Here is a 57,671-nt window from a genome sequence, read left to right as displayed (position 1 = left end):
CGGCGGAACGCCGTCCAGCGCCCAGTCCGGCACCTCCCCGGGAGCACCCGTGCCTCCGCCCGCGGGACCGCCGGCGACGCCCCCGGCCCCTTCCGCCCCCTCGTACGGCAGCACGGCGGCCAGCCGGAACCCGGCCTCCGGCGTCGGCCCGGCGTGCACCATGCCGCCGACCAGCCGGGCCCGCTCGCGCAGTCCGGTCAGCCCCTGCCCGCCGCTGACGACCGTGGTGGCGCGCCCGGCGCGCACGCCCACGGGCTCGGGCGCTCCCGGATTCACCACCTCCACCACCAGCGCGTCCGGCTCGTACCGGAGCGCGATGTTGATCGGCGCGCCCGGCGCGTGCTTGTGCGCGTTGGTGAGCGCCTCCTGAACGATCCGGTAGGCCGCGTGCCCGGCGGACGCGGCGAGCGGGCGCCGCTCGCCGTCCCGGACGAAGGCGACCACCGTGCCGGCCGCCCGCGAGGACTCGACCAGCTGCTCGATCCCGTCCACCCCACCGGCGCCGCCGACGCCCGGCCCGGCGCCCGCTCCCGCCGCCGCACCCGCGACGGCCGGCGCGGCGGTCGACTCGTCGTGCAGCACGCCGACCACCTCCCGCAGCTCCCGCATCGCGGCGACCGCGGCCAGCCGGAGCACGCCCACCGCCTCGCGCTGCCGGTCGCCGAGGGTCCGGTCGACCTCCAGGGCCCCGGAGTGGACGGAGATCAGGGCGAGCTGGTGGCCCAGGCTGTCGTGCATGTCCTGGGCTATCCGGTGCCGCTCGCGCAGTCTCGCCTGGTGGGCGACCATCGCCCGCTCGCGCAGCAGCTGCTCGTTGCGCTCGCTCAGCGCGTCCATCAGCGCCCGGCGCTGCGCCCGGTACCGGCCCCAGAGCGCGGGCAGCACGGCGAGCAGCAGGAAGCCGCCCAGCGAGAGGCCGACCACCAGCTTGACCGGCGCCTGGTCCATGTCCTTCACCACGCTGGACGCGGTGATGAGGACGAAACCCACCGTGAAGGAGCCGGCCAGGACACCGACCCTGGTCACCCGGGCACCGGCCGACCAGCCTGCGCAGACCAGCAGCGGCAGCGGCCCCCCGCACCAGCCGCTGGCCGCCGCGGTCGCCACCAGGACGGTCGCGGGCAGGCCCCGGCGCAGCAGGAAGAGGACGGCGACGAGGGGAGCGACCAGGACGGCCAGGCCGCTCCTACTGAGCACCTCGATCATCAGGGCGAGCCCGCCGAGCAGGATCGCGCCGATCCCCTCGCGCAGCACCAGCCCGAGCCGCCACGGACCGGGCAGCGCGGTTCGTACCGCCTTCGACCAGGCTCTTGCTATGACGTCCACCCGGTGAGGCTAACGAACCGGACGGCGTGACCGCCGCCACCCTTCGTCGCCGGCCGGTCCGACGAAAGTCGCGTACCCGGCGGACGCTCGGCGGGGCCCCCGCCTCACCGGTAGGCGGTGAGCAGCAGCGCCACGTCGTCGACCCGGTGCGTCGAGCCCACCTCGTGCAGCAGCCGCTCCGCCAGCCGGTCCAGGACCTCGACGCCGTCGTCGGCCGACCCCGCCGCCGCGCCGTGGCCCGCGACTGCGGCGCGCAGCCGTTCCACGCCCTCGTCGATCGCCGCGGCTGGGTCCTCCACCAGCCCGTCCGTGTACAGCACGAGCAGTGAGCCGGGGGCCAGCCGCAGCTCACTGACCGGGTACTCGGCCCGGTGGTCGACGCCGAGCAGCGGCCCGCCCGCCACGTACAGCGCCTCCGTACGCCCGTCCGGGTGGCGCAGCACCGGCGGGAGGTGTCCCGCCCGGGCCACCAGCGCGTGGCCGTCGCCCGGTGTGAGCCGGATCAGGCAGCAGCTGGCGAGCAGCCCGGGGTCGAGGTCGAGCAGCAGCTGGTTGGTCCGGGCGAGCACCTCGTCCGGCGGGTGGCCGACGGTGGCGAAGGCCCGGACGGCACTGCGCAGCTGGCCCATGGTGGCGGCCGCGCCGACGCTGTGGCCCTCGACGTCGCCGATGACCAGGGTGAGGTCACGCCCGGTGACGATGGCGTCGTACCAGTCGCCGCCGATCTCCATGCCCTGCGTGCCGGGCAGGTAGCGGGCGGCGATCCGGACCTCGTCCAGGCGCGGCAGCCGGTGCGGGAGCAGCGCCTGCTGGAGGCCGCGGGCCAGGGCGAACTCGGCGTCGTAGAGGCGGGCGCGTTCCAGGGCCTGGGCGATGAAGCCGCCGAGGGCCGTGAGCAGGCCGCGTTCCTCCAGCGTGAACGAGCGGGCGCGGTCGAAGCCGAGGATGCAGCTGCCGACCGGGTGGCCGGAGGCGATCAGCGGCAGGAAGGCCCAGGCGCCCATCTCGTCCAGTTCGATGCCGGGGTAGGCGGCGGCGAGCTGCCCGACCGACTCGAAGAAGATCGGGGTGCCGGTGCTGAGCGTCTCGGCGCCGGGCACCCGGGCTCCGATCGGGGTGCCCTCGAAGTGGTCGAGGAAGCCGTCCGGGTAGCCGCTCTGCGAGACGAGGTGCAGGCGCCGGTCCCGGACTGCGTAGATGGCGAGCTCCTGGCCGCCGAGGGCCGGCAGGATCTCGTCGGCCACCGCCCGGCAGACCTCGCGGACGGTGACGGCCTCGCTGAGCGCGCTGGCCAGCTGCAGCAGGTGGTACATGACGCCGAGGCCGGTCCAGGTGCCGGGCGCGGGCTCGGCGGGCGGTTCGGCCGCGCCGGGCGGGGGCACCGCGGCGACCACCCGGCCGGTGACGCCGTGCGCGTCCGGGTAGAGCGAGAAGGCGAGCCAGTGGTCCGGCGGGCGCCGGGCGAGGAAGGCGGTGGGCTGCTGCGAGAGCAGCGAGGCCCGGTAGCGGTTCTCGTACACCGGGTCGGACAGCCAGGGCAGCACGTGCCAGGGGTGGTGGCCGAGCAGGTCCTCGCGGCGGGTCTGGAGCAGCAGCTCGACGCTGTGGTTGGCGAAGGTGATCCGGCCGTCCGGGTCGAGCGAGAAGACGCCGTCGCGCAGCCGTTCCACGGCGGCGGCGGCGGCCGTCCCGGTCCGGGTGTCGAGGACGGCGCCGACCAGGCGGCTGCGGCCGTCCGCACCGCTGCCGGGCACCCGGGCCCACAGTTCGACGGGGTACGGGTGCCCGTCCCGGTCCAGGACGCGCAGGCGGGCGGCGAGCACGTGGCCCCGGTCGAGGGCGCCGCGCACGGCGGTCCGGAACTCCGGCAGGTCGCCCGCGGCGATCCGGCCGGCCAGGGTTTCGGCGCGGCCGTCGAAGTCCCCGGGGGCGAGGCCGAAGATCTCGCAGAACTGGTCGTCGGCGGAGACCTCGCCGGTGACCACGTTCCAGTCGAACAGTCCGACCCGGGTGGTGGGCGCGGACGGCGGGGTCAGTTCCACCACGGTGGTGTCGCCGTTGGGCTCGACCGCGCCGCCGGCCGCCTCCAGGCCGGCCAGGCCGTTGGCGAGGCGGTTGGCGACCGTCCGCAGGTGGCGCCGCGCGCCTTCCGGCACCCCGTCGTCGGAGGCCGGCCAGAGCACGCTGAGCACCCCGTACGTGTCGTCGCCGGTGCGGATCGGGACGCAGGCCGAGGCGAAGTCGTAGGGCATGCCGACGGCCAGCTGGGGGAAGCGCCGCATCATGTCCTCGGTGTCGGACAGCGTGACCGTCCGCCCGGTGCGGTAGGAGACCGCTGCCGGCAGCGGCCCGGCGGCGGCGACCCGCCGGAACGGACTGATGATCGACAGCGGCACGCCGGCGATGGCGCAGAGCACCAGCGAGCGCCGGTCGCGCGAGCGGAGGTGGACGGTCGCGCCGTACGCGTCGGTGGTGCCCAGCACCCTCCGGACGGCGACCGCCAGCAGGGCGTCGCGTTCCTGGGCCGCGCCGTCCGCCCCGCCCGGCCCGGTCGCCACCGGCCCGGCGGGTCCGGCCGGATCCGCCCGGACGGGGGCAGCGTGCTCCCGGGGGCGGTGCGGGTCGGATCGCGCGTCCCGGGCACCACCGCCGCTCGGTCGCGGACCGGGCGGGTCCGCCGGCACACCCTGGCGCATCTTCTCTTGCTACGCCGGGCCCCAGGGGCTGTCAAGGCGAACCCACCGGACGCACCGGTCACACGGCCCCCGGGGTGCCCGTGCACCCCGTCCGCGTCACCATCGTCACCATGACCCGCAGCACCTCCGGCCCGACGTCCCCGACCACCGTGGTCAACCTCAAGGGCCACCGCGACGACCCCGCCTACGCCGACGTCGTCTACGTCGGCCGGGCGATGCACCGCGGCGGCTGGCACCTGGCCGCGTCGCCGCTGCACTGCCCGTGGCGGCCGGGGCCGGACCTGCCCAGGGAGCAGATGCTCGCCGACTACCGCGCCTACCTGCTCGCCCGTCCTGCCCTGCTCGCCCTCGTCCCCGGCCTCCGCGGCCACCGCCTGGGCTGCTGGTGCGCGCCGCTCCCCTGCCACGCCCAGGTCATCGCCGACCTCGCCGACCACGGCGTCCCCGCCTGAGCGGGCCGGCGCCGCCGCACGCGGGGCCGGCCGTGCGGTTTGGATATCCTCCGTGGACAGTGCAGCGTCGTGCTGCCCCGGGGGGAACGAGTACCGAGCCATGCCGTCCGTACCGTCCGAACGTTCCGAGAGTGCCGGGCGCGAGCCCGGCGAGGCGTCCTGGCAGTGGGACGGTGAGGGCGGCGGCACCGACGGCGGGCGGGCGGACGTGCTCAGTGGCGGGGGCGGCGGGGAGCGCGGACCGGGGCCGAACCGGCGGCGGCTGCTGCTGGGTGCCGGGGTGCTGGCCGCGGGCGCCGCGGTCTGGGGGGTGTCGCGGTCGTCGGGCGGGCCGGAACCGGCGCCGCCGAAGCCGCTGCCGCTGCCGACCCGGGTCAACGGGCCGGAGCCGCTCTGGACGTACCGGGGACCCGCGCCCATGACGCCGCTGCGGCTCGACGGCCGGCCGAACGCTCCGGTCCACCTCTCCAGGGACGCCCTGCGGGTGCTCGACCGGGACACCGGCGCCGTGACCCGCACGATGGAGTTCCCGGTGTCCAAGGGCGCGCCGGCCGACAGCCCGGTGATCGTCGGCGCCGGTCGCGTCTTCACCACCTCGCCCGGCCACATCGACGCCCGCACGCTGATCGGCCCGTTCGCCGACTGGAGCATGCCGTTGCCCGAGGAGCTGGGCGACCGGGTCACCCTGCTCGGCTGCGACGGAAGCCTGCTCTACGGCCGGGCCGAGAGCCGCCCGCTCGGCCCGGGCGGCAGGCTGTTCGCGGTGAACGCCACCACGCACGCCGTGGTCTGGTCCCGCCCGGCCGCCGAACGCGGCGAAGGCCTGGTCGCCGCCCTCGACTGGTCCGGTCGCCTCCTGGCCCGGGACTCGGACCCGACCGCCGGGGTCTCCCTGCTGGACGGCGCCACCGGCCGCCGGCTCTGGGGGGCGGCGGGCAGCGCGGCGTGGTCCGCGATCGACCTGGAGAACCTCTACCTCCCCGACGGGGCGGCCGGTGTGCGGGCCCTGCGCCACGCCGACGGCGTCCCGCGCTGGTCGATCGCCCCCGGCCAGGGCGAGGAGTGGCGCGCCCTGCCTCCGGTGAGCGACGGCACCCAGGTCTACGTCCTGCGGGACAACGGGCTGGTCACCGCCCATGCCGTGGCCACGGGCGAGCAGCTCTGGCGGCACGAGCTGCCGTTCCGCCTCGACCGCCGCACCCGCCCCGTGCTGGCCGGCGCCGAGCTGATCGTCCCCGGCCCGGCCGCCGACGGCCTCCACCACCTGGAGACCGCGTCCGGCCGGGAGTCCCGGAGCTTCACCGACTCCGGGCCCGGCGTCGACGTCTGGTCGGTCTTCACGGACGGCGCGAACCTCTACGGCGGCCACGACAGCGTCCTGTACGCCATGGGCCCGCTGCCCGTCCCGTGACTGTTCGCCGAGGACGAACGGCGGCCGGCCCGGCGCCCGCCCACCCCCACGGCAGGATGACCTCGTGGACGACTCCGTGAAGATTCGCCCGATCTCGTTCGACCGCCTCGTCGAGCTGCTCGCCGAACGGATCGCCGCCGCACCCGGGGCCGACGGGCGCCGGCAGCGGGTGGCCGTCGACGGGGCGGCGGCGGCCCGGCCCGGCGCGCTCGCCGACGCCCTGGTGGAGCCGCTGCGGCTGCGCGGCCGCCCGGCCCTGCGGGTCTCGGCGGCCGACTTCCTCCGCCCGGCCTCGGTCCGGCTGGAGTACGGCAAGCAGGACGCCGACGCCTTCCACGACCTCTGGCTCGACGACGGCGCCCTGGCGCGCGAGGTACTGGACCCGTTGGAGGCCGGTGGCACCGGCCGGGTGCTGCCGAGCCTGCGCGACCCGTCGACCGACCGTTCCACCCGCGCGCCGTACGTCACCCTGCCGCCCGGCGGCGTCCTACTGCTGGACGGTGCGCTGCTGCTCGGCCGGTGGCTGCCGCTGGAGCTGACCGTCCACCTGTCGCTCTCCCCGGCGGCGCTGGCCCGCCGCACCCCGCCCGAGGAGCGGTGGACGCTGCCGGCCTTCGCCCGCTACGAGGCGGAGACCGTCCCCACCGAGGCGGCCGACCTCACCGTCCGTGTCGACGACCCCCGCCACCCGGCCCTGGTCGAGCGCCCCTGACGCCGGACGGCCCGTTCACCGGCCGCGCCGTGCGCCTACCGGCCGGGCCGCCGGGGCCGGCCCGCGCTGGCAGTACGGGCACCAGAACGCCACCCGTTCCTGCGGCGGGACGCCCTGGCTCGCCGTCAGGACCTTCGTCCCGCAGCGCACGCACGGCCGGTCGGCCCGGCCGTAGACCCAGTGCTGGTGGCCGCGCCGGGTGTCCCCGGTGGTGACGTGGCCGGAGCGCAGCTTGTTGGCGTCGAGGAGCTGCCGGGCCCGGTCCACCAGCCGCTCGGGGCGGGTCAGTTCGCCGACCGGCGTCCACGGCGTGACACCGGCCAGGTAGCACAGCTCGTTGGCGTACACGTTGCCGATGCCGGCCAGGTTGCGCTGGTCGAGGAGGGCCTCGGCGAGCGGCCGGACGGGGTGGGCGAGCAGGCGGCGGACCGCCTCCGCCGGGTCCCAGCCGGAGCCGAGCAGGTCGGGTCCGAGGTGGCCGACGGCCCGCTCCTCGTCCCGGGTGCGGAGCAGCTCGACGACGGGCAGCCGGTAGCCGACGGCGGTGCCGCGTTCGGTCCCCAGAACGGCCCGGATCTGCCAGGCCGGTCCGCCGGCCCAGCGCTGGCCGGGGCGGTAGACCTCCCAGCGGCCGTCCATCCGCAGGTGGGTGTGGAGGGTGAGGCCGCCCGCCAGGCGGGTCAGCAGGTGCTTGCCCCGCGGGGCGACCTCCAGCACCCGGCGGCCGGTCAGGTCGGCGGTGGCGTGCGCGGGCACCCGCAGGTCCGCGGTGGTCAGCAGCTGTCCGGCGAGGGCCTCGTGCAGGCGGGCCGCCGCGCGGTAGACGGAGTCACCTTCTGGCATGCCTCCATCCTGCCTCCGTACGGCGGCCCGCCGCACGCCCGGCTACGCGGCGGTGCCCGCGCCGGCGGCCCCTTCGCGGACGACGACCACCGGGCAGGGCGCGTGCTCGGTGAGGTGGCGGCTCACCGAGCCGAGCAGCGCTCCCGAGAACCCGCCGAGGCCGCGGCTGCCGACGACGAGCAGCGCAGCTCCTGCGGCGGCCTCCAGCAGTGTCTGCGCGGCGTTGCCGGGGATGACCGACTCGGCGATCCGGACGCCGGGGTCGTCACCGACGACGCGGGTGACGCTCTCCGCGAGCGTCTTCCCGGCGAGTTCCTCGGGGTTGAAGTCGGGGGCCGGCACGCCCGCCCCGATCCAGCCGTAGAAGGCCGGGTACTCCCAGGCCGCGATGGCCTGGACGGTGCCGCCGACCAGCCGGGCGTAGTCGACGCCCCAGCGCAGGGCCTGCTCCGAGGCGGGCGAGCCGTCCACGCCGACGACGATCCGGGGGTTCGCGCTGTTGGCCATACCGCTGCTCCTTGCTCGACTGCTCTCCGGACTGCACTGCTGTCCCCTCGAACATAGATCAAAGCGGACAAACAGCCGCCATTTGCCACGCCGGGAACCCCAGATGCTTTCGAACCCTGTGCGATCCGGGCCCGGCGCCGAGGAAGTCCAGGGCGCCCGGGCAGCCGAACCGCCGGACCGCCCGTCGGGCTGCCGGCCGGCCGGGCCGAAACGGCACCGGCGGGTGCGCGGCCCGATGGCCGTGCACCCGCCGGTGTTCCGGGCGGCGGTCGCCGCGGACCGTCAGGTCCGGTAGGCGGCCCAGGAGCTGGCCATCCTGGCGACCTGACCGGCGGTGAACTGCGTCATGCAGGAGTCGTACGTGTAGTCCATGAAGTTGTGGATCGGGTCGACCCCGGTGGTGGTGCAGGTGTCACGGCCGGCCGGGCACTGGTACGCGGCGCTCTTCTCGGCCGGGGTGTCCGAGACGTAGTCGCCCTGGCCGCTGCAGCCGCCCTGGAAGGTGTGGTAGAGCCCGAGCCAGTGGCCGACCTCGTGGGTGGCGGTGTCGCCCTCGTTGTAGTTGGTGGCCGAGCCGCCGGGGAACGAGGTGTCCAGGACGACCACGCCGTCGTCGGTCGGGTTGGACTGGTAGGAGCTGGGGAAGGTCGCCCAGCCGAGCAGCGACTGGCCGAGCTTGGCGGTGTAGAGGTTGAGGGCGCCCGCCTTGCCCTTGCGCAGCGCGCTCTTCATCGACCGCTCGGCGGAGGAGCCCGGGGTGATGCCGTTGTACCAGGTGGCGTTGTCGGTGTAGTCCGTGCCGGCCAGCTGGAACTGGAACTGGCTGGGGGTGTTGCCCGCACCCTGACCGCCGTACGCGGCGTTCAGGACGGCGATCTGCTTGGTGATCGTGGCGGCCGACAGCTTGCCGGTGGTCCCGGAGTGGACGACGTGCACGTACACCGGGACGGTCGTGGTGGCCGCCAGCGTGCCGGGGGCGAGCAGGGCGTTGCCGCCCGGGGAGAGCGCCAGCTGGGTGACCCGGGCCTGGAGTTCGGCGTCCATGGCCTTGGCCTGGGCGTCGCTGACGGCGTTGGGCTCCTGGCCGGCGGAACCGCCGGCGGGCTTGCGCGCGGCGGCGTCCTGGCTCGCGTCACCGGTGCACTCGGCGGCGGCGACCGCGGCCCCGGGGGCCGCGGTGGCGGTGGAGAACGTGGAGGGGGCGGCGAACTGGGTGAGTCCGAGGGCCGCGGTGAGGGCGGCCGCACCGAGGAACCTTGCGGCGGCACGCGAGGGCACGCGAGCAGAACGACGCATCTGCGCTCCTGAGGGGGAGTTGTGGGGGACGGCGGTTGAGGGGGGCCGCCGAGCTCAGGCTACGCAGAGTCGCGTGTACGCGTCAGACTCGTTCCGGCCTGGAACTTCTGACGACATATCAGACATAATCCGGAAGTTTGAGCGGTCCGACCCGGCCGCACATCGAGCATTTCCCGTCGCGCGCATGCGCACAGTACCGGCCCCGGCCTGTCCGAAAGTTGACGCCCCGTCGGCTCCGTGGAGCGGCGACGGCCCTCGCCGAGACTACGACGCCACGAAGACGATCTCCCGGAGGGCGCGCGCACCGGCCCGGTCGAGTACCACCGCCGAGGCGCAGCCGGTCGGCGGCTCCCCCGTCCCCGCCAGCCGTCGGCGCAGCCGCCGGCCGGCCTCCCGGTGCCGTGCGAAGGCGTACGCGGAGACCGCCTGGCCCCGGGCCTGCTGCCCCTCGCGGGCCTCCTCTGCGCTGGCGTCCAGCAGGATCAGGTGCACCCGCCTCCCCTGCCGCGCGGCCTCCCGGACCAGCCACTGCCGGACGTGCGGCACCGCCCCGCAGTCGTGCACCGCGAGCGGGCCGCCCGCCAGCACCGCGCGCCGCAGCCGACGGTAGTGGGCCACCCGGACCACCGGCCGGTAGACCGCGTAGGGCAGCCACCCGGGCACCCGGGCCGCGTACTCCTCGCGGACCTGTTGCGAGTCGACCAGCAGGGTGCGGACGCAGCGGCGCATCAGCGTGCTCTTCCCGCTGCCGGGCAGCCCGGAGACCACCAGCAGGTCCCCCGCCGGGTAGTGCAGCACGGCCGGCCGGGCCCGGCTCTGCCGGAGGTCCTGCAGCCCGCGGGGGCGCAGCACCGTCCCGGCGGGCTCCGGCGACACCCCTCGACAGGCCGTCCGCGGCGCCGGCACCCTGGCGCCGGACTCGCCCCCGGCCTCGGGCGGCGCGACCGCGGCGACGGGCCCGGCCGATGCCCCCGCGGTCGCGCCCGCCGGCGCCCCGGGCCCGGACTCGCCGCCGGTCCCGTTCCCCGACCGACTCACCGGCTCCGCCCCGGGTCCGGCCGCGGGCCCGGAATCGGCCGGTCCGGACAGGTCCGGCATCCCCAAGACCCTGACGTCCGCCATCGGCTCTCCCCCTGACTCCCCGCCGGCCCGAACGCTGCCCGGCTCCGTCTCCCGAAGAGCCTTCCCCCTTCAAGAGAAAGTAAAGACTAGTGGTCAGCCCCGGTCCGGGCCGAGTCCTTTACCGCTCCAGGAACGTCACAGAAGCGCACCGGGCACGTCACAGCGCCCCGGCCGGGCACGGCTGGGGCGCAGGCCCGGGGAGGCCCGGCGACCCCCCGGGACGCGTGGCGGCGGCTCCCCCGGCGCCGGGGCGCGCGTCCGGTGGAGCCGCCGGGCCGCGGCCGGACTCAGCCCAGCTGCGGGGCGATCCGGGAGGCGATCAGCTCCAGGTGGTCCAGGTCGTCCAGGTCCAGGATCTGCAGGTAGACCCGCCGGCTGCCGACGGCGGCGAACCGGCCGAGCCGCTCCACCACCTCGTCGGGCGTGCCGGCCAGGCCGTTGGCCTTCAGCTCGTCCACGTCACGGCCGATCGCCGCAGCCCGGCGGGCCACCTCGGCGTCGTCCCGCCCGACGCAGGCGACCAGGGCGTTGGAGTACACCAGGTCGTCGGCCTGCCGCCCGGCCCGCTCGACGGCCGCGCGGACCCGGCCGAACTGGGCGGCGCTCTCCTCGACCGAGACGAACGGCAGGTTGAACTCGTCCGCGAAGCGGGCGGCCAGCGCCGGCGTGCGGGTCGGGCCCTTGCCGCCGACCAGGACCGGGATCTTCTGCTGGACCGGCTTCGGCAGCGCGGGCGAGTCGGTCAGCCGGTAGTACTCCCCGGCGAAGTCGAAGGTCTCCCCGAGCTTGGTGTTCCACAGCCCGGTGACGATCGCCAGCTGCTCCTCCAGCCGCCCGAACTTCTCCTTCGGGAAGGGGATGCCGTACGCGCTGTGCTCCTCCTCGTACCAGCCGGCGCCGAGGCCGAACTCGACCCGGCCGCCGCTCATCGCGTCGACCTGGGCGACCTGGATGGCGAGCACGCCGGGCAGCCGGAAGGTGGCGGCGGTCATCAGGGTGCCGAGGCGGATGGTGCTGGTGTCCCGGGCCAGGCCGGCCAGGGTGATCCAGGCGTCGGTCGGGCCGGGCAGGCCGCTGACGTCGCCCATCTTCAGGTAGTGGTCGGAGCGGAAGAAGGCGCTGAAGGCACCCAGCTCCTCGGCGGTCCGGGCCACCCGGAGCAGGGTGTCGTAGTCGGCGCCCTGCTGGGGTTCGGTGAAGATTCGAAGATCCATACCGGCCATTCTTGTACAGACCACCCCGTGCTCATACCCGTTTCACCGATTCCGGCGGCGGTCGGGCCGGTGAACGGCCGACGACCGGAGCGGCGCCGGGACCGGGACGGCGGGAGTCCGGCCCGGGGACCGGGCGCCGGCGGCCGCGGTGACCGGGCCGGGGCCCCCGACGGGCTCGGACGGCCGGGCCGCGGGGTGGCCAAGGTCTCAACACGGAACCGCAACGAGGGACCGTTCCCGCCGCCCCGCTCGCCTACCGTGGACGGATGTTCGCCACGCCCGACGGATCCCACCGGGGTTCCCCCGACGACTCGTCCGACCCCTCCCACCGGCCGGCCGGCTGTCCGCTGCCCGGGATCGTCGCCGCCTTCACCCCCCGGCTCGCCGAGTTCGCCTTCGAGCCGGGCTTCGTGGCGGCGGTCGACCAGCACACCGCCGAGCTGCGCGAGCTGCTGTATGCGCAGGGGCCGGAGCTTTCGCCCCGGCCCCTCGACCGCGAGGAGCTGTCGGACTACGCGCTGGGCTTCCTCGACGCGCTCACCGAGATCGGCTGGCGCGAACCGGTCGGGTACGACTTCGCCGTGTACCGGCTGACCGCGATCTGCTGGCTGGTCCGGGAGCAGGGTCTGCTGCCCGCCTGAGTCCGGCACGCGCGGTGACCCGCCCGCCGGGCCCGGTCACCGCGCGGCGACCGGGCCCGGCGGACCGGCGCTCAGCCCGACTGCCCGCCCGGCCGGCCCGGGTCGATGCCCGGAGCCGGCGGTCCGGCCGGGGTGGCCGGGCGGGCCGGCTGGTTGGCCAGCGCGTCCTCCCGGCCCGCCCGGTACGCGTTGCCGCGCAGCTTGGCGGTCTCCTTCTCGGCACCGTCCAGCCACCGCTCCCAGCGCTGGCGCATCGGAATGATCAGACCGCCGCCCACGCCGACCACCAGGATCCCGGCGACCGAGGCGAGCACCGCGATCAGCAGCGGACCGGTGATGGCGGTGGCGATGCCCGCCTGGCCGAGCGCCGCGATCACACCGAGGGCGACGATGAAGGCCCAGGCGACGGTGGCCACCGTCCGCCCGTAGGCGGCGCCGGCGAGCGCGTTGCGGACGATGTCGCGGACGGCGTTGGCGATGGCCATCGCCACCACCACGATGACCACGGCCACGATGCCCTTGGGCAGCCAGCCGACGATGCCGTTGATCATCACGCTGATCGGGTTGGGGCCGAAGACGCCGAAGGCGAGCTGGAGCGCCATGAGCAGGATCGCGTAGTAGACGATCTTGCAGACGATCCCGGTCATGTCGTACTTGGAGCCGCTCAGGTACCGGGCGATCCCGCCGCGCTCCGCCACCTTCTCCGACCCGATCCGGCGCAGCCCCCGGTCCAGCAGTTTCGCGATGGCCTTGGCCACGAACCAGCCGATGACCAGGATCGCCAGAAAGGCGATGAACTGCGGAATAAACTTGGCGACTTTCGACCAGGCTTCGGTGAATCCCGATCCGAAGTCGACAGATAGTGCGAGCTGCTGAGCCACGAAGTCCTCCACTCGGCGACGCTGCGCCCTGAGCGGCGCGCGGAACACCCCCACCTTTCGTGGATAGCAGCTCCACCGGCCGCCCGCGCGCGCCCGGCACCGGCGCTGAGCCTCCCGGGTGAACCCGACGGCCTCACCCGGCGCGTACAGTTGCGGTCCACGAAACGGACGGCGAAAGCGGTACAGGGTGGGCGGCAACGGTACGGGCGGACACCGGGCGCTGGTCTGGCAGGAGCGGCCCGAGCAGCCGGGCGCCGCGGTGCTGGTGCTGCACGGCGGCGAGGAACACAATCTCTCCCGGCCCGGCCGGATCAACCCGCCCGGCCTGCGGATGGCCGGCTTCGTCCGCGCGCTGCGCCGCGAGACGGCCGGCGCGGGCGTGGCGATCGGCACCGTCCGTTACCGCCACCGGGGCTGGAACGGCGAGCGCGCCGACGCCGCCCGCGACACCCGCGCCGCCCTCGACGACCTCGCCGAGGAGCTGGGCAAGGTCCCCACCGTCCTGATCGGCCACTCGATGGGCGGCCGCGCCGCCCTGCGCACCGGCGGTCACCCCCAGGTCAGCGGCATCGTCGCCCTCGCCCCCTGGTGCCCCGCCGAGGACCCCTGCGAGCAGCTCGCCGGCCGCGACGTCCTGATGCTGCACGGCGACCGCGACCGGGTCACCTCCCCCGCCGACACGCTCGCCTTCGCCGCCCGCAGCCGCGCCGCCGGGGCCCGGGTCTGCGGCTACACCGTCCTCGGCAGCGGCCACGCCCTGCTCCAGCGGGCCGGCGACTGGCACCGCGCCGCCGCCCGTCTCTCCGCCGGACTGCTCCGCCTGCGCGACCTGCCGCCGGAGGTCACGGCCGCCCTGACCCTGCCCGCCGACGCCACCACCGCCCTCGGCCTCCCGCTCCCCGCCCAGCCCCGCACCGCGGCGCCCCGCCACCCGGCCCAGCCCCTCCCCACGGACGCCTGAGGCCCGCCCCGGCCCACCCGCTCCCCGGTCCGGACGAAGCCGCCCGGCCCCGCCGGGGCGCCGAGTATTCTGATGATTCGTCGGACGGATCTTCGGAGGGGACCAGTGACCGAAACGGTGACGATCGATCTCGGGGACGGCTCGACCGTCCGGGCCGAGGTGATCGGCGAGCTGAGCTTCCAGCAGCCGGACGGCACATCGGCCGACGGACCCGACTTCGGCGACGCCGGCCTCCGGGACGGCCGACGGGCGGCGCAGCTGGGAAGCGCGGTCGCCCTGACTTTGGATCAGGTGCGGAGCACCGTTCAGGGGGTGGGCCGCTGGGCGGCCGAGAGCATCACCCAGGGTGCGGCCGGCTCGCCGGACGCGTTCGAGGTGGAGTTCGGTCTCAAGCTGGCGGTCAAGTCCGGTCAACTCCTCGGCGTCATCGCCGAGGCGGGCAGCGAGGCCGGACTGACGGTCCGGCTGTCCTGGGACCTCGCCGCACGCCGTCGGGAGGAGCAGGGCAACGCGCCGGCCGGGAGCGCCCCCGGCACGGGGGCCGGACTCCCCCCGGAGCTCCCCGCCGGGGCCGACGCCGAGTGACCGGAGCACCACTCGGTCCCGTACCGTCCGCGACCCTGCGCGACTGCGCCGTGATGATCACCGTCGCCGGAGGCTTCCGCGGCAGCGGCTTCCTCGTGGCCCCCGGCCTGGCCGTCACCGCCGCGCACGTCCTCCGCGGGAACGGCCGCCCGGGCTCCACGACCGGCCCGGTGGCCGTCCGGCACGCGTCCGGGGAGTACCCGGTCACCACGGAGGACACCCGCGTCGACCCGGCCTCCGGGGACGGCACGCCGTTCTACCCGTACCCCGATCTCGCGGTGCTCGCCGTCCCCTCCCTGACCGGCCACCCGGTGGCCCCGCTGGCGGACACCGGGGCCGGGCCGGGGACGGAGCTGACGGCCCTCGGGTTCTCCACCCACACCCCCACGCCGGGGGCCGCGCCCGACACCCTGGTGCTGCGCGTCGTCGGCCCATCCGGGGCGTTCGTCCGGGTGCAGGGCGACGGCGTACGGGACGGCCACAGCGGAAGCATGCTGGTCGGTCCGGACGGGCTGGTCCACGGAGTGCTCAAGGGCAGCCGGTCCTACAAGGAGGACCAGGGCGGCTGGTTCACCCCGGTGAGCGCCCTGGCCGCCCTGCTCGGCCCGGGGAGCGACCTCCCGGCGCCCGGGAACCGCCCGGTCGGAGCCGAGCCCGGCGACGCCGACCTGGTCACGGCCCTGATGGCCTTTCCGATCACGGGACGCTCCGACGGCCGCTTCGACCTGCTGGACAGGATGGGCGAGCACCTGGGGCTGCCGCACTCCTTCGAGGCGGACGAGCGGAGTTCCCGCCGGGACCACCTCGCCCGCATCGTGCACCGATGCCGGCACCACCGCGACGAACGGGCGGCGCTGCGGGCGCTGTACACCGCCATGGAGGAACTCGCCCCGTTCGACCGGGCACTCGAAGAGCTCCGCCTGCTGGTCGGGCGGGCCACCGGGGGCTGGGAGAGCAGGTAGCCCGATGAGTGGAGCACCGCGCGGGGACCTGACCGCGTGCGCCGGATCCGCCGGCGGAACCCCCGGGCCGGCCGGCACCCCGGTCGGCGCCGCGTCCGGCGGCGCCGTGCCCGCCGGCACCTGGCCGGTCCTCCCGGAGGAACCCGCCCCGGGGACGCCGTGGTCCGTGGAGGCGGAGGAGCTGCTGGTCGACATCCTCCTGAGCGTCGACCGGATGGCCCGCCTCTCGTTCCGGCAGGACGTCCTCGACAGGATGGGCCGCTCGGCCAAGTCCCGGGGCATCCACACCGAGGTCTGCGAGACGAACCAGGCCCGCAGCCACGTCCGCCACCTGCTCCACGCGATCGGCACGTCCCGCGACCGGGCGGCGGCGCTGGAGTCCGTGGGCGACGCGCTGCGCGGCATGGCACCCCAGGACGGCGCGCTGCCCTGGCTGGAGCTGACCACCCTCGTGCTCGCCCCGGACTCGCCGCTTCCCGCGGACGCCATGCCGGCCGTGATCGGGGAGCTGCGCCGGTTGCCCGCGCTGCCGGGCCTGCACGACCACCTGCCCCGCGACACCACCGGCCTCACCCTCCTCACCGGGCGGGAGACCCTGCCCGAGATCCTGGTGCGGCTGGTCAACCGGCGCGGCCCCGCCGCACCCGACGTCGGCCCCTTCCTGGAGTTCCTGCGCGCGCTCGGCTCCGACCCGGCGGTCGCGGGGTCCGGCGGGCTCACCGCCCTCCGGGGACTCCTCGACCGGCTCGGCGGACCGCGGCACGCCGCCGGACCCGACGAGCCGGACCGCCTGATCGTCCAGATCCGGCTGGACGAGGAGACGCCGGAGCACATCGACAACGGCCGGTACCGCCTCTTCGCCTCGTACTACCGGCAACCGGTGGCCGGAGGGCCGTTCCGGCGGATCGGTGACCTCGGCGCCACCCAGACGGTCACCAGGAACGAACTGGTCGAGGCGGGCAGCGCCCGGCTGACCTCCTGGCCGGCGCTGGCCCGCGAACTGCGCCTCGCCGCGGGCAGCGCCGTCAGGATCGAGTTCCTGCTGCCGCGTTCCCTCCTCGGGCACTCCGCCGAACTCTGGTCCCCGGGGGCGACCCGGCGCCCGCTCGGGCGCAACCACCCGGTCGTGGTGCGCTCGCTGGAGCGGTACGCCGACTCCTGGCTCGACGTCGGCCCCTGGCGCACGCGGTGGAGTCACCTGAACACGCGCGCCACCGACGCCGACGGCCTGGACCTGATCGGCTGGCCCCCGCTCGACGCCGCCCAGGCCGGCGAACTGCCCGACTGGCTCTCCCGCCGGCCGGAACTCTCCTGCATGGGACTCGACACCCCCTACGAGGAGCTGGACCCGGAGGTGCGACGCGCGGTGGACGACGCGATCTACCTCGACGGCATGCCCGTGCTGCTCTGGCGCCGGGTCGCCGGCGACCCGGCCGCCCTGGTCAAGGCCCTCCGCGAACACGGCCCCGGGCCCCTCGCCGAACTACCGGACACCGTCCACCGCTACCGCAGGCGGACCCGGGCCGCCGAGGCGGACCCGCACGACGCCGTCACCCTGCTCTGGGACGACCCGGACTGCGTGGATCCCGAACAGGACAGCCTCTACCCCGGGATGGTGTGATGACCGGTCAGACGAACCCGGCCAGGCGATCCGGACCCGACGAACCCGACCCGACAAGCAGCGAGGCACGAGGAATGTCCGAGGACTGGTGGATCTACCAGGGCACCGGCTCACCCCACGACGGGATCGCCGGGCTCCCCCCGGCGCCGGCCTGGCGCGCGTTCGGCGACCCCGCCGCCGAACGCGACCGCCTGCCGCTGCCGCCCGAGGACGGCCCGGCCGGCATGACGGCCCGACGGCTCGGCCGGGTGCGGCAGGCGGCGGCCTACCGGGCGGACGACCGGGAGGTGCAGCTGGTCAACCTGGCACTGCACCTGCGCAGGCCGCTGCTGATCACCGGCAGGCCCGGCGTCGGGAAGTCGACCCTCGCCTACGCGGTCGCCCACGAACTGGGCCTCGGCCCGGTCCTGCGCTGGCCGATCAGCAGCCGGTCCACCCTGCGCGACGGGCAGTACGCCTACGACGCGATCGGACGGCTCCACGAGGCCGGCATCCGCACGGGCGGCATCCGCGCGGACGGGCGGTCCGCCCCCGGGGAGGACGGCCGGCCGGCGCCCGCCATCGGCCAGTTCCTGCGGCTCGGCCCGCTCGGCACCGCCCTGCTGCCCTGGCGCGTCCCCCGCGTCCTGCTGATCGACGAGATCGACAAGAGCGACATCGACCTGCCCAACGACCTGCTGAACGTCTTCGAGGAGGGCGAGTTCGAGATCCCGGAACTGCTCCGACTCGGACCCGGCCCGCAGGAGGTCGCGACGGCCGACCCGGGCAGGACCGCCGTCGTCGACGGCGGCCTGGTGCGGTGCGCGGAGTTCCCGCTGGTCGTCCTCACCAGCAACGGCGAACGGGACTTCCCGACCGCGCTGCTCCGCCGCTGCGTCCGGCTGGAGATCCAGCCCCCCAGCGCGGACCGGCTCGCCGCGATGGTCGCCGCCCACCTCGGCGAGGACGCAGCGGCCACGGCCGCCCGCACCGAGCTGATCGCCGAGTTCCTGCGCCGACAGCGCGAGGACAACGCCGAGTTGGCCAACGACCAACTGCTCAACGCCCTGCTGATGGCCGAACGCGGCCTCTGGGACGGCGAACCGGGTCAGGACGTGCTCCGCAACGTCCTGCTGCGCCCGCTCAACGAGAGCTGAGCCTGCGTGAGCGAGCTCTCGCCGCCACCCCGGGGACTCCGGGACGCCCTTGCCCACCTGCTCCGCTCGCAGGAAGGCGACCCGCTCCCGCAGGACCTGGCGGACGTCCTCTGGATCTCCCGGCTCGCCGGTCTCGATCCGCTCGCCGCAGGCGCCGAGCCGGCGCCGAGGCCCGACCCGCCGGCGCCCGTCCGACCGGAGCCCCCGGCCGGCGAGCCGTCGACGGGGCGACCGGCCGACCCGCCGGCCGGGCCCCCGGACCGTCCGGACCCGCGTTCCGGCCCCACCGCCGCGCTGCACCCGCTCGGCAGCGCCGGCGCGGCGGGCACGCCCGGCACCGGCGGCGGCCACGTCGTCCGGGTGCCGCAGCCCGCCGCACTCTCCGGGGGGCTCGCCCTGGCCCGGGCCCTGCGCCCGCTGCGCCGCCCGGTCGACGGAACCGGCCGGGCGGTCCTCGACGAGGAGGCCACCGCCGAGGTGACCGCCGAGACGGGTGTCCTCCTGCCGGTCTGGACGGCGGCGCAGCGGCCGTACTTCTCCGTCGACCTGCTGGTCGACACCGGCGCCACCATGGCCGTCTGGCACGGTCTGGCCCGCGAGTTGGGCACCCTGCTGGAACGCCACGGCGCCTTCGCGGACGTCCGGTGCTGGGCGCTGGACACGAACCGGCCGGACCCCGTCCTGACCCCGTTCCGCCGGCGCCGCCCCGGGCCCGGCCGGACCGCGCCTGCTCCGGCGCGGAACTGGTCCCGCCCGCTCAGGGATCCCACCGACCGCCGCATCCTGTTCGTCCTCACCGACGGCGTCGGACCGGCCTGGTACGGGGACGGGCTCCCGGCCTTCCTGGCACGGACGAGCGCCGGCCGGCCGGTCGCCGTCCTCCAGGTACTGCCCCGGAGGCTGTGGCACCGGACGGCGCTGCGCACCGCCCCTGTCGAGGCCCGCGCCTCCGTCGCGGGCCGGCCCGTCCCGGTGTTCCGTTCGGACGCCGCCCTGCCGGGGATCCCGCGCGGGGCGGGCGGGGCGACCGCCCGGGCCGGCGTCCGGTGGCTGCCCGTGCTGGAGGTCGACGCCGACTGGCTCGCCCCCTGGGCCGAACTCACCGCGGGCCGGAGCTCCGGCTGGACACCGATGCTCGCCGCACCGCTCGGTGGCGTGCCCCGGCCACGGCGGCCGGTCCGGGCCCGCGACGAGGAGGTCACGGCGGCCGAGCGGGTCGCCCGGTTCCGTGCCGGCGGCTCGCCCACCGCCTACCGGCTGGCCTGCCACCTGGCGGCGGCGCCGCTGAGCCTCCCGGTGATGCGGCTGGTCCAGCGGGCCGCCGTGCCGGAGTCCGGGCAGACGGACCTCGCGGAGATCTTCGTCTCCGGGCTGATCGAACCGTACGACGGTGTGATCGACCGGGAGGCGGAGCCGGACGACCAGGTCTACGACTTCCGGGCCGGGGTGCGTGACCTGCTGCTGACCGAGCTGACCCGGGGCGAGTCGGTGCGGATCCTGGAACAGGTGGTCGCCAAGGTGTCGGGGCGGATCGCCGCCACCTTCGGCGGTGTCCTCGACTTCCGGGCCCTCGCCGCGGCCGGGGAGCCGGACGGCACCGGCCTGCGACTGCCCGCACGGAGCCTGCCGTTCGCCGAGGTCGCCGTGGCGGTGCTCGCCGGCGCCGGCGGCCAGCACGTCGCCCTGGCGCGGACGTTGGCCACCGCCCTGCAGCGCACCCCGCGCGACGGGGCGATCCAGGCGCCGCGCCGCGAGGCGTCCCTTCTGCTCCGCCGGGACCGGCTGAACCCCGTACGCCCGGTGGTGACCCCGCCCGACCCGCCGACCATGATCGGACGCACGTCCCCGCTCGCCGCCGTCGCACGGGCCTTCGGCACCGCCGGGGCAGGAGAAGCCGTACGGCCGGCGTCCGCCCCGGACCGGCCCGCGCTGGTCGTCGTCGTCGGCCGCCGGGGCACCGGTCGGCGCCGGCTCGCCCAGGAGTACGTCCGGCGCCACGGGGACCGCCACTCGTTCACCCACTGGATCGACGCGGTGAGGAGCGACACCGCCGAGCAGGGCCGCGAGCAGCTGTGGGCGGCCCTCTCCGACGAACCGTCCGACCGGAGGCTCGGCACCCTGTGGGAGGCCCTGGGCCGGCACCGGGACTGGCTGCTCGTCCTGGACGGCGTCCCCGAGTCCGCATGGACGCGACCGGACCCGGATTCCGGCGTCTCCCCCCTCCCGCTCCTCGTCCCCTCCACCGGACGGGGCTGCGTCCTCGTCACGACCGACGCGATCGGCCGCTGGCACCACCCGGACGCCACCGTCGTCACCCTGGAGGAACTCACCGACGAGGAGATCCTCGACGAGCTCCACGCACGGTGGGGTGCGACCCGTGGGACTCCGACCCCGTCGCAGGCGGCCCGGATCGAACACCTGGCACAGCGGCTTCCGCGCCTCCCCGACACGCTCGCCGGGTACGACATCGACGCGGAGCTGGCCGCCGTCGCGGCGTTCCGCGACCACCGGACGGCACCGCCCGACGAGCACACCGGCCCGGACGAACCCTCCGGGCCGTCGACGGTCGAGGACCTCGCGGCCACCGTCCGCCTCCCTCCGGCCGACTCGCCGCTCCTCTCCGCGCTCCCCCACAGGTCCCCCGTCTTCGTCGGCCGGGACAAGGAACTCACCCACCTGCTCGACCTCCTGACACCGCCGCCCCCCGGCGACCTTCCCGCCCGGCGGGTCGCCCTGGTCGCGGGGCTCCCCGGCGTGGGCAAGTCCGAGCTGGTCCTCCAGGCCGCCGGCACCGTCCGGGACCGCGGGTGGTTTCCCGGCGGGGTGCTCCACCTCGACCTCGGCGGCAACCGGACCGGTCCCGGGACGACCCCGGAGCAGGCGTTGGACACACTGCTCCGGGCACTCGGCGTGTCGGCCCGCCACATCCCCGCCGGACTACCGGAGCGCACCCGCCTCTACCGGAGCCTGCTGAACCTCCTCGCCGACGGGCGTGGACCTCTCCTGCTGGTGCTCGACAACGCGACCGGATCCCGGCAGGTCGAACCGCTCCTGCCGGCCGACGGCTCGCACGCCGTCCTCGTGACGTCCCGCCGCTCGCTGGTGATCGACGCCCGCCGCCACGACCTGGGCCCCCTGTCCCCCACGGCATCGGTCGCGCTGCTCCACGCCAGGATCCGGAACGCCCACGGACCCGCCGACACCCGTGTCCAGTCCGAGACCGGCCCGGCCCTGGATCTCGCCCGGCTCTGCGGCGGCCTCCCGCTCGCACTGTCCGCCTGCGCGAGGATCCTGGCCGCGACGCCCTCCCGCTCGCTGCGCTCCCTGGCCGCGGACCTCTCCGACCAGCGGCTCGGCCTCGCCGGGTTCGAGACCGTCAGGGCGGCCTTCGACCAGTCCTACACGGAGCTGTCCGATCCTCAGGCCCGGCTCTTCCGGCTCCTCTCCGTGCATCCGGGCCCCGAACTGTCCACCACGGCCGTCGCCCGCCTCGCCGACACCGGCGAACGCACGGCGGACCGGCTCGTGGCAGACCTCGCCGAGGTCCAGCTGGTCCAGCCGGGTGCGGGCTGGGGCCGCTGGCGCTTCCACGACCTGATCCGGCTCTACTCCCTCCAGCAGGGCGAGGCCCACGCCGGCGCCGACGACCGCGACGACGCCCTCGCCCGCCTGCTGGCGTACTACCGGACCACCGCGGGCGCCGCCGCCACGCACCTCGACGGCCGGACCGCCGCACCGTCCCCGCGCTTCACCGGATCCGAGCAGGCCCGCGCCTGGCTGGAGGCCGAACGCGAGAGCCTGGTCGGTCTGACCGTCGCGGCGCCGGGATCCGGCGACCCGGACGTCACGCTCCGGCTCGCGCCGTCGCTGACCGGCTTCCTCGTCCTCGGCCGGTACTTCGACGACCTCGCGGCCGTCGTCGACGCGGTCGTCGGCATCCAGCGGCGCAGGGGCGACCACGAGGCGCTGGACGCCCTGAGCAACCGGCTCGCCAACGACCTGCGGACCGCCCTGCAGACGGATACCGTCGACTACCGGGGCAACCCCGGGTACGACCGGGTCGTCCGCCTGATCAGCAGCATCTCGTCCGTCGCCGACCGCGTGCGGACCAAGGTCCCCGGCACCGAGGTCCGCGGCCGGCTCTACCTGTCGGTCCCCTTCGACGAGAAGGACGAGGCCAAGAAGGAGGTCGGGGCCCACTGGGACCAGAGCGCCCGCCTCTGGTGGACCGTCCCCGAGAACAGGCTCCGGGCCGCGCGGTGGCTGCCCCCGACGGCCGTGAGCGCCCCGCGGGCCGGCGGGGCACCGGACCTCACGCCGCTGGGTCTCGCCGTCGAACTGAAGATGTACCGGCCGAGCGGCGAAAGCCGAACCGACTTCGCCCGCGCGGAGAGGACGGTCCGGGAGCTGTTGCTCGACATCATCGACGCCGCCTCCATCGAGGGGAGCGTGGAACAGCCGCGTTCGTCGTTCGGGGCGGATCTTCTGGTCACCCTCGCCGCCACGGCCGACCCCGTCGCAGCGGCCGGACTCGTCATCGCGGGGCTGGCGTCCGGCCTGGACCGCATGCAGCTCACGCTGACCGAACCGTGGCCCCACCTCGTCGGCGTCACCGTCTTCTCCGGTCCGGCACCGGCCCGGGCGCCCGGGGCGGAGGCCATGAGGGCGCAGCTCGTCGAGGCCGACCACAGCCGGACCTCGGACCCCCTCGCGGTCCTGTCCGTCTCCGGACCGGTCCTGGAACTGATCCGGGAGCGGCTCGGCGGCCAGTGGAGCACCGGCTTCACCGAAGTCCCCCCGGCCGGGGCGGATCTGCGCACGGGCGGCACGACCCACACCTTCACCGGCAGCACCCTGCTCCTGGGCCGGGCCCTGGCCGGCTCCGCGAGGGGAGACCGGCCCGGCCCGTGGTGACGGGCCCCGGCCGCTCCGCGACCGGTCCGCCCTCGGCGGTCAGACCAGCCGCTCGATCAGTTCGGCGGCGAGCGGAGCGGCGGAGGCGGGGTTCTGGCCGGTGACCAGGTTGCGGTCGACGACCACGTGCGGGGCCCACGGCTCGCCCTCCTGGACCAGGACGCCGGCCTCGGTGAGGCGGTCCTGGAGCAGCCACTTCGCCCGGTCGGCGAAACCGGCCTGGGTCTCCTCCGCGTTGGTGAACGCGGCGACCCGGTAACCGGCGAAGGCGTTGGCGCCACCCGCCGTCGTGGCGGCCAGCAGGGCGGCCGGGCCGTGGCAGACCACGCCCAGCGGCTTGCCCGAGGCGAGGGCGTCGGCAAGCAGCCGGCCGGAGACCCGGTCGACCGCGAGGTCCTCCATCGGCCCGTGGCCACCCGGGTAGAACACGGCGTCGTAGTCGTCCGCGCGCACGTCCTCCAGCCGGACCGGACGCTGCAGCCCGGTGAACGCGGCGAGGGTCGCGGCGACGTGGTCGGCGCCCTCCTGGCCACCGTTGACCTCGGGGGCCAGGCTGCCCCGGTCCACCGTCGGGACGACCCCGCCCGGGGTGGCGACGGTCACCTCGTGGCCCGCCGCCCGGAACGCCTCGTACGGGGCGGCGGCCTCCTCCGCCCAGTAGCCGGTGGGGTGCTTGGTGCCGTCGGCCAGCGTCCAGTGGTCGGCGCCGGTCATCACGAAGAGGATCTTCGACATCGGGTTGCTCCGAAGGGGTTCAGAGGGAAGGGGTTCAGGGGGGAGCGGACCCGGGTGGGACGGGGCGACGCTCCGCGGTTCCCGACGCGCCGGGCCCGGACCGCCCGTGCGGCGACGGGCCGTCAGCGCGGTGACGAGATCGACAGTAGGGCGGCGGCGCGCGCGGGACCAATGGCGGATCCGATGTCCGGTATCGGGATCCCGATGGCCGCCGGGGGCCCGACCGGACCGGTGACCCCCGGCTGGCGGTCCCTGGACCGGCCCGATGCCCAGCCCCATGATCAACTCCCGCGCGGCCGGGAGAGCGGCCGCGCCGGCCGTGGCGGCCGTCCTGCTCGGCGCGTCCGCGACGGCGTGCGACGTCCTCGACACACCGGTCTCACCTCCGGGGACCGCCGCGGCCGTCGCCGTGACCCCGGCCGTACCCGCTCCGCCGACGACCCCCGCGACGGCCCCCGCCACAGAGCCCCCGGCGGCTTCCCCGACGCCCCGCCCCACGGAAGAGGAAGGGCAGCTGCAACGAGCCGCACCGCAGGTGCAAGGAGCACGGCGCCACCGCGACCTCCGCCGCCGGTGTGGCACTCACCTGCCGGACGGCCTCCCGGGACGGCCGTCTGCGCCGGCCGGCCGCCGGGGAGTGATCCCGCGACCGGGGCCCCCGGCCGGCGAGGACCGCGCCGGGGGCCCCGGACCGGCATCCGTCAGCCCGTGCAGGTGGTGGCGGGCTTCTCGTCCAGGAAGCCGTACTTGAGGAGGGAGGACACGTAGTACGGGTCCGTGCCCAGCTCCGCGGGCTTCAGGGCGGCGTCCTCCTTCAGCCACTGCTGGACACCGCCGCCGGGCTGGGCGAAGGCGGCCGCGATGTGCCCCTGAAGGACCTTGAACTCCTTCACCACCACGTAGCAGTGGTAGCTGTCCTGGGGCACGCCCTGCGCGTCCGGGATCGGGTTGAGGCTGTCCGGCGGGATCGCCCGCGCGGAGTACGCGGTGCCGGCCGTGGACAGGTAGCGCCCGCCGGCGGATCCGAAGCGGTCGAGCTTCGTGTCCTTCGGCACCGTCGCCACGGCCTGGTCGACCGTGCCGTTGACCTCGCGGAACCCGTCCGCCGCCGGGTACTTCCAGTCCAGGCCGTCGCGGTACCAGGAGAGGAACTGCTGGGGCGTCAGCCCGCCGAAGCGGTAGTAGCCGTTGAGCAACTTGCCGACCGGTCCGGCCGGCAGGGTCCGGGGGCCCAACTCCTTGAACCCGCAGTAGAACTTCTTCTTGTCGTCGTCGGTGGGCCGGTACTGCTCCCTCGGACAGTCCGCGGGCTCCGCCTCCACGGAGGCCACCGCGGCGGCGGCGCTCTGGGTGGCGGCCGTACCCGTCACCAGCAGGGCTGCGGCCATGGAGAGGGCGGCAAGGGTTCGAGAACGCATGGAGCGATGCCTCCGGGTGATGGTCAGAGACCAGGGTCGGCGCGGGAGCGCGGAACGGCTCTGTCAGCACCGGAAGTTACACATCACCACGACATCACTTCGTGGGCGAAACGCTCCGGCGCCCACCCTTCACCCGTTCGGCAGCTCGGGCCGACAGGCGGGCAGGCGTGGCGGCCGGCGCGCCGATCTCGACGGTGCCCCCGCTGTTCGTCCTCGCCCTGCCGGGCAGACACATCGTGGGGCCGCACCGCTCAGCCGTCCCACTCGCGCCCGCTCACGCCGTTCTCACCGATGGGAGCACCCTCCATGGCAGATCCCCACCCGTCCGACCCCCACCCGCCCGCCGCCGTCCCCCGGTTCCCGGCCGGCTTCCTCTGGGGCGCGGCCACCTCCGCCTACCAGGTGGAGGGCGCCGCCGCCGAGGACGGCCGCACCCCGTCGATCTGGGACACCTTCTGCCGCGTCCCCGGCAGGGTCCACCGGGGCCAGACCGGCGACGTCGCGACCGACCACTACCACCGCTACCGCGACGACGTCCGGCTGATGGCCGAGCTCGGTCTCACCGCCTACCGGTTCTCGGTCTCCTGGTCGCGCGTCCGACCCACCGGGCGCGGCCCCGCCTCACAGCGCGGTCTGGACTTCTACCGCCGCCTCGCCGACGAACTGCTCACCGCCGGGATCACACCGGTCGCCACGCTCTACCACTGGGACCTGCCGGAGGAGTTGGAGGCGGCCGGCGGCTGGCCGGAGCGCGCCACCGCCGAGCGGTTCGCCGAGTACGCCGCGCTGGTCGGCGAGGCCGTCGGCGACCGGGTCCACCGGTGGACGACCCTCAACGAGCCCTGGTGCAGCGCCTTCCTGGGGTACGGCTCCGGCGTCCACGCTCCCGGCCGCACCGACCCGGTGGCCGCCCTGCGCGCCGCCCACCACCTCAACCTGGGCCACGGCCTGGCCGTCCAGGCCCTGCGCGCCGCTCTGCCGGCCGGGGCCCTGCTGTCGGTGGCGCTCAATCTGCACGCGGTGCGCCCGCTCACCCCGTCCGCGCCGGACCGGGACGCGGCACGCCGGATCGACGCCGTCGGCAACCGCGTCTTCCTCGGGCCGATGCTGGAGGGTGCGTACCCCAAGGACCTGCTGGACGACACCGCCGGTCTCACCGACTGGTCCTTCGTCCGGACCGGCGACCCGGCGACGGTCCACCAGCCGCTGGACTGGCTGGGCGTCAACTACTACACGCCCACCGTGGTCTCCGCGACCACCGAGGGGACGGAACCCGCGCGCCAGGACGGCCACGGCGGCGGCCAGGTCTCCCCCTGGCCGGGCGCGGACCGGGTGGGCTTCCACCGGGCACCGGGCGACGTCACCGCGATGGACTGGGCGGTCGACCCGTCCGGCCTGCACGAGCTGCTGACCGGGCTGGCCCGGCGGTACCCGGGGCTGCCGATCGCGGTCACCGAGAACGGCGCGGCCTACGAGGACGAGGTCGGCGCGGACGGCGCGGTCGACGATCCCCACCGCGCCGCCTACGTGCGCGCCCACCTGGCGGCGGTGCACCGGGCCGTCACCGACGGCGCGGACGTGCGCGGCTACTTCCTGTGGTCCCTGCTGGACAACTTCGAGTGGGCGTACGGGTACGAGAAGCGCTTCGGGCTGGTCCACGTCGACCCCCGGACCCTGGCCAGGACCCCGAAGTCCAGCGCCCACTGGTACGGGCGGGTCGCCCGCAGCGGCGAACTGCTCCCCCTCGACGGGGCGTAGCCGGTGCCCGGCCTCCGGGGCCGCGACGGCCGGGCACGGGCCGGCCGGGGTCCTCTCACGGACGGGCGGGCACCAGGGCGGTGAGGACCCGCCGGGTCTTGCTCCCGGGGTTCCCTGAGAGCAGGACCCCCCGGTCCCGTACGGCCGATTCGAGCTTCCGCTGCTTGCGCGCGACCCGTTCCGCGAACGCGTCGGGTTCCTCGTCCTCCTCGGGCTTGACCCGGATCGAGACTTCGAGGAAGTCCAGACCGCCGACCGCCCACCGCTCCAGGTCGGCCTCCAGGTCGTCGAGCGGCACGTCCTCGGCCTTGGTGGAGGCGATCGGGCCCAGTACGACGAGTCCGTCGATCCGCACCTCGGGTGCGCACCCGCGGAGGAACTCCCGCTGCCGGACGCCGAGCGGTGCGGCGGTGTCCGCCCCGGGCGCCACCGCGTCCAGCAGCGCCGCCTGCGGGTGCGTGCCCGTCGCGGACGCCGCGAGCGTCCGGCGATTCCCCGCCAGGTCCTCCTCGATCCGGTACTCGAACGACTCCTCCTCGAACGGGCGGGTGAACGGCCCGACCAGCTGTTCCCCGGTGCACGGGCGCAGCTTGACGGTCAGCTCGTCCGGTGTGTCGCCGCTCCGGAGGCGCACGATCACCCCGCCGTCCAGCAGGGGCAGTCGTCCGTCGGCGACGCCGTCGCGGTCCTCGGCGAACCAGATGAGTCGCTTCCGCGTACCACCCCGGGGTTCACCCAGGGCCGCCAGGGCCTCCTGGACGTCGCCGTCGACATTGACCTTGATCTCGACCGGAAGGATCATCACCTTGCTCCCGTCACGCACCGTCGCACGTCGCCGGGAGAGGCCGAAGTCGGGCCGGGGTCGGGCTGTGCACGGGACACGCCCGGAGGCTCGGTGACGATTCCCGCGCGCTCACGCAGCCGCACGGTTCCAGGATATCCGCGCCGCCCGGGACCGCAGTTCGGCGGGCCCGGGAGCCCTGCGTCGCGGGCCGCCGCTGCTGCCGCCCGGGCCCGGCGCTGGTGCAGGCGGGTGGCGCGCGGCCGTCCGGCGTGAGGGCGGAGGCGATCGGGGGCAGGCGTCCCTCATGGTGCAGATCGGATACACGATGATGACCGAGCAGCGAGCCCCCCGTGACCTGGTCGCGGACGTGGTGCGCGCCGAGCAGGCCGGGTTCGACTTCTCGGTGATCTCGGACCACTACTTCCCCTGGCTGGACGAGCAGGGCCACGCGCCCTACGCCTGGGCGGTGCTCGGAGCCGCCGCGCAGGCCACCTCCCGGATCCCGCTGATGACCTACGTGACCTGCCCGACGTTCCGCTACCACCCGGTGGTGGTGGCCCAGAAGGCCGCCACCCTGCAACTGCTGTCCGAGGGCCGCTTCCGGCTCGGCCTGGGCAGCGGGGAGAACCTCAACGAGCACGTGGTCGGCCAGGGCTGGCCGAGCGCCACGGTGCGCCACGCGATGCTCGCGGAGGCGGTGGAGATCATCCGGGCGCTGTTCGACGGCGGGTACGTGACCCGGCACGGCCAGTACTTCGACGTCGAGGGCGCGCGGCTGTGGGACCTTCCGGACCTGCCGCCGCCGATCGGGGTGGCGGTGTCCGGGCCCGCCTCCGGGAAGCTGGCCGGCCGGCTGGCCGACCTGGTGATCGCCGTCGAGCCCGACCCGGCCCTGATCGCCGGGTTCGCGCGGCACGGCGGGGCCGGAAAGCCCGCGGTGGGCCAGTTGCCGGTCTGCTGGGACCGGGACCGGGACGCCGCCGTACGACGGGCGCACGAGCAGTTCCGTTGGTTCGGCGGCGGTTGGAAGGTCAACGCGGAACTGCCGGGCACCGCGGGTTTCTCGGCCGCGAGCCGGTTCGTCCGGCCCGAGGACGTCGCCGAGGCCGTTCCCTGCGGCGACCGGGTCGAGGACTTCGTGGAGGCGGTGCGCCCGTTCGTGACCGCCGGGTTCGGGGAGGTCGCCCTCGTCCAGGTCGGCGGCGAGAGCCAACCGGCTTTCCTGGACTGGGCCGAGGGCACGCTGCTGCCGGCGTTGCGCGCCGCGTTCTGAGCGCGGCGGCCCGGGGGCACCCGCCCGGCGGGCCGTGGTGCCGGGTGCCGCGACGCCGGGGGCTGCCGGGGGCTGCCGGTTCCCCGGCTACGGAACGTCGAACTCGGCCCAGACCACCTTGCCGGGGCGGCCGGCGAGCGGCGCGTGCCCCCACCGGCCGACGAGCAGCGCGACGGCGTGCAGGCCGTGACCGCCGAGCTGTCCGGGCGCGTGCGGCACGCGCGGCCGGGGCGGCGCGTCGGAACCGTCCAGCACCTCGATGCGGAGGAGGTGCGCGGTGGCGGACAGGACCAGCTGGTCCGGCCCCCCGGCGTACCGGCAGGCGTTGGTGACCAGCTCGGAGACGACGAGCAGCACGTCGTCGGCCCGCGCCTGCTGATCGGGGTCGGTGGTCGGCAGCCAGCCCCAGTCCTCCAGGGCCGACCGGGCGTGGTCCCGGCAGCGCCCGACCACCCCCGGACCGCCGCCCGGGGTCAGCCTGCGGGTCTGCCCCGTGGCCGGAAGCCCGGACAGGACCGGCCTGCTCATCGTCCGGTACTCACTGATGCTCATCTGTCCTCACTCCGACGCGACCCTTGCGACACCCTGCGGCTCCCTGCGACCGGAGGGGCCGGGTGACACGCCCGGCCCGCCGACCACCGGTTGTCCACCCGCGGGGGTCTTGTGCCCCGAGGTGCTCCGGAAACACCGCCCGGTGACCGGCCGGGCGCGTCGCGGGACCCGTCGCGGGGCCGTCGCCCGGCACGACCGGCACGGCCGGCGGTGCAGCCGGGGACGGGGCGAAAACGGTCGCCGCCACCGAAACACCTCCGAATCGTGGAGGAAAAGTGAAGATCGAGTGGGCATCTGGCGAATGTAAGTCTGTTCGGGTCGAGGCCGGGCACGTGAGTCCCGTCGTCACCCGCGAATGATCATCAGCAGAGGAGAGAGAGCATGCCGACCGTCGTGTCCCGCCCTTCGACCACTGCCCGCACCCACCGCCCTTCGGCCCCCGGCGCGGTCGGACCTGTCTCGACCGGTGACGAGGTGACCTGCCCGGCCGACCTCGCCCGGGTCGCCGAGCAACTGGGAATCGCCGCCACCCTGCCCTCGGCCACGTGCCCGGCCGACGCGCGCGAGCTGTCCAGGGCGCTGTTCGCCCGGCTGCGCGCGGCCGAGGAGGGCACCGCCGAGTACTCGTACGTGCGCGGCACCCTGATCGAGCTCAACATGGCGCTGGTGAAGTTCGCGGCGAGCAGGTTCACCCACCGCAAGGAGCCGATCGAGGACATCGTCCAGGTCGGCACGATCGGCCTCATCAAGGCCATCGACCGCTTCGACCCGTCCTTCGAGGTCGAGTTCTCCACGTTCGCGCTGCCCACCATCAGCGGGGAGATCAAGCGGTTCTTCCGTGACACCGGCTGGATGGTGCACGTGCCGCGCCGCCTCCAGGAGCTTCGCCTGGTGCTGGCCAAGACCAGCGACGCCATGGAGCAGGTGCTGGACCGCGTCCCCACCCCCGGCGAGCTGGCCGCGCACCTGGACCTCACCGAGGACGAGGTGCGCGAGGGCCTGATCGCCTCCCAGGCGCAGAGCGCCGGCTCCCTCGACGCCCCCGCGCCCGGCAACGGCGGGGCGGACGGGGGCGACGCGCTGGGCGACCGGATCGCGCAGGAGGAGAGCGCCTACGAGACCGTGCTCTGCCTGGAGACCCTCAAGCCGCTCATCGCCGCCCTGCCCGAGCGCGACCGCACCATCCTGTCGCTGCGGTTCGGGGCCGAGCTGACCCAGCTGGAGATAGGCCGGCGGCTGGGCATCTCGCAGATGCACGTGTCCCGGCTGCTCACCCGCATCCTGTCCGGTCTGCGCGCCGAGCTGCTGGCCGAGGCCTGACGGCGCCGGGGCGGCCCACCCCCCGGGCGTGAAACCGCGATCCGCGGGCAGGCGCCCACCATGAGTGGCGAACAGATGGAGAGGGAACGGAAGTACGACGGCGGACGGCCGCTCCGGCGGTTCGAGGACCTGCCGGGCGTCGCCCGGGTCGTGCCCGGCGAACCGCACGACCTGGACGCCGTCTACTACGACACCCCGGACCTGCGGCTGCTGCGCCGGCGCATCACCCTGCGCCGGCGCACCGGCGGCAAGGACGCCGGCTGGCACCTCAAGCTGCCCCGTGACGGGGACACCCGCGAGGAGATCGCGGAACCGCTCGACGCCGGTGCACCCGGCCAGGTGCCGTCGGCACTGACGCCGAGGCTGGCGGTGTTCGCGCGGGGCGGCGCGCTCGCACCCGTCGCGCACCTGCACACCCGCCGGCGCCGCGAGCTCCTGCTCGACACGGCGGGGACCACGCTCGCCGAGATCGCCGAGGACCGCGTCACCGGCCAGGTCTTCGACCGGCCGCGGACGCCGCGCGGGACCGGCTCCGCGCCCGGTGCCGGCCGGGCCGCCGGCACCCCCGCCCAGCTGACCGCCTGGACCGAGACCGAGGTCGAGCTGGCGGAGGGCGGCACCGCACTCCTCGACGACGTCGAGGCCGCGTTCACGGCGGCGGGCGGGAGCCGCTCCCGCTACCCGTCCAAGCTCGCCCGGGCACTGGACGAAACCCGGCAGCAGGCCCCGGACCGGGTACCACTGCGCCCCGGAACGCCCGGCGCGGTGGTGGGCGCCGCCCTCCGTGAGCAGGTCGGGACACTGATCGCGCTGGACCCGCAGGTGCGCCTGGACGAGCCGGACGCGGTGCACCGCATGCGGGTCGCGGCCCGGCGGCTCCGCAGCCTCCTCAAGGCCCACCACCGGCTGTTCGACCGCGGGCGCGTCGAGGAACTGGCCGCCGAGCTGCGGTGGCTCGGACGGTCTCTGGGCCTGGCGCGGGATCAGGAGGTGCTCGGCGAGCAGCTGGTCGCCGCAGTGGACGAGCTGCCCCCGGAGGTGCCGCGCGGCGACCTGCGCGCCCGGCTCACGGCGCGGTACGCCGACCGGTACCGGGAGGCCTGGGAGCACGCGGTGGCCGATCTCACCACCCCGCGCTACTTCGCCCTCCTCGACGCGCTGGAGTCCTTCGCCGACGATCCGCCCCTCACCGGGAAGGGCCGCGGCGGCGACGCCGCCGGGCAGCTGTCCCGCACACTGCGCCGGGAACAGCGCCGGACGGTGGAGCGGCTCGACGCCGCGCTCGCGACCGCCCCCGGGCCCGAGCGCGACGGCGCGTTGCACCATGCGCGCAAGGCGGCCAAGCGGGCCCGCTACACGGCGGACAGCGTCCGCCCGGTCTCCGCCGGGCGCGCCGAGACGTTCTCCCGGCGGATGAAGGCCCTGCAGCGGGCCCTCGGGGACCACCAGGACACCGTGATCGCCCGCGGGGCCCTCCTGGACGCGGGGACCGGACCCTCGGGCGGTGACGCTCACGCGTTCGCCTACGGGGTGCTGTACGGACTCCGGCGGGACGCCGCCCGGGCGGCCGAGGAGCGCCTGCCCGACCTGTACCGCCGGGCCCGCGGGCGCAAGCTCACCGACCTCGGCTAGCCGGCGGCGGGCAGCTCGTCGATCACGGTTCTCCGGCGCGTGACCGCCCCCGGACAGCCCCGGTCGGACGTGGGCCCGGTCACTTTCCGTCGGTGCTACGGAAGTCGCCCTCGGCCGAACGGGTGCGGTACGGTCCGGAACGGTACGGACAGGTGCCTGACACGGCTTCGGCGCGGCCCTTCGGTCGGACGTGCGGCCGGATCGGGTGTTGACTGCGACGGGCCGTGCGGCCTGTCGCCCTACAGAGGAAGGCGACGTCCTCGATGGCTGGCACGACGAAGCCCCAGGCTCAGCACGCGGCCGACGGCGGCACGGCGCAGGTCGGTGAACCGGATCTGCGGCGCCTCCTGGCCGGGCTGACGGCCGTGCGCGACGGAGACTTCGGCACCCGCCTTCCCGACGACGCCGACGGCCTGTTGGGCGAGATCGCCACCGTGTTCAACGGCATGGTCGACCAGCTCTCCCTCTTCACCTCCGAGGTGACCCGGGTCGCCCGCGAGGTCGGCACCGAGGGCCGGCTCGGCGGCCAGGCCGAGGTGCCCGCCGTGTCGGGGACGTGGAAGGACCTGACCGACTCGGTCAACGCGATGGCCGGCAACCTCACCAGCCAGGTCCGCGACATCGCCCAGATCGCCACCGCCGTCGCCAAGGGCGACCTCTCGCAGAAGATCACCGTCACCGCGCGCGGCGAGATCCTCGAACTCAAGAACACCGTCAACACGATGGTCGACCAGCTGTCCTCCTTCGCCGACGAGGTGACCCGGGTCGCCCGCGAGGTCGGCACCGAGGGCATCCTGGGCGGCCAGGCCGACGTCAAGGGCGTGTCGGGCACCTGGCGCGACCTGACCGACTCGGTCAACTTCATGGCGGGCAACCTCACCGCCCAGGTCCGCTCCATCGCCCAGGTGGCCACCGCCGTCGCGGAGGGCGACCTCTCGCAGAAGATCACCGTCACCGCGCGCGGCGAGATCCTCGAACTCAAGACCACCATCAACACGATGGTCGACCAGCTCAGCGCCTTCGCCGCCGAGGTCACCCGGGTCGCCCGCGAGGTCGGCACCGAGGGCAACCTCGGCGGCCAGGCCACCGTCCGGGGTGCCTCCGGCACCTGGAAGGACCTCACCGACAACGTCAACGTGATGGCCTCCAACCTGACCGGACAGGTCCGCTCCATCGCCCAGGTGGCCACCGCCGTCGCCAAGGGCGACCTCTCGCAGAAGATCAACGTGGAGGCCAAGGGCGAGGTCGCGGCGCTCGCCGGCGTCATCAACACGATGGTCGACACGCTCTCGGCCTTCGCGGACGAGGTGACCCGGGTGGCCCGCGAGGTCGGCACCGAGGGGACGCTCGGCGGGCAGGCACGGGTCCCGAACGTGGCCGGCACGTGGAAGGACCTCACCGACAACGTCAACTTCATGGCGCACAACCTCACCAGCCAGGTCCGCAACATCGCCCAGGTGACCACCGCCGTCGCCCAGGGCGACCTCACCCGCAAGATCGACGTCGACGCACGCGGCGAGATCCTGGAGCTCAAGACCACCATCAACACGATGGTCGACCAGCTGAGCGCCTTCGCCGCCGAGGTCACCCGGGTCGCCCGCGAGGTCGGCTCCGAGGGCCGGCTCGGCGGCCAGGCCGAGGTGGAGGGCGTCTCCGGCACCTGGAAGCGGCTCACCGAGAACGTCAACGAGCTGGCCGGCAACCTCACCCGGCAGGTCCGCGCCATCGCCGAGGTGACCGGCGCCGTCGCCGAGGGCGACCTCACCCGCTCGATCACCGTGGACGCCTCCGGCGAGGTCGCCGACCTCAAGGACAACATCAACTTCATGGTGGAGTCGCTCCGCGAGACCACCCGGGCCAACGACGAACAGGACTGGCTCAAGTCCAACCTGGCCCGGATCTCGGCCCTGATGCAGGGCCGCCGCGACCTCGCCGTCGTCGCCGAACTGATCATGGACGAGCTGACGCCCCTGGTGTCCGCCCAGTACGGCGCCTTCTACCTCGCGGAGGACAGCGGGGACACGACCGTCCTCAACCTGATCGGCTCCTACGCCTTCCCCGCCGGCTCGACCCCCACCCGCTTCAGGCTCGGCGAGTCCTTCGTCGGCCAGGCCGCGCGCAGCCGGCGCACGATCGCCGTCGACTCCCTGCCCGCGGGCTACGTGACCATCTCCTCCGGCCTGGGCCGGGCCGAACCCGCCTCCCTGATCGTGCTGCCCATCGTGGTCGAGGGCCAGGTCCTGGGCGTCATCGAGCTCGCCGCCGTCCGCGACTTCACCTCGGTGCACCGCGCCTTCCTCGACCAGCTGATGGAGACCATCGGCGCCAACGTCAACACGATCGTCGCCAACTCCCGCACCGACGAACTGCTCGGGGAGTCCCAGCGGCTGACCGCCGAACTCCAGGTCCGGTCGGAGGAGCTCCAGGCCCGTCAGGAGGAACTGCAGTCCTCCAACGCGGAACTGGAGGAGAAGGCCGCGCTCCTCGCCGCACAGAACCGGGACATCGAGACCAAGAACCTGGAGATCGAACAGGCCCGGCAGGAGCTGGAGGACCGCGCGCACCAGCTGTCGCTGGCCTCCAGCTACAAGTCGGAGTTCCTGGCCAACATGAGCCACGAGCTGCGCACCCCGCTCAACAGCCTGCTCATCCTCGCCCAGCTGCTCGCCCAGAACCCGACCAGGAACCTGACGGCCAAGCAGGTCGAGTACGCGGGCATCATCCACTCCGCGGGCTCCGACCTGCTCCAGCTGATCAACGACATCCTCGACCTCTCCAAGGTCGAGGCGGGGAAGATGGACATCACCCCCGAGCGGATCCCGCTGCGCAAGCTGCTCGACTACGTCGAGGCCACCTTCCGGCCGCTGACGAGCCAGAAGAGCCTGCGGTTCACGGTCGAGACCGCGCCGACGATGCCGGCGGAGCTGCTCACCGACGACTACCGGCTCCGGCAGGTGCTGCGCAACCTGCTCTCCAACGCGGTCAAGTTCACCGAGAAGGGCGGCGTGGAACTGCGGATCGAGGTCGCGGACCACGCGCACGTACCGGAGGTCGCCCGCCGCGACGACGGCCCGGTGATCGCCTTCCACGTCGTGGACACTGGGATCGGCATCGAACCCCAGCACCTGGAGAGCGTCTTCGGGGCCTTCCAGCAGGCGGACGGCACCACCAGCCGCAAGTACGGCGGCACCGGGCTGGGTCTGTCGATCAGCCGCGAGATCGCCTTCCTCCTCGGAGGTGCGATCACCGCGGACAGCGTGCCCGGCCGGGGCAGCACCTTCACGCTCTACCTGCCCGCCTCCCGGACCGACTTCGTCGAACTGAACGCCCAGAACTCGCGGACGGCGCTGGAGAGCGGTACCGGCGAGGCCGCCGGCGCAGCGGACCGGGTCGAGGCCCCGGCACCCGCCGCGCCGCCGGAGACGGTTCAGCCCAAGCGGCTGCTCGTCATCGAGGAGCGTCCGCGCGGCCTGCTGTCACTGGTCGCGGAGAGCGCCGTCGCCGACCTCACCGGCCCCTCCGGCCTCGGCGACCCGCGCACGACCGTGGAGGTCACCACCACGGTGAGCGCCCACGAGGCGGCGGCGACACTGGCCTCGACCCCGTGCCACTGCGTGGTCCTGGAACTCGACCTGCCCGGTGGCGCGGCCCTGGACTTCCTGGAGGAGATGGCGCGGGACGCCGCCCTGCACGGCGTGCCGGTCCTCGCGCACAACAACCGGCGGCTGGGCGCCGAGCAGGAGCGCCTCCTGCAACAGCGGGCCACCCTGCAGCCGCTCGAACTCCTCTCCAGCCTGGACGAGTTGCGCGAGCGCATCGCCCTGCACCTGAGCGCGGACCAGCCCGGTGACGTGCTGCCGCTGGTACGGAGCGGGGATCCCGCCGTCGCGCTCGCCCAGGACGTCGACGGCTCCCTCGCGGGGCGGACGGTGCTGGTCGTCGACGACGACGACCGCAACCTCTATGCGCTGACCGGGATCCTGGAGCTGCACGGCATGCGGGTGCTGCAGGCCGAGAACGGGCGCGCGGCGATCGAGGCCCTCACCGCGCACCGCGGCATCGACCTGATCCTGATGGACGTGATGATGCCGGAGATGGACGGCTACGCCGCAACGGCCGCGATCCGGGCGATGCCCGAGCACGCGGATCTGCCGATCATCGCCGTCACCGCCAAGGCCATGGTCGGAGACCGGGAGAAGAGCCTCGCCTCCGGCGCCACCGACTACGTGACCAAGCCGGTCGACGCGCTCGACCTGATCGCCCGCGTCGAGCGGTGGCTGCGGCCGTAGCCGCCCGCCGTGCCGGTGGGACGCACCGCGACGCCGAACGACCACGCCAGCGGAGGAGACACCATGCACGACCCCCGACAGCCCCGGGACGCCGAAGAGCAGCCGCTCCCGCAGGCCGGGCGCGGTCCGGCCGCGGTGTCCGGGGCGGCAGCGGAGCCCGGGCAGGCAGCGGCGTCGGGCCAGGTCGCGCGGGCGGTCGCCGTGCCGCCCTCCGTCGTGTCGCCGCGTGAACCGGCGGACGGGCCCGCCGGCAGGACGTCCCTGCCGGCGGCCGGCAGCACGGTGGGCCGGCTGACGTCGACCGTCGACCGGCTGCGCCGCGAACTCACCCGGGCCCACGCCCAGGCGGACGGCCGGGCGCTGGTCGAACTCGCCAAGGGGATCCTGGTGGAGCGCCTGGGCGTCTCCCCCGCCGAGGCCGGCCGCCAGCTCGACACGCTGGCCGACCGTTCCACGCTGTCCGTCCTGGACCTGGCGGCCGACCTCGTCAACCAGGCCTCGCACGACCGGATCGCCGACGTCGCCCGGGAGTTCATGGCCTCCGCGGGCGAGCCGTCCCTCGGCGTCCGGCTGCGCAGCGCCGAGACGGGGATGCTGGGCGCCTCCGACGTCCAGGCCGTGGCGCAGTCGGTGCTGGAGCACGCGCTCCGGCCGCTCGGCGCGCAGGCGGTGGCGATCTGGGCGGCCAACTCCGACCAGTCCCTGACGCTGGCGGGCAGCGCCGGATTCGCCGACGAGGAGGCGGCGCGCTGGCGCCACGTCCCTCCGGGTGTCCCCGTTCCCGCGCGCCGCGCACTGACCGAACGGGCCTCCGCGGCCTACGAGTCGCTCGCCGCGGCGGGGCTCCCCTCCATCGGACAGCGGGAGTTCGGCGGCGGCCGGCTGGCCGTGCCCGCCGGGGCGGGCGGCCGGATCACCGGCGTCCTGGAGGTCTGCTGGAGCGGCGACCTGCCGGCGCCGTCGCAGTCGCTGCAACGGCAGTTCGAGGCCCTGGCCGAACTCTGTGCCACCGCCCTGGAGTCGCACCCGGCCACCGGGAACGGCGACGGCGTCGACCCGCAGACGGCCGACCTGCTGGAACTCGTCCAGGGCCTGCACGACCCCTGCCTGGTCGTGCACCCGGACCTCGACGCGGCGGGCCGGACGACCGACTACCTCATCAAGCACCTCAATCCGAGCTTCGAGGACTTCGCCGGCCGCCCGCGCAGCGCCATCCTCGGCGCCCGGCTGCTGGAGGCCTACCCGCTGGCCGCCGAACCGGGCGGCCTCTTCGAGAAGATCGAGTACGTCCTGGCGACCGGCGAGTCGTTCCGCTCGCCGGGGATGAACCTCTCCGCCCTGGTCGACGGCGTCCCGCTGACCACCCGGGCCAGCGTCAGCATCACCCGCTGCGGGGCCGGCGCGGTCGTCATCTGGCGGGCCGAGGACGGCGCCGCCCGCGTCGCCAGCCTGCTGCAGCACGCCCAGCGGCTCGGCCGCATCGGCGGGTTCGAGGAGAACCTGCACACCGGCGAGATCGCCTGGAACGAGACCCTGTTCGACCTCCACGGCCTGCCGCCGCACGCCGACCCCATCCCGCTGGACCACCTGGCGGCCCACGCGCACCCCGACGACGAGCACACCATCGGCCGGTTCCTGCGCACCCTGCTGCACCACCGGCGCCCCGCCTCCACCGCCTTCCGCCTCCAGCGGGCCGACGGCATCGCCCGGCACATCCGGGTCGTCGCCGAGCCCGTCCTCGACGCCGACTCCCGCATCACCACCGTGCGCGGCGCCTACCAGGACGTCTCCGCCCAGCACTGGACCGAGGTCGCGCTCGCCGCCACCCGCGACCAGCTCGCCCACACCGAGCAGCAGGCCGCCGAACGCAACCGGCTCGCCCTGCAGTTGCAGCACGCCATCATGCCGCCGAGCCGCGGCCCCCTGGAGCTGCACGACCTGCGGGTGGGCGTGCGCTACCGGCCCGCCGAGAAGGACCACCTGGTCGGCGGCGACTGGTACGACGCCCTGGACCTGCCGACCGGCCAGGTCCTCCTGTGCGTGGGCGACGTCGCCGGGCACGGCATCGAGGCCGCCACCGGCATGGTCGCCCTGCGCAACGCCCTGCGCGGCCTGGCCGCCACCGGCGCCGGCCCGGGCCAGCTGCTGGGCTGGCTCAACACGGTGACCCACCACCTGACCGACAACGTCACCGCGACGACCGTCTGCGCCCTGTACGAACCCCGGACCAGGACCCTCCGCTGGGCCCGGGCGGGCCATCTGCCCCCCATCCTGCTGCGCGACGGCCGGGCCACCGAGCTCCCCACCGTCTCGGGGATCCTGCTGGGCGCCATCGACCAGGCCGACTACGAGGAGGGCGAGATCCGGCTCCGGGCCGGGGACACCCTGATGATGTACACCGACGGCCTGATCGAACGCCGGGACCGTTCCCTGGAGGAGTCGCTCGACGACCTGCTGTCCATCGCCGGGAAGTCGGGCGGGCAGCCGGAGCTCGAACGCCGGCTCGACCACCTCCTGCGGTACAGCAGTTCCGACACCGACGACGACACCTGTCTGATCGGGGTCACGGTCTGCTGAGCCGGTCCCGTCCGGTGCGGCCCGACCGGTGCCGCCTTGACCGGTGCCGCCTCGAACGGCGCGGTCTTGAACGGTGCCGACCTGTTCGTCACGGCCGGCAGGTGTGAGGTCCGCAGTCCGGGGCAGCCGAGGGCCGAGAACGCGTCGGCCGGGAACAGCTCGGCGGGCACCGGGAGAAAGGGAACCGACATGAGCAACATCGACATCTGGGAGTTCCGCTCGACCTCCGGCCACGTCGCCGGCACCGACCTGGTGGGCTTCCACGTGGAGGCGACGGACGGACAGATCGGCAAGGTCGACCGCCACTCCCCGGAGGCCGGCTCCGAATACCTCGTCGTCGACACCGGTCCGTGGATCTTCGGCAAGCACGTCCTGCTGCCGGTCGGCACCATCGTCCGGGTCGACCAGGAGGACGAGAAGATCTACGTGGACCGGACGAAGGCCGAGATCAAGGACGGCCCGGAGTTCGACCGGGAGAAGCACGAGGACGCCGACCTCGGGTACCGCGAGGCGTACGGCAGCTACTACGGCCCGTTCTACAGTCGCCCCATCATCTGACCTCCGGTACGCGGACGGGCGGCGGCCACCGATCAGGGTGGCCGCCGCCCGTCCGCGTACCGCCGGTCCGCCGGTCCGGCGGTCCGGCGGTCCGGCGGTCCGGCGGGTCAGCCCGGCGCCGCCGGCACGGCCACCGGCGACGAGCCGCCGGGCACCAGCAGGTACGGCGCCCCGCCGCCGTCCGCCGGGACGGCCCAGACGTCGGTGCCCTTCCCGTCCCGGCCCGGCAGCGCGTAGCCGAGCGTCTCCCCGTCGAGCCAGGCCACCTGGTCGTCCACGCTGCGCGACTCGGCCAGCGGGTGCTCGCGCATCCCGTCGAGTTCCAGGACGTGGAGCCGCCAGGGCGCGGCCGGGTCGGCCGAGACCTTCTTCTTGAAGGCGATCCGGGTGCCGTCCGGCGACAGCGACGGGCACTCGACGTTCTCCCGCAGCGTCCGGGCCGTCCACGCCCGGAGGTCGCCCTCGACCAGGTGGGTCCGGCCACCGGTCGAGACGGTGGCGTAGAAGCGGTTGTCGTCGGCGGCGAAGGTGACGCCCCAGTAGTTGACGTCGGCGGCGTGGTGGCGGGTACCGCCGACGGTCAGCGGGACGGACTCGATCGACTTGACCAGGTAGCCGGTGCGCAGGTCCAGGATCGACGTCCGGGTGGAGAAGGTGCCCGCCGCGTACGAGTCCCCCACGGCGAAGGTGGTCCAGGAGAGCAGCTGCCCGGAGGCCGACACCCGGGCCCGGTTCGGGATGCCGGGCACCGTCACCGTCTGGAGCTCGGTGAACCGCCGGTCGTACACCACCGCCTGGGTCCGCGCCGGGACACCGGGCAGCGCCCGCAGGCACAGTGCCCGGTCCCCCGCGGCGTAGAACCGGGCGCAGGACGGCCCGTCCGGCGCCCCCTGGCTGCGGGCGACCCGGCCGGTGGCGGTGTCCCGGTAGTAGAGTCCGGGTTCGTTCAGGCTGAACGAGCTCTCGGCCGCGACGAGTTGGGGCCCGCCGCCACGCTGCCTGGCGTGCAGGACGTACCCGAGCGAGCCGCCCAGCAGCACCAGGACGGCGAGGACCAGCACCGTCGAACGCGCTTTCACGCGACCTCCCCTCCCGGCAGGATCCGCCAGGCGGCGGCGAGTGCGGCGGCCAGCGCGAGTGCGCTCACCGCCAGGGCCGGACGCGGGCCCCACCACGTCCAGGCCGCGCCGAACCCGGCCGCGCCGACCAGCCGGGCCAGCGCCTGGCCGGTCTGCAGGACGGCGAGCCCGCCGGCCCGTCCCTCCGGCGGCAGCACCGGCCCGGCGAGTGCCATCAGGACGCCGTCCGTGGCCGCGTAGAAGACGCCCAGGAGCACCAGGGTGAGCACCGCGGCCGGCCGCCCCGGCGCCAGCATCAGGGTGAGGTAGGCCGCGAGCAGGGCGCCGTGCCCGCAGAGGAACGGGACGCGCCGCCCGGTCCGGTCGGCGATCCGGCCCGCCGGTACGGCCAGCAGCAGGTAGCACGCCGCCGCGCCGAGCGGGAGCAACGGGAAGAGCACGGGCGGCAGGTCCAGGCCCCGCTGGAGCAGCAGGTAGACGAAGGAGTCGCCGATGGTCGCGGCCCCCAGCAGCGCGGCGGCCGTGACCACCCGCCGGAACACCGGATCGCGCAGTGCCCCGCCCCTCCTCCGGGCGGGCTTCGTCCGGCCGGGCTTCGTCCGGGCAGGCTTCGGGACGACCGCGGGCACCGCAGGCACCGCCGACCCGGCCGGGACGAACAGCACCAGCACCAGCACGCCGAGCAGTCCGACGGCGAAGCTGACCACGAACACCGCGTCGTACGCGTCCGCCGTCGCCCACAGCACCGCGAACGCGACGAGCGGTCCGAGCATCGCCCCGGTGGTGTCCATCGCCCGGTGCACGCCGAACGCCCGGCCGAGGGCCTCCGGCGGTGCGCTGAGCGAGATCAGCGCGTCCCGGGGGGCCGTCCGGACTCCCTTGCCGAGCCGGTCGGCGGTCAGCGCGGCGGCGATCCCGCCCGCCGCACCACCGGCCAGCAGCAGCCCGAGCCGGGAGAGTGCGGAGAGCAGGTAGCCGACCCCGGCGACGGTCCGGTGCCGGCCGCCGCCCCGGTCCGCGAGCCTGCCGCCGAGCAACCGGACCAGCGCCGTGGCCCCGTTGAACAACCCGTCGAGGAAACCGAACTGGAGTGGTGAGAGGCCGAGCCCCAGCACCAGATAGAGCGGCAGCACGGCGGTGACCATCTCCGAGGAGACGTCCGTGACCAGGCTGACCGCTCCGAGCGCGACGACCGTGCCGGGGACGCGCCGCCCCACCCCCGCGGGGCGGGGCGGCGCGTCCGGACGGCGGCCGGTGGTGGCCAGGTACATCATCAGTGGCAGCTGTACTTCGGGCTGCTGTCCTTGACCTGGCCGTCGGTTCCGACGTAGCTCCAGCCGTACCCGGAGTCGGTGAAGTCCAGCTTCAGCACGCCGTAGTCACCGCTGATCCGCTTCTGGCTGTTCGGCTGGACCTGCTCGATCGGGTACGGTTCGGCACCGCCCATCCCGCCGACGATCTCGACGATCCCGTCCGCGGTGGCCTTCCCGTCCGGGTCCTGCGGGGCGAACCGCTCGTAGTGGTGGTCGTGCCCGTTCAGCACCAGGTCGGCCCTGGCGCCGTAGAGGATCTTCCACACCGGCCGGGAGACCGGGTCGTTGCCGTGCCCGCCCGAGGAGTACAGCGGGTGGTGGAAGTAGGCGGCGACGCACTTCTTCGCGTTGGCCGCCAGGTCCGCCTTCAGCCAGTCGATCTGGGCGCTCTGGTCGAAGGCGTTGGAGTCCAGCGCGACGAAGTGCCAGTTGCCCTCGTCGAAGCTGTACCAGCTCTTCCCCTGCGGGTAGGCGATGCTGCCGAAGTAGGACTTGTACCCGGCGAGCGAACCGGCCGGGTCGTAGGTCTCGTGGTTGCCCGGCACCGGGCGGGTCTTCGCCTTGAAGGCCCCCCAGGTCTTGTCGTAGTAGTTCCGGAAGTCCGACAGCCGGGCGTCGTCGTACTGGTTGTCACCCATCGTCAGGTAGAACTTCGGGTTGATCTGCTGGGCGAGCGCGGCCGTCTTCGGGTGCGCGCAGCCGCTGTCCGAGGCGGTGCACTGCGCGGCGATGTCACCCGCCGCGACCACGGTGAACGCCCCGCCCGGCGGCGGCCCGCCGTCCAGCACCCCGTAGACCTCCATCTCGAACAGCGAGTACCCGTAGGACGTCCCGCGCGCCGTTCCGTGGATCCGGACGTAGCGGCCCTTGGCCGCCAGCCCCGTCCACTCGTCCGTCCCGCCGTTGCCGGCCTTCTCCTCGGCCACCGTCGTCCAGGTCACCCCGTCCGACGACACCTCCAGCCGGTACGCCTTCGCGTACGCGGCCTCCCAACTCAGCTTCACGCGGCCGACGCCGGCGTTCCCGCCGAGGTCCACCTGCAGCCACTGCGGGTCCTTCCCCTCCACGCTCGCCCACCGCGTGGTGGCACTCCCGTCGAACGCCTTCCCCGCCGCGTACGACGACCCCTCCGTGGACGAGGCCGTCGCGGGCCTCCCCTGCGAGATCAGCGGATCGGCCGCCGCTCCCGCCCGCCCGGACCAGCCGAGCAACAGGCCGCCGAGCAACGTGAGCACGGCGGCGAACACTCCGACACGAACAGGCCTTGCCGAGACACCCAGACGCATCCCTGGACTCCCTGACCTTGAGAAACGGTGAGAGCTGGACACCGGCGCGCACCACAACACGACGCCACCGGCCAAGCGGCAACCGCACCACCGCGGCGGCCGGGACAGAGCTCTCACTGAGCGCGTCACGCCCCGTCCGGCAGGGGCGCCGCGCCAAGCCGCCAGCCGACAGCGTAGTAGAAAGTAAAGTTTCCTACCAATAGTCGAGCAGCACCGAACTTCCGTACGATTCAGCAGCGTTGGCACCCCGCCGGCTCGCCCGGCACCTCCTGCCCCTCCGGTCCCACGGGTCCGTCGGCGACTGCCACCCCCACGCGTCCGGCCACCCCGCCGGTGGCGGGTGACGGCGGGCCGGTCGGCGGGCTATTCCGGCCGGACCTCGCCCGCCTGGAGCCCCTTCTCGCCCTCGACCGCCACGAACGTCACCTTCTGGCCCTCGAACAGGGACTTGAAGCCCTCCGCCTGGATCGCCCGGAAGTGAACGAACAGGTCCGGTCCGGACTCCGGAGTGATGAAGCCGTAGCCCTTCTCGTCGTTGAACCACTTCACCGTGCCGTTCTGCCGCTCTGCCACAGCCACTCCACTCAGAAGATCCACCGAACCCGACACGGCGATCATGGCAGAGCCCGGGTTCACCGCGAGGCTGCGACGCAGGGCCGGCAACCCCTTCGGCGGGCGGCTGCCCGGGCCGGTGGCGCGGCGACGGCCCGCCACCCCGGAGGCCGGCCGTCGGCCGGATACCGCCGTCAGTCGCGCAGGTGCCACCGGACCGGCAGCTGCTTGAGACCGTTCTGGAAGTTCGACACCAGACGGGCCGGCGCCGCACCGGGGACCAGCGCCAGGCCGGGCAGTTCGGTGAGGACCTGACGGAGCAGCGCCGTCATCTGCAGGCGCGCCAGCTGCGCGCCGACGCAGAAGTGCGGGCCGTGACCGAAGCTGACGTGGTCGTTCGGGGTGCGGGTGACGTCGAAGCGGTCCGGGTCCGGGAAGACCTCCTCGTCGCGGTTGGCGGACGCGTGGTAGACCACCACCTTGTCGCCGCGGCGGATCCGTCGGCCGCCCATCCCGACATCCCGGGTGGCGGTGCGCCGGAAGTCCACCACGGGCGGCCAGTAGCGCAGCATCTCCTCGACCGCCGAGGCGGTCAACTCCGGCCGGTTCACCAGCAGTCGGTACTGCTCGGGGTGGCTGAGCAGCGCGTGCACACCGCCCGGCAGCCCGTTGCGCACCGTCTCGTTGCCGGCCACCGCGAACAGGAAGAACATGGTCTCGAACTCCGCGACACCGAGCCCGCCCTCCCGCATCCGGGCCAACAGGCTTCCCGGACGCGGCCGTTCGGCGAGGGCGTGGGCGTAGGCGAACATGTCGGCGAGGGCAGCACGCGAACGCGGGTCGACCGGGCGCCCGTCCGGGGCTGTCCGGCCGACGGGGCGGTGGGCGAGCGCCGCCCGGCCGAGGTCGGTGAGCGTCTCCGGGTCGACCGTACGGGAGTCGGCGTAGTCGGCGTCCTGGTAGCCGATCACCCGGTTCGCCCAGTCCTGCAACAGCTGCCGGTCCTGCTCCGGGACACCCATGACCCGGGCCAGGGTCCGCACCGGCAGGTCGGCCGCGAGCCGGACGAAGTCCGTCCCGCCCCGGGCGCGCACCTGCCGGACGGCGTCCGCGGCGTGCCGCTCGATGTCGGCGGCCAGCTCGCGGAGGGTACGCGGGGTGAACGCTCCCGCGACGATGCGGCGCAGCCGGGAGTGGTCGGGCGGGTCCTGGTTGAGTATCATCGTCCGGGCGAAGTCGAGGTCCGCCGCCGTACCCGGATCCCGGATCTGCGTCGCGCCCAGGTGCGAGGAGAACACGTCCGGGCTGCGGAGCACGTGCTTCACGTCCGCGTGCCGCAGCACCGCCCAGTACCCGGGGCCCGGCGGCCACGCCCCCACCGCCGGCTCCTCGACCCACCACACGGACCCCTGCGCGCGCAGCTCCCGGAACAGCTCGTACGGAACTCCGTCGGCGTAGGTCCCGGGGAGGAAGATCCGGTTCAGGTGTGCCTGGTCGGGGGTCACACGGACCGACCGTACGGCAGCCCCGGCCCGCCCGCCAGGACGCCGTGCGCGCCCGGTCCGGCGGGCCCCGGTCCGGCGGGCCCCGGTCCGCCGGGCGGAGGCGTCCGGGGCTCCCGCCGGCCCCCGGTGGCGGCGGGCCGCGCGCCCGGTAATTCGCTGGCACCCGGCACGGCGGCGCCGCCAAGGTGGGTGCCATGGCAGAACCCCCGTACCGGATCCGCGCCGCCCACACGGCGTCCACCGTCACCGTCTACCAGGCGTACCCGCCGGAGATCGGCCTCCCGGCGGCCCGCGACGGCCGCTTCCCCGCCCGGTGGAAACGGGACCGCATGACGTGGGTCAAGCCCTCCTTCCTCTGGATGATGTACCGCTCGGGGTGGGGGACGAAGGAGGGCCAGGAGACCGTCCTCGCCGTCGAGATCGGCCGCGAGGGGTTCGAGTGGGCGCTGGAGCACGCCTGCCCGACGCACTACGAACGCGGGCTGCACCCGGACCGCGCCACCTGGAAGAGCCTGCTGCGGCGTGCGCCCGCCCGGGTCCAGTGGGATCCCGAACGTGATCTGGACCTGCAACCCCTGCCGTACCGTTCGCTCCAGCTCGGCCTCGCCGGGATCGCCGCCCACCGGTACGCGGAGGAGTGGACCGTCGCCGTCACCGACGTGACGGCGCTCGCCCACCGGATCCGGCAGTGCGTACGCGACGGCGATCCGGAGGGCGCTCGCCGGCTCCTGCCGGTGGAACGCCCCTACCCCGTCCCCGCCGGGGCTCTGGCCCACCTGCACCGGTGACCCCGGCAACCGGGAGGGCCGCGCCCGACCCACCGTCATGACGGCGGGTGGAACAGCGGCATACGATCGGCGAATGTCGCAACGCAACGCATCCTCGCCCCCGGCCACGGCACCGGTCACGGCACCGGCGGCCCGCTCGGCGCGCCGGCCCAGGGGCTCCGTGCTGTCCGTCGGCTCGGTGGGCTCGGTCCTCTCGATCGGCTCGGTCGGGTCCGTGCTGTCGATCGGCTCGGTCGGCAGCGTGCTGTCCGTCGGTTCGGCCGGCTCGGCACTGTCCGCGCTCTCGGCCGGGTCGTGGCTGAGCCTCGGCTCGCTGCTGTCGGCCGGCTCCCGCTGGTCGGTGCTGTCCTGGCGCTCCCGGCGCGGGCTGATGGCCTCCGGCGCGGTGGCGGTCTGCGCGGTCACCGCCGGGGCGGCCGTGGCCGTCGGCGGCCGGCCGCGGCGGCGTGCCCGCTAGCCGGGCGGCCGGGCGGGGAGTGAGGCCGTCGTGATCCGTCGGATCGTTCGCAATCCCGGGGCCTGGTACGTGGCCGCCCTGTCCGTCATGTGCCCCGTCCTGGTGCTGCTGCCGCCCGATCGGGTGCTGGCGCTGCGGGAATGGGCGTCGACCAATCTGGCGAACCTGCACCCCTGGCCGTCCGGCCATCCGGTCGAGTCGCTGGTGGTGTCGGCGTTCGTGCCGCAGGACAGTCCCTGGGTGTGGCCGGTGTTCGCGCTGTCCGTGTGCACGGTCGTCTCGGCACTCGGCGCCCGCCGCGCGGTGGTGTCGCTGGCGCTCGCGCAGGTCGGTGCGACCCTGCTGACGGAGGCGCTGGTCTGGTGGCGCATCGACCACGGCGCGCTGCCCGCCTCCGAGGCCCACACGCTGGACACCGGCCCGTCCTACGTCGTGGTCGCGGCGATGACGGTGGCTGTCCTCCGGGCCCGTCCGGTGTGGTGGCGGGCGGTGTGGCTGGTGATGCTGCTCGTGGCCGCCCCCGCCCTGCTCGACGGGCTCGGCGAGGGAGCGGTGGCGGCCGTCGGCCACGTGCTCGCCTTCGCCGCCGGACTCGTGATAGCGGCCGTGCACCGGTTCCGTCACTCGCCTCCGGCCCGCCCCGCGCCGGAGGCCGTCTCCTCGCCCCCGGCCCCGGCCCGCACCTGACCGCGCGCCCTGGTCCGACCGTTCCGGGGCCGTACCGCACGCCCCCGCGGTGCGGCCCGACGCGGTACGGCGCGGGCCGGGGCAAGCCGGGGCAAGCCGGGGCGGTCGGACCGGCAGCGGGATCCGGCAGGCGGCTCCCGCTGCCGTTGCGGGCCGGCCGCGCGGGGCGCAGCATCCTGACCATGACGACCGAGGAAGACCGGATCAGGGCGCTGGTGCAGGACTGGGCCTCGGCGGTCCACCGGGGCGATCTCCCGGGCGTCCTCGCGGACCACGCCCGGGACATCGTGATGTTCGACGTGCCGCCGCCGTACGAGGGTGTCCGGGGCATCGACGCGTACCGCGACACCTGGCCGCCGTTCTTCGAGTGGCAGGCCCAGGGAGCCGCGTTCGAGATCGAGGCGCTCGACGTCACGGCCGGCGCGGACGTCGCCTTCGCCCACGCCCTGCTGCGCTGCGGCACACCGGCGGACCTCGCCGAACGGCCCGCGCAGCGCCTGCGGCTCACCCTGGGCCTGCGCAAGGAGGACGGCCGCTGGGTCGTCGCGCACGAACACCACTCCTTCCCGGACGCCACCGGAGCGGAGTAGCGCCGCCCCCCGCGTCGTCCCGGCGCGCCGCCAGGTCCGGCAGGTCCGCCAGGTACTCGGCGGCCGACTCGGGCACGACAGCCACCCCCGGCCGGACGCCCCCGGTCTGCGGGGAGGGGCGGAGGGGCGGAGGCGCGGACCGTGTCCGAATGTGACAGGGAACCGTCATTGCTGCCACCGGCCGCACCGGGCGAGGATGAACGCATGCCCACTCCGCACCGTGTCGTCATCGCGGTCTTCCCCGACGTCGACCTCCTCGACGTCACCGGCCCGGCCGAGGTCTTCGCGCTGGCCAACCGGGAGACCGCGGGCCGCGCCGGCTACCGGGTCCGCCTCGCCGGGCCGACCGTCGGTGCGGTGCGCACGTCGGCGGGAGTGCGGCTGCTCACCGACGTGGCCTTCGAGGACGTCGGCGGGCAGGTGGACACCCTGCTGGTGCCGGGCGCGGTCGACATGACCGACGACGGCCCGCGCGCCCGGATCGACGACGCCGTCGTGTCCTGGGTCAGGGAGACCGCCCCGCACGCCCGGCGGGTGGCGTCGGTCTGCGTGGGCGCGCACCTGCTGGCAGCGGCCGGCCTGCTGGACGGGAGGACCGCCACCACCCACTGGTCGACCGCCGACCAGCTGGCCGCCGACCACCCGGACGTCACGGTCGACCCGGACCCGATCTTCGTCCGCACCGACCGCGGCCGGCTGTGGACCGGGGCCGGGATCAGCGCCTGCCTGGACCTCTCGCTGGCCCTGGTGGCCGAGGACTTGGGCGAGCAGGCCGCCCTGGCGGTGGCCCGGCAGCTGGTGGTGTACCTGAAGCGGCAGGGCGGGCAGAGCCAGTTCTCCGTCCCGCTCAGCCGCCCTCCCGCCGGCCGGCGGGACATCGACGAGCTGTGCCTCTGGATCGCCGACCATCTCGACGAGGAGCTGTCCGCGCCGGCGCTGGCCGCCCGGATGTGCCTCAGCGAGCGGCACTTCGCCCGCGTCTTCAAACAGGAGACGGGCACCACTCCGGGCGCGTACGTCGAAGCGGCCCGCGTCGAGGCGGCCCGGCGCGCGCTGGAGGCCACCGACGATCCGCTCGACCTGGTCGCGTCCGCGTCCGGGCTCGGCTCCGCCGAGACGCTGCACCGGGCGTTCCGGCGGCAGCTCGCCACCACCCCGGCGGCCTACCGCCGCAGCTTCCGCACCCGGACGGTCTGACCACCGGCCCGTCCGACCGCCACGCCGACCACCGGCCCGTCCGCCCCCGCGCCGGCCTGACGCGTGGCGGGCCGGCCCGCCACGCCCCCTCCGGGAAGGCCCCGTCTCCGGGCCTGCCCCCACCCGGCCTGCCCCTTCCCCGGGCGCACCCGCGCCCGGCCCCTCGTATCCACTCGTCCGACGAAAGGCCCCACCATGACCACCGGCACCCCCGTCACGACCCCCTCCACGACCCTGCGCGACGTGATCGGCCTGGACAACCGGCCGCCGCGGCTGGGCGAATCGGCCCTGATCATGATCGATTTCCAGAACACCTACCGCACCGGCGTCATGGCGCTGGAGGGCGCCGAGGAGGCCCTCGCAGCCGCCGCCCGCCTGCTGGAGCGCGCCCGCGCCGCCGGCACACCGGTCGTCCACATCGTCAACGACGGCGGCGAGGGCACCCCCTACGACATCCGCGCCGACATCGGCTCCCTCAGCGACGAGGTCGCCCCGGTCGACGGCGAGCCGGTCGTGGTCAAGCAGTTCCCCGACGCGTTCCACGCCACCACGCTGGAGGAGACCCTCACCGACCTGGGCTTCGCCCCGGGCGCCGGGAAGGACCTCGTCCTGGCCGGGTTCATGACCCACATGTGCGTCACCTTCACCGCCCAGGGCGCCTTCCACCGCGGCTACCGGCCCACCGTCGTCGCCGCGGCCACCGCCACCCGCGCGCTGACCGGTCCGGACGGCACCGTGCTGCCGGCCGCGGCACTCCGGTCCGCCGCCCTGACCACCGTCACCGACCTGTTCGGGCTCAGCGTCCCCACCGCCGAGGACCTCCCCGCCTGACCCCGCCCGGACACGGACGCGGCCGTGCGGGAGGCCCGCCCGCCCGCCCGGCCGCGTTCATGTCACATTTCCGGCCACAATGGGCACTCCACTCCATGAGCACACCACAGACACAGGATCTCCGCGTAGGGTGAGGCCGTTCCACCGCCCGGTTTCCCGACCAACGAGCCGTATCAAGCGTGCTCTTCGACAGGACTGGAGTGAATTGACCATGCACGAGCGTCAATTGTGGAAGCGTCTGGCGACCTCGACCCTCCGCAGGATCGCCCGCCGGGGACTCGGCGCCACCCTGGGCGCCCTCGCGCTCATGGCCGCCTTCGTCCTCGCCGGCACCACCACCGGGGTGTCGAGCGCGGCGGCCCAGACGTCGGCGGCCTCCGGCAGGTGGGCCTGCTCCGGCGAGGCCATCACCCCCGGATGGGTCGTCACCGCGTGGGAGCGCGGCGGCTGCAGCGGCCGCGGCTCCTGGTACCAGGAACCCGCCAAGGACGGGATCTGGACCTGTTCGGGCTCGCCGGTCGTCACCGGGTACGTCACCACCGACCACACGCAGAGCGGCTGCAACGGCATCGGGAACTGGCGCCACAACCTCGTCCGCGAGGGGATCTGGACCTGCGGCGGCTCGCCGGTCGTCACCGGGTACGTGATCACCGACCACATCCGCAACGGCTGCGCCGGCGTGGGCTCCTGGCGCCACAACCTCGCCAAGGACGGGATCTGGACGTGCGGCGGCTCGCCGGTCGTCGCCGGGTACGTCAGCACCGACTACATCCAGAACGGCTGCTCCGGCGCCGGATCCTGGCGCCACAACATCGCGCGCGTCGGCCTGTGGACCTGCCCGGGCTCGCCCATCCCGCCCGGCTTCCGCTCCACCTCCTACCAGGCGTCCGGCTGCGGCGGCCTCGGCGCGTGGGTCCTCGCGCGCGCCTGACCCGATCGAAGGCCCGGAGGCACCGCACCCACGGCGGTGCCTCCGTCCCGTTCGCACGGATCCGGTCGCCCACCGGACCGGCTTGACCGTCGAACAGGCGCTGCTGCGATAGTGGGCGCGTGCGTGTCGATCTCCTCGGACCTCTGGTGCTGGACCTCGGCGCCGGCCCGACACCGGTCGGCGGTCCCCGGCTACGGGCACTCCTGGCACGGCTCGCGCTGGACGCCGGGCGCGGCGTCCGGCCGGAGACCCTCGTCGAATCCCTGTGGGCCGGGGAGCCGCCCGCGGACCGGGCGAACGCGCTGCAGTCGCTGGTGTCCCGGTTGCGTCGCGTCCTGGGTGATCCCGCGCTGCTCACCGCAGGGCCGGCCGGCTACCGGCTCACCGTCGAACCGGACGCGGTGGACGCCGTCCGGTTCGAGCGGCTGGCGCGTTCCGGGCGGCAGTCACTCGCCCAGGACCGGCCCGCCGAGGCCGTCGCGACGCTGCGGGAGGCCCTGGGGCTGTGGAGCGGCCCGGCCCTCGCGGACGTCCGCGAGGCACCGTTCGGCGACACCGAGGCCGCACGGCTGGAACGGGTGCGGCTGGCCGCCACGGAGGACCGGATCGAGGCCGAACTCGCGCTCGGCCCCGGCCCCGACCTGGTCGCCGAGCTGGAGTCGCTGACGGCGGGCCACCCGCTCCACGAACGACTGCACGCCCAGCTGATCCGCGCGCTCGCCGCCGCAGGCCGACGCGCCGAAGCCCTGGCCGCCTACCAGCGACTGCGCGACCGGCTCGCCGACACCTTCGGCAGCGACCCCGGGCCCCGGCTCCAGGCGGCCCACCTCGCCGTGCTGCGCGGCGAGGTCCCCCCGCAGCGACAGCACCCGGACGCGCACCGGCCGTTCCGCCGATCGCGGGTCCACGGGAACCTGGACGCTCCGCTGACCAGCTTCATCGGCCGTCAGGACGACGTCCGCCGGGTCGTCGACCTGCTCGACCGGACCAGGCTGGTCACCCTGGTCGGTCCCGGGGGCTCCGGCAAGACCCGGCTCGCCGGCGCCGCCGGACACCGGCTCACGCCGTCCTGCGGCGTGTGGTTCGTCGCCCTGGCGCCGGTCGGCCCGGACGGGGTGGCGCGCGCCGCTCTCGACACCCTCCGGGCGCGCGACGTCGACCCGCCCGAACGCCCTCCGGCCCCGGACCGGCCGGCCGGGGCGTCCCCGGACACCGGTCCGGGCTCGCCCGGGGAGATCCTGGACCGCCTGGCCGAGGCCGTGGCGGACGACGACCTGGTCCTCGTCCTCGACAACTGCGAGCACGTGATCGAGACCGCGGCCGCGCTGGCCGGCTCCCTGCTCGGCCGCTGCCCCCGGCTGCGGATCCTGGCCACCAGCCGCGAACCGCTGCGGATCGACGGCGAGACCCTCCACCCGGTGCTCCCCCTGGACCTGCCCGAACCGGGTGCGCCGGCCCCGCAGGCCCGGGCCTGTGCGGCGATCCGGTTGTTCCAGGACCGGGCCGACGCGGTCCGCCCCGGCTTCACCGTGGACGACGACCTGCCCGCGGTGATCGAGATCTGCCGCCGCCTGGACGGCCTGCCGCTGGCGATCGAACTGGCGGCGGCCCGGCTGCGGACCCTGCCGATCGAGGTCGTCACGGCCCGCCTGGACGACCGGTTCCGGCTGCTCACCGGGGGCAGCCGCACCGCGCTGCCCCGCCACCGGACCCTGCGCGCCGTGGTGGCCTGGAGCTGGGACCTGCTGGCCGACGACGAGCGGGCGCTCCTGGAGCGGCTCGCGGTGGTCCCCGGCAGCTTCGCCGAGGACGCGGCGCGGGCGGTCTTCGGGTCCGCCCCCCATCGGGCGGACGACGTCGAGGAGTTGCTGTCGGGTCTCGCCGACAAGTCGCTGCTCCACCCGGTCTGGTCCGCCGACACCGGCGAGCTGCGCCACCGGATGCCGGAGACCGTCCGGGAGTACGGCCTGGAACAGCTCGCCGGGCGCGGGGAGACCGGCGCCGTCCGCGCACGCCTCACCGGATTCCTCCTCGACCTGGTCGAACGGGCCGAGCCCCGGCTGCGCACCCGCGACCAACTGCGCCTGCTGGCAAGGCTGTCGGCCGAGCGGGACAACCTGTTCACCGCCGTGCGCCGGACGGTCGAGGCCGGGGACGCCGCCACGGCCGTCCGGTTCGGCGCCGCACTGTGCTGGTACTGGACCATGCGGGGCAACCCGCCCGAGTCGTCGGACCTGCTCGGCCAGGTGCTCGCGATGCCCGGGCCGGCCGATCCGGTGGCCAGGGCACTGGTGGTCGTGACGCACACGCTGGGCACCGAGGCCGTCGGCCCGCCCCACGAGGCCGAGGCCGCCTTCCACCGGATGGTGCGCGCGGTGGAGGGCATCGACCCCGGTGTCCATCCCCTGCTGGAGATGGCCCGGTCGGCCGTCGCCGCCGCCCGGCCGGCACCGCCCCCGGGCCCGGAGGGCGGCCCGGACGCAACGGACGCAGGGTGCTCCTCCCGTCCGCCGACGGAGGGGGGCGGGGCTGGAGGGGACCCCTGGAGCCGGGCGTTCGGGCTGATGGTCCGGGGCCTGCTGGCCATGCGCACCGGCGACCTCGCCGGCGCGACGGAGTTGCTTGCCCGCGCACGGACCGGTTTCGAGGAGCTCGGGGAACGGTGGGGCGCGGCGACCACGCTGAGCACCCTGGGGTCGATCCGGCAGCGGTCCGGCGACCCGGCCGGCGCACTGGCCCTGAACGAGGAGGCGGCCCGGTACTTCCAGGAGCTCGACATCCGGGAGTACTCGATCGAGAACGACGTGCGGACCGGGCTGGCGATCGCCCAGGCCGGGGACGTGGAGGGCGGGCGGCGACTCCTGGAGGGGCTGCTCGACGAGGTGACGCGGGCCGGGGCGGCCGAGCCGCGAGCACACGTCCGGCTGGGCCTGGCCCGGCTGGAGTGGCTGGCCGGACGGCCGGGGCCGGCCCGCGAACACGCGCGGATCGCGCTGGCCGAGTCGCCCGACGGCCGGGCGGTCCCGTCGCACCTCACCGCCCTGCTGCTGGCGGTCCTCGCCCAGGTGGACACGGAGGAGGGCCGCCCGGAGGACGCCGCCCGACGGCTCGACCACCCGGCGGTGCACCTGATGCTGGCCCGGGACACCCCGGCCGCGGCCGGGATCGTGGCCGCCGTCGCCGGGATCGAGCTCGGCCGCGACCGGCCGGCGAGCGCGGCCCGGTTGCTCGGGGCCGCCGCCGTGCTGCGGGGCCCGGACGACCTGGGCGACGCCGTCGTCCGCGGGGTCGAGCGGCGGGCCGCCGCCGCGTTGGGCGACGGGTTCGCGGCGGCGCGCGCCGCGGGCGCGGCGATGCCGCGGACCGAGGCCAGGGGCCTCGCGTCGGCGGTCGTCGCCGCGCCCGGAGCCCGCCCGGGGCTGACCGGTCGGGCCGGTCAGCCCGGGCAGTCCGGTCGGCCGGATCAGCCCGTCTGAGTCACGCCCGTGAAGGACGGCACCGCACCCGCCGGGGTCTCGGCCGCAGCCCCGGCCCGGGCCTGGGCCGGAACCGGCTTGCCGAACATCGTGCAGATCACCGCCGTCCGGAGCGCCCGGTCGGCCTCCAGCAGTCGCTGATCGGCACCGAACTCGAACAGGAACTCCGTCGGGACGAGCACGGTGGAGGTGCGCGCACCGGTCCCGTCGGTGAGGTTGCCGCTGCTGTACCCGGTGATCCCCCCGCCGTGGCCCCAGACCGTGCCGCACGGGGTGGCCCCCGTCTCGATGCCCAGCCCGTACCCGGCTCCCTCCGGATCCTCCGGATCCATCGGCACGGTGGTGCGCAGCTCTTCGAGCTGGGCCGCCGGCAGGAGCCTGCCGGACATCAGCGCCGTGTAGAAGCGGGACCAGTCCTGCGCCGTGGAGACCACCGCCCCGGCGGCTCCGCCCCAGCTCGGGTTGTTGGCGGAGGTGTCGACGTGGCCGTCCCGGCCCGGCCCGGCGACCACCCGGAACTCGGCGGGCACGCCGGCCGGCATGTGGGCGGCGTCCGGTTCGTACCCCCGGGCGTACCGGCCGCGCCAGCGGGAGTCCGTGGCGAGGTAGGTGTGCCACAGGCCCAGCGGCCGGGCGATCCGGTCACGGATCAGGTCGGCCGGGCTCGCGCCGGTGACCGCTTCGAGGACGGCGCCGACCGCGGCGTAGTTCGTGTTGCTGTAGGACCACTTCGCGCCGGGAGCGAACAGCGGCTCGTGCCGTACGCCCAGGGCGAGCAGTTCCGTGGAGGTCCACCGCCGCCGGTCCTGGCCGAGGATCGAGCCCAGGACGGCGCCGTCCTCGGTGTAGTCGAAGAGGCCGCTGGTGTGGTTCAGCAGCATCCGCAGCGTGATCGCCGCGCCGTTCGGGATCCGGCCCGGCAGCCACTTCTCCACCGGGTCGGTCAGGGCGAGCCTGCCCTCGGCGACCAGTTGCAGCACGATCGTGGCGATCATGGTCTTGGTGTTGGAGCCCATCCGGAACTCGTCGCCGGCCCTGAGCCGCTGGTCCCGCGCGGCCCAGGGGGCCTGCTCGACGATCTCGACGGGCCGGCCGCGGCCGTCGTCCACCCGGACGATCACCCCCGGCGCTCCCGCCGCCACGAGCTGCCGCGCCAGTTCCGTCAACCGGGCCCGCTGCGACTCGGCGCCCTCCTCGACCACCACCGGTGCCGGTGCGGGAGCCGCGACCGCGGGCGCCGCCAACCCCATGGCCAGGCCCGACACCGTCACCACCGCCGGCACCGTCCGCCGCCAGCGCGACCACGCCGTTCTGCCCGCCGGGGCCGGACGCCCCGGCGAAGACGCCTGCCGGGACACCGAGTGCTGCTGGGACATGGAACCGTCCTCCTCGTTCTGGCTCTGCTGGACGGCCCCAGCCTCCGCCCGGCCGCTGGCAAGCCGCGCACAACACGCTGGCAGGCGGCCGGCCACGGGCGCTCCGGTTCCCGGCGCCCGGTGCCGGGCCCCGTTCCCGGGTCGCGGCGGTGACCCCGGGCGGGTTCCGGTGACCCCGGGTGGTTGTCGGGGCGGCCCGCGGCGGCGTCCCCGCAGCCCTGGCAGGTCGCAGCCGGTAGCGGTTCACTGGTAGTGAGCAGGGCAGGAGACGGAGGCCCGGCGATGGACTGTCCTCACCCGATCGGGTTCCACGCGGAGGTCCGCACGCAGTACGCCGCCGCCGGAGCGGACGTGGCCAGGCTGGTGCGGGCCGTTCCGGACGACCGGTGGAGAGCGCCGACCCCCTGCCGCGACTGGGACGTGCGCACGCTGGTGAACCACCTCGCCGCTCAGCACCTCTGGGTCTGCCAGGCGGTGGCGGGCTACACCCCGGAGCAGATCGGCCACCGTTTCGAGGGGGACGTGCTGGGCCGCAACCCCCTCGGCGTCTGGACGATGGCCGTCGACAGCCCCGTGCGCGCACTCGCCGAACCCGGCGCACCCGACCTCCTCGTGCACCTGCCGTACGGGATGCGGGACGCCGGCGGTTACGTCCGTGAGCTCACCGCCGAGACCGTCGTGCACGGCTGGGACCTGGCCCGCGCGCTGGGCGAGACCGGGCGGATGCCCCGGGACGCCGCCCGGTACGCGCTCGCCGAGTTCCGGAGCTACCGCGACCCGGCGGGCACCGGCCGGTTCGACCCGCCCCGCACCGCCCCTCCTGGTGCCGACTCCCAGGAGCTGCTGCTGGCCCTCACCGGCCGCGACCCGGGCTGGTCCGCCGACCGGATCTGAGCGGACGGCGGTCGCGCGGGCCCCGGCCCTCTGCGGCGCCCAACAGGTACGACGGCCCGTTCACCCCTCCCCACCGATCCGGCGGTCCCCTTCAGGGGCCGCCGGTCGTTCGTGCTGCCCCGCCCCGCGTGCGGGCGACGGGCTCCGGACGGCCCGGTGACCTCGTCGAAGCGCCGGAACGCCCGTCGTTCCTGCCGTTCCGGTTCCTCCGCGGCCACGCAGGGTGAGGGCTGTGGTGCGGGCCACCCGGAGGCAGGTGACCCGCCACCCTTTCCACCACCCCCGGCAGAGACACCGTCACCCACCGTCGACCATGTGCGCGGCCTCACAGCCCCACCCCTGTGGCCCGGACCACTTCCCACCCCCCAACGATCTTGAAAATAGGGACATTAGCCTTCAAAACACCCCATTTCCTTGATCCTTACGACCGGTAACCACCCCCTGACATGCCTAAACCTCAGAATCCTTGAAACCCCCACCACCACCCCCGTAACTTCGAACCCGTTGCACCGAGCACACCGCTCACCAGGGCC

General features: G+C 74.9%; 44 protein-coding genes (1 of these 44 running past the window's edge). 26 read left to right on the top strand and 18 right to left on the bottom strand.

Annotated elements, in window-relative coordinates; all coding sequences use genetic code 11:
• Both PUR61_RS25765 and PUR61_RS25760 read right to left on the bottom strand, forming a co-directional pair.
• Positions 1 to 1,326, bottom strand: the 5' portion of a protein-coding gene (locus PUR61_RS25765) for a sensor histidine kinase (protein WP_329881778.1). 387 nt of this gene lie to the left of the window's left edge; the window shows 1,326 of its 1,713 coding nt (coding positions 1–1,326); it begins with the start codon at positions 1,324 to 1,326; its stop codon lies off the left edge, out of view.
• Positions 1,327 to 1,430: 104 nt separating this feature from the next.
• Positions 1,431 to 3,884 (bottom strand): SpoIIE family protein phosphatase, encoded by a 2,454-nt coding sequence (locus tag PUR61_RS25760; protein WP_329881777.1) that lies wholly within the window; start codon positions 3,882 to 3,884, stop codon positions 1,431 to 1,433.
• Positions 3,885 to 4,132: 248 nt separating this feature from the next.
• On the opposite strand from PUR61_RS25760, the gene PUR61_RS25755 reads away from it, so the two are divergent.
• The 3 genes from PUR61_RS25755 (at position 4,133) to PUR61_RS25745 (ending at position 6,597) form a co-directional block, all read left to right on the top strand.
• The gene (locus tag PUR61_RS25755) at positions 4,133 to 4,474 is read left to right on the top strand and encodes a DUF4326 domain-containing protein (protein ID WP_329881776.1); all 342 of its coding nucleotides are present in this window, start codon (positions 4,133 to 4,135) and stop codon (positions 4,472 to 4,474) included.
• Between the two features lie 100 nt (positions 4,475 to 4,574).
• Complete coding sequence (locus PUR61_RS25750) at positions 4,575 to 5,885, top strand: outer membrane protein assembly factor BamB family protein (RefSeq protein ID WP_329881775.1); 1,311 nt, start codon at positions 4,575 to 4,577, stop codon at positions 5,883 to 5,885.
• Positions 5,886 to 5,961: 76 nt separating this feature from the next.
• Positions 5,962 to 6,597 (top strand): uridine kinase, encoded by a 636-nt coding sequence (locus PUR61_RS25745; RefSeq protein WP_329881869.1) that lies wholly within the window; start codon positions 5,962 to 5,964, stop codon positions 6,595 to 6,597.
• A 15-nt stretch (positions 6,598 to 6,612) separates the two neighbouring features.
• On the opposite strand, the gene PUR61_RS25740 is transcribed toward PUR61_RS25745, so the two are convergent.
• The 5 genes from PUR61_RS25740 to PUR61_RS25720 all read right to left on the bottom strand — a co-directional run bounded on the left by PUR61_RS25740 (position 6,613) and on the right by PUR61_RS25720 (position 11,579).
• Positions 6,613 to 7,440 (bottom strand): DNA-formamidopyrimidine glycosylase family protein, encoded by an 828-nt coding sequence (locus tag PUR61_RS25740; protein ID WP_329881774.1) that lies wholly within the window; start codon positions 7,438 to 7,440, stop codon positions 6,613 to 6,615.
• Between the two features lie 42 nt (positions 7,441 to 7,482).
• On the bottom strand, positions 7,483 to 7,947 hold the full coding sequence (locus PUR61_RS25735) for a universal stress protein (RefSeq protein WP_329881773.1): 465 nt from the start codon (positions 7,945 to 7,947) through the stop codon (positions 7,483 to 7,485).
• A 282-nt stretch (positions 7,948 to 8,229) separates the two neighbouring features.
• Complete coding sequence (locus tag PUR61_RS25730; RefSeq protein WP_329881772.1) at positions 8,230 to 9,243, bottom strand: zinc metalloprotease; 1,014 nt, start codon at positions 9,241 to 9,243, stop codon at positions 8,230 to 8,232.
• A gap of 264 nt (positions 9,244 to 9,507) precedes the next feature.
• Complete coding sequence (locus PUR61_RS25725; protein WP_329881771.1) at positions 9,508 to 10,119, bottom strand: AAA family ATPase; 612 nt, start codon at positions 10,117 to 10,119, stop codon at positions 9,508 to 9,510.
• A 533-nt stretch (positions 10,120 to 10,652) separates the two neighbouring features.
• Entirely contained in the window at positions 10,653 to 11,579 is a 927-nt protein-coding gene (locus PUR61_RS25720) for an LLM class F420-dependent oxidoreductase (protein WP_329881770.1), read from the bottom strand.
• A gap of 266 nt (positions 11,580 to 11,845) precedes the next feature.
• Between PUR61_RS25720 and PUR61_RS25715 the strand changes: the two genes are divergently transcribed.
• On the top strand, positions 11,846 to 12,220 hold the full coding sequence (locus PUR61_RS25715; RefSeq protein WP_329881769.1) for a DUF6401 family natural product biosynthesis protein: 375 nt from the start codon (positions 11,846 to 11,848) through the stop codon (positions 12,218 to 12,220).
• Between the two features lie 71 nt (positions 12,221 to 12,291).
• Here the strand turns inward: PUR61_RS25715 and PUR61_RS25710 are convergent, their stop codons facing one another.
• Positions 12,292 to 13,101: a mechanosensitive ion channel family protein gene (locus PUR61_RS25710; protein ID WP_329881768.1), complete on the bottom strand. Its 810-nt coding sequence runs from the start codon at positions 13,099 to 13,101 to the stop codon at positions 12,292 to 12,294.
• 187 nt (positions 13,102 to 13,288) lie between these two features.
• Here PUR61_RS25710 and PUR61_RS25705 point away from each other — a divergent pair, with 187 nt between their 5' ends.
• The 6 genes from PUR61_RS25705 (at position 13,289) to PUR61_RS25680 (ending at position 23,280) form a co-directional block, all read left to right on the top strand.
• Positions 13,289 to 14,062, top strand: a complete 774-nt coding sequence (locus PUR61_RS25705) for an alpha/beta hydrolase (RefSeq protein WP_329881766.1) — start codon at positions 13,289 to 13,291, stop codon at positions 14,060 to 14,062.
• A gap of 117 nt (positions 14,063 to 14,179) precedes the next feature.
• The gene (locus tag PUR61_RS25700) at positions 14,180 to 14,647 is read left to right on the top strand and encodes a CU044_2847 family protein (protein WP_329881765.1); all 468 of its coding nucleotides are present in this window, start codon (positions 14,180 to 14,182) and stop codon (positions 14,645 to 14,647) included.
• Entirely contained in the window at positions 14,644 to 15,609 is a 966-nt protein-coding gene (locus PUR61_RS25695; protein ID WP_329881764.1) for a trypsin-like peptidase domain-containing protein, read from the top strand. Before PUR61_RS25700 ends, PUR61_RS25695 begins: the two co-directional genes overlap by 4 nt.
• A gap of 4 nt (positions 15,610 to 15,613) precedes the next feature.
• Positions 15,614 to 17,230 (top strand): VMAP-C domain-containing protein, encoded by a 1,617-nt coding sequence (locus PUR61_RS25690; protein WP_329881763.1) that lies wholly within the window; start codon positions 15,614 to 15,616, stop codon positions 17,228 to 17,230.
• Positions 17,231 to 17,304: 74 nt separating this feature from the next.
• Positions 17,305 to 18,366 (top strand): AAA family ATPase, encoded by a 1,062-nt coding sequence (locus tag PUR61_RS25685; protein WP_329881762.1) that lies wholly within the window; start codon positions 17,305 to 17,307, stop codon positions 18,364 to 18,366.
• Between the two features lie 6 nt (positions 18,367 to 18,372).
• Positions 18,373 to 23,280, top strand: a complete 4,908-nt coding sequence (locus PUR61_RS25680; RefSeq protein WP_329881761.1) for an SAV_2336 N-terminal domain-related protein — start codon at positions 18,373 to 18,375, stop codon at positions 23,278 to 23,280.
• 39 nt (positions 23,281 to 23,319) lie between these two features.
• Here the strand turns inward: PUR61_RS25680 and PUR61_RS25675 are convergent, their stop codons facing one another.
• The gene (locus PUR61_RS25675) at positions 23,320 to 24,015 is read right to left on the bottom strand and encodes a type 1 glutamine amidotransferase domain-containing protein (protein ID WP_329881760.1); all 696 of its coding nucleotides are present in this window, start codon (positions 24,013 to 24,015) and stop codon (positions 23,320 to 23,322) included.
• A gap of 701 nt (positions 24,016 to 24,716) precedes the next feature.
• A complete protein-coding gene (locus PUR61_RS25670; protein WP_329881759.1) occupies positions 24,717 to 25,433 on the bottom strand; it encodes a TNT domain-containing protein in 717 nt (238 codons plus the stop codon).
• Between the two features lie 306 nt (positions 25,434 to 25,739).
• On the opposite strand from PUR61_RS25670, the gene PUR61_RS25665 reads away from it, so the two are divergent.
• Entirely contained in the window at positions 25,740 to 27,191 is a 1,452-nt protein-coding gene (locus PUR61_RS25665; protein WP_329881758.1) for a GH1 family beta-glucosidase, read from the top strand.
• A gap of 55 nt (positions 27,192 to 27,246) precedes the next feature.
• Here PUR61_RS25665 and PUR61_RS25660 read toward each other — a convergent pair whose 3' ends face one another.
• Positions 27,247 to 27,993, bottom strand: coding sequence for a hypothetical protein (locus PUR61_RS25660; protein WP_329881757.1), 747 nt, complete (start codon positions 27,991 to 27,993; stop codon positions 27,247 to 27,249).
• Between the two features lie 286 nt (positions 27,994 to 28,279).
• On the opposite strand from PUR61_RS25660, the gene PUR61_RS25655 reads away from it, so the two are divergent.
• On the top strand, positions 28,280 to 29,248 hold the full coding sequence (locus PUR61_RS25655) for an LLM class F420-dependent oxidoreductase (protein ID WP_329881756.1): 969 nt from the start codon (positions 28,280 to 28,282) through the stop codon (positions 29,246 to 29,248).
• Between the two features lie 87 nt (positions 29,249 to 29,335).
• Here the strand turns inward: PUR61_RS25655 and PUR61_RS25650 are convergent, their stop codons facing one another.
• On the bottom strand, positions 29,336 to 29,800 hold the full coding sequence (locus tag PUR61_RS25650) for an ATP-binding protein (RefSeq protein ID WP_329881755.1): 465 nt from the start codon (positions 29,798 to 29,800) through the stop codon (positions 29,336 to 29,338).
• Between the two features lie 381 nt (positions 29,801 to 30,181).
• Here PUR61_RS25650 and PUR61_RS25645 point away from each other — a divergent pair, with 381 nt between their 5' ends.
• The 5 genes from PUR61_RS25645 to PUR61_RS25625 all read left to right on the top strand — a co-directional run bounded on the left by PUR61_RS25645 (position 30,182) and on the right by PUR61_RS25625 (position 40,176).
• On the top strand, positions 30,182 to 31,120 hold the full coding sequence (locus PUR61_RS25645) for a SigB/SigF/SigG family RNA polymerase sigma factor (RefSeq protein ID WP_329881754.1): 939 nt from the start codon (positions 30,182 to 30,184) through the stop codon (positions 31,118 to 31,120).
• Between the two features lie 60 nt (positions 31,121 to 31,180).
• Entirely contained in the window at positions 31,181 to 32,752 is a 1,572-nt protein-coding gene (locus PUR61_RS25640) for a CYTH and CHAD domain-containing protein (RefSeq protein ID WP_329881753.1), read from the top strand.
• A 263-nt stretch (positions 32,753 to 33,015) separates the two neighbouring features.
• Positions 33,016 to 37,041, top strand: a complete 4,026-nt coding sequence (locus tag PUR61_RS25635; protein WP_329881752.1) for a HAMP domain-containing protein — start codon at positions 33,016 to 33,018, stop codon at positions 37,039 to 37,041.
• A gap of 63 nt (positions 37,042 to 37,104) precedes the next feature.
• The gene (locus tag PUR61_RS25630) at positions 37,105 to 39,618 is read left to right on the top strand and encodes a SpoIIE family protein phosphatase (RefSeq protein WP_329881751.1); all 2,514 of its coding nucleotides are present in this window, start codon (positions 37,105 to 37,107) and stop codon (positions 39,616 to 39,618) included.
• Between the two features lie 189 nt (positions 39,619 to 39,807).
• A complete protein-coding gene (locus tag PUR61_RS25625) occupies positions 39,808 to 40,176 on the top strand; it encodes a PRC-barrel domain-containing protein (protein WP_329881750.1) in 369 nt (122 codons plus the stop codon).
• Positions 40,177 to 40,283: 107 nt separating this feature from the next.
• Here the strand turns inward: PUR61_RS25625 and PUR61_RS25620 are convergent, their stop codons facing one another.
• The 5 genes from PUR61_RS25620 to PUR61_RS25600 form a co-directional block, all read right to left on the bottom strand.
• Complete coding sequence (locus PUR61_RS25620; protein WP_329881749.1) at positions 40,284 to 41,255, bottom strand: TolB family protein; 972 nt, start codon at positions 41,253 to 41,255, stop codon at positions 40,284 to 40,286.
• Positions 41,252 to 42,526 (bottom strand): MFS transporter, encoded by a 1,275-nt coding sequence (locus PUR61_RS25615; RefSeq protein WP_329881868.1) that lies wholly within the window; start codon positions 42,524 to 42,526, stop codon positions 41,252 to 41,254. The genes PUR61_RS25620 and PUR61_RS25615 overlap by 4 nt, the downstream gene beginning before the upstream one ends.
• A 2-nt stretch (positions 42,527 to 42,528) precedes the next feature.
• Positions 42,529 to 43,803, bottom strand: a complete 1,275-nt coding sequence (locus PUR61_RS25610; protein WP_329881748.1) for a discoidin domain-containing protein — start codon at positions 43,801 to 43,803, stop codon at positions 42,529 to 42,531.
• 414 nt (positions 43,804 to 44,217) lie between these two features.
• Positions 44,218 to 44,427 (bottom strand): cold-shock protein, encoded by a 210-nt coding sequence (locus PUR61_RS25605; RefSeq protein ID WP_329881747.1) that lies wholly within the window; start codon positions 44,425 to 44,427, stop codon positions 44,218 to 44,220.
• Positions 44,428 to 44,600: 173 nt separating this feature from the next.
• Positions 44,601 to 45,911: a cytochrome P450 gene (locus tag PUR61_RS25600; protein WP_329881746.1), complete on the bottom strand. Its 1,311-nt coding sequence runs from the start codon at positions 45,909 to 45,911 to the stop codon at positions 44,601 to 44,603.
• Positions 45,912 to 46,105: 194 nt separating this feature from the next.
• On the opposite strand from PUR61_RS25600, the gene PUR61_RS25595 reads away from it, so the two are divergent.
• The 8 genes from PUR61_RS25595 (at position 46,106) to PUR61_RS25560 (ending at position 54,868) form a co-directional block, all read left to right on the top strand.
• Positions 46,106 to 46,699 (top strand): DUF4291 domain-containing protein, encoded by a 594-nt coding sequence (locus tag PUR61_RS25595; protein ID WP_329881745.1) that lies wholly within the window; start codon positions 46,106 to 46,108, stop codon positions 46,697 to 46,699.
• A gap of 73 nt (positions 46,700 to 46,772) precedes the next feature.
• Complete coding sequence (locus tag PUR61_RS25590) at positions 46,773 to 47,156, top strand: hypothetical protein (protein ID WP_329881744.1); 384 nt, start codon at positions 46,773 to 46,775, stop codon at positions 47,154 to 47,156.
• 30 nt (positions 47,157 to 47,186) lie between these two features.
• Positions 47,187 to 47,843: a rhomboid-like protein gene (locus tag PUR61_RS25585; RefSeq protein ID WP_329881743.1), complete on the top strand. Its 657-nt coding sequence runs from the start codon at positions 47,187 to 47,189 to the stop codon at positions 47,841 to 47,843.
• A 182-nt stretch (positions 47,844 to 48,025) separates the two neighbouring features.
• Entirely contained in the window at positions 48,026 to 48,433 is a 408-nt protein-coding gene (locus PUR61_RS25580; protein ID WP_329881742.1) for a nuclear transport factor 2 family protein, read from the top strand.
• Between the two features lie 204 nt (positions 48,434 to 48,637).
• Positions 48,638 to 49,630 (top strand): GlxA family transcriptional regulator, encoded by a 993-nt coding sequence (locus PUR61_RS25575; protein ID WP_329881741.1) that lies wholly within the window; start codon positions 48,638 to 48,640, stop codon positions 49,628 to 49,630.
• A gap of 195 nt (positions 49,631 to 49,825) precedes the next feature.
• A complete protein-coding gene (locus PUR61_RS25570) occupies positions 49,826 to 50,461 on the top strand; it encodes an isochorismatase family protein (RefSeq protein ID WP_329881740.1) in 636 nt (211 codons plus the stop codon).
• Between the two features lie 211 nt (positions 50,462 to 50,672).
• Positions 50,673 to 51,392: a hypothetical protein gene (locus PUR61_RS25565; RefSeq protein WP_329881739.1), complete on the top strand. Its 720-nt coding sequence runs from the start codon at positions 50,673 to 50,675 to the stop codon at positions 51,390 to 51,392.
• A gap of 119 nt (positions 51,393 to 51,511) precedes the next feature.
• Entirely contained in the window at positions 51,512 to 54,868 is a 3,357-nt protein-coding gene (locus tag PUR61_RS25560; protein ID WP_329881738.1) for a BTAD domain-containing putative transcriptional regulator, read from the top strand.
• On the opposite strand, the gene PUR61_RS25555 is transcribed toward PUR61_RS25560, so the two are convergent.
• A complete protein-coding gene (locus PUR61_RS25555) occupies positions 54,856 to 56,244 on the bottom strand; it encodes a serine hydrolase domain-containing protein (RefSeq protein WP_329881737.1) in 1,389 nt (462 codons plus the stop codon). The genes PUR61_RS25560 and PUR61_RS25555 overlap by 13 nt on opposite strands.
• Positions 56,245 to 56,526: 282 nt before the next feature.
• Here PUR61_RS25555 and PUR61_RS25550 point away from each other — a divergent pair, with 282 nt between their 5' ends.
• Complete coding sequence (locus tag PUR61_RS25550; RefSeq protein ID WP_329881736.1) at positions 56,527 to 57,138, top strand: TIGR03086 family metal-binding protein; 612 nt, start codon at positions 56,527 to 56,529, stop codon at positions 57,136 to 57,138.
• Positions 57,139 to 57,671 lie beyond the last annotated feature (533 nt).

Source organism: Streptomyces sp. BE20 (assembly GCF_036322525.1).
Taxonomy (GTDB): Bacteria; Actinomycetota; Actinomycetes; order Streptomycetales; family Streptomycetaceae; genus Kitasatospora.
Note: the sequence above shows the minus strand (reverse complement) of the source record. Positions and strands in the feature narration are given on the sequence as shown.

Coding starts and splice junctions, on each gene's coding strand:
- PUR61_RS25755 (WP_329881776.1), top strand. CDS start 4,133: ATGACCCGCAGCACCTCCGGCCCGACGTCCCCGACCACCGTGGTCAAC.
- PUR61_RS25750 (WP_329881775.1), top strand. CDS start 4,575: ATGCCGTCCGTACCGTCCGAACGTTCCGAGAGTGCCGGGCGCGAGCCC.
- PUR61_RS25740 (WP_329881774.1), bottom strand. CDS start 7,440: ATGCCAGAAGGTGACTCCGTCTACCGCGCGGCGGCCCGCCTGCACGAG.
- PUR61_RS25735 (WP_329881773.1), bottom strand. CDS start 7,947: ATGGCCAACAGCGCGAACCCCCGGATCGTCGTCGGCGTGGACGGCTCG.
- PUR61_RS25730 (WP_329881772.1), bottom strand. CDS start 9,243: ATGCGTCGTTCTGCTCGCGTGCCCTCGCGTGCCGCCGCAAGGTTCCTC.
- PUR61_RS25720 (WP_329881770.1), bottom strand. CDS start 11,579: ATGGATCTTCGAATCTTCACCGAACCCCAGCAGGGCGCCGACTACGAC.
- PUR61_RS25715 (WP_329881769.1), top strand. CDS start 11,846: ATGTTCGCCACGCCCGACGGATCCCACCGGGGTTCCCCCGACGACTCG.
- PUR61_RS25690 (WP_329881763.1), top strand. CDS start 15,614: ATGAGTGGAGCACCGCGCGGGGACCTGACCGCGTGCGCCGGATCCGCC.
- PUR61_RS25685 (WP_329881762.1), top strand. CDS start 17,305: ATGTCCGAGGACTGGTGGATCTACCAGGGCACCGGCTCACCCCACGAC.
- PUR61_RS25675 (WP_329881760.1), bottom strand. CDS start 24,015: ATGTCGAAGATCCTCTTCGTGATGACCGGCGCCGACCACTGGACGCTG.
- PUR61_RS25670 (WP_329881759.1), bottom strand. CDS start 25,433: ATGCGTTCTCGAACCCTTGCCGCCCTCTCCATGGCCGCAGCCCTGCTG.
- PUR61_RS25665 (WP_329881758.1), top strand. CDS start 25,740: ATGGCAGATCCCCACCCGTCCGACCCCCACCCGCCCGCCGCCGTCCCC.
- PUR61_RS25660 (WP_329881757.1), bottom strand. CDS start 27,993: ATGATCCTTCCGGTCGAGATCAAGGTCAATGTCGACGGCGACGTCCAG.
- PUR61_RS25655 (WP_329881756.1), top strand. CDS start 28,280: ATGGTGCAGATCGGATACACGATGATGACCGAGCAGCGAGCCCCCCGT.
- PUR61_RS25650 (WP_329881755.1), bottom strand. CDS start 29,800: ATGAGCATCAGTGAGTACCGGACGATGAGCAGGCCGGTCCTGTCCGGG.
- PUR61_RS25645 (WP_329881754.1), top strand. CDS start 30,182: ATGCCGACCGTCGTGTCCCGCCCTTCGACCACTGCCCGCACCCACCGC.
- PUR61_RS25640 (WP_329881753.1), top strand. CDS start 31,181: ATGAGTGGCGAACAGATGGAGAGGGAACGGAAGTACGACGGCGGACGG.
- PUR61_RS25635 (WP_329881752.1), top strand. CDS start 33,016: ATGGCTGGCACGACGAAGCCCCAGGCTCAGCACGCGGCCGACGGCGGC.
- PUR61_RS25630 (WP_329881751.1), top strand. CDS start 37,105: ATGCACGACCCCCGACAGCCCCGGGACGCCGAAGAGCAGCCGCTCCCG.
- PUR61_RS25625 (WP_329881750.1), top strand. CDS start 39,808: ATGAGCAACATCGACATCTGGGAGTTCCGCTCGACCTCCGGCCACGTC.
- PUR61_RS25615 (WP_329881868.1), bottom strand. CDS start 42,526: ATGTACCTGGCCACCACCGGCCGCCGTCCGGACGCGCCGCCCCGCCCC.
- PUR61_RS25595 (WP_329881745.1), top strand. CDS start 46,106: ATGGCAGAACCCCCGTACCGGATCCGCGCCGCCCACACGGCGTCCACC.
- PUR61_RS25590 (WP_329881744.1), top strand. CDS start 46,773: ATGTCGCAACGCAACGCATCCTCGCCCCCGGCCACGGCACCGGTCACG.
- PUR61_RS25580 (WP_329881742.1), top strand. CDS start 48,026: ATGACGACCGAGGAAGACCGGATCAGGGCGCTGGTGCAGGACTGGGCC.
- PUR61_RS25575 (WP_329881741.1), top strand. CDS start 48,638: ATGCCCACTCCGCACCGTGTCGTCATCGCGGTCTTCCCCGACGTCGAC.
- PUR61_RS25570 (WP_329881740.1), top strand. CDS start 49,826: ATGACCACCGGCACCCCCGTCACGACCCCCTCCACGACCCTGCGCGAC.
- PUR61_RS25565 (WP_329881739.1), top strand. CDS start 50,673: ATGCACGAGCGTCAATTGTGGAAGCGTCTGGCGACCTCGACCCTCCGC.
- PUR61_RS25555 (WP_329881737.1), bottom strand. CDS start 56,244: ATGTCCCAGCAGCACTCGGTGTCCCGGCAGGCGTCTTCGCCGGGGCGT.
- PUR61_RS25550 (WP_329881736.1), top strand. CDS start 56,527: ATGGACTGTCCTCACCCGATCGGGTTCCACGCGGAGGTCCGCACGCAG.